Source organism: Agrobacterium sp. K11, assembly GCF_059429395.1.
Window position 1 is genome coordinate 56,959 of the sequence record NZ_JCAHRB010000002.1, and the last position, 56,148, is coordinate 113,106.

The 56,148-nt window shown below is 59.5% G+C and carries 57 protein-coding genes (2 of these 57 cut by a window edge); 29 read left to right on the plus strand and 28 right to left on the minus strand.

Annotated elements, in window-relative coordinates; translation table 11 throughout:
* The 3 genes from mutT to AC5SEO_RS01980 form a co-directional block, all read left to right on the plus strand.
* On the plus strand, positions 1–198 hold the end of the coding sequence (gene mutT, locus AC5SEO_RS01970; RefSeq protein ID WP_065659636.1) for an 8-oxo-dGTP diphosphatase MutT. Its footprint begins 216 nt before the window's first position; 198 of the gene's 414 nt are visible here — the last part of the coding sequence; its start codon lies beyond the left edge, outside the window; its stop codon occupies positions 196–198.
* 162 nt (positions 199–360) lie between these two features.
* Positions 361–675 (plus strand): hypothetical protein, encoded by a 315-nt coding sequence (locus AC5SEO_RS01975; protein WP_003511234.1) that lies wholly within the window; start codon positions 361–363, stop codon positions 673–675.
* A 94-nt stretch (positions 676–769) separates the two neighbouring features.
* The gene (locus AC5SEO_RS01980; RefSeq protein ID WP_026330706.1) at positions 770–961 is read left to right on the plus strand and encodes a Flp family type IVb pilin; all 192 of its coding nucleotides are present in this window, start codon (positions 770–772) and stop codon (positions 959–961) included.
* A gap of 17 nt (positions 962–978) precedes the next feature.
* On the opposite strand, the gene AC5SEO_RS01985 is transcribed toward AC5SEO_RS01980, so the two are convergent.
* On the minus strand, positions 979–1,860 hold the full coding sequence (locus tag AC5SEO_RS01985) for a methyltransferase domain-containing protein (RefSeq protein WP_174068958.1): 882 nt from the start codon (positions 1,858–1,860) through the stop codon (positions 979–981).
* 144 nt (positions 1,861–2,004) lie between these two features.
* Between AC5SEO_RS01985 and AC5SEO_RS01990 the strand changes: the two genes are divergently transcribed.
* Genes AC5SEO_RS01990 through AC5SEO_RS02005 form a run of 4 tightly spaced genes read left to right on the plus strand, consistent with a single transcriptional unit; the run spans position 2,005 to position 4,417 of the window.
* Positions 2,005–2,796, plus strand: coding sequence for a ComF family protein (locus AC5SEO_RS01990; protein ID WP_174068881.1), 792 nt, complete (start codon positions 2,005–2,007; stop codon positions 2,794–2,796).
* A gap of 60 nt (positions 2,797–2,856) precedes the next feature.
* The gene (gene grxC, locus AC5SEO_RS01995; protein WP_003511229.1) at positions 2,857–3,111 is read left to right on the plus strand and encodes a glutaredoxin 3; all 255 of its coding nucleotides are present in this window, start codon (positions 2,857–2,859) and stop codon (positions 3,109–3,111) included.
* Positions 3,112–3,140: 29 nt separating this feature from the next.
* Entirely contained in the window at positions 3,141–3,992 is an 852-nt protein-coding gene (locus tag AC5SEO_RS02000) for a carbon-nitrogen hydrolase family protein (RefSeq protein ID WP_174068880.1), read from the plus strand.
* Positions 3,989–4,417, plus strand: coding sequence for a DUF1178 family protein (locus AC5SEO_RS02005; protein ID WP_003511227.1), 429 nt, complete (start codon positions 3,989–3,991; stop codon positions 4,415–4,417). Before AC5SEO_RS02000 ends, AC5SEO_RS02005 begins: the two co-directional genes overlap by 4 nt.
* 82 nt (positions 4,418–4,499) lie before the next feature.
* Here AC5SEO_RS02005 and ubiG read toward each other — a convergent pair whose 3' ends face one another.
* On the minus strand, positions 4,500–5,246 hold the full coding sequence (ubiG, locus tag AC5SEO_RS02010) for a bifunctional 2-polyprenyl-6-hydroxyphenol methylase/3-demethylubiquinol 3-O-methyltransferase UbiG (protein ID WP_003511226.1): 747 nt from the start codon (positions 5,244–5,246) through the stop codon (positions 4,500–4,502).
* Between the two features lie 39 nt (positions 5,247–5,285).
* Between ubiG and AC5SEO_RS02015 the strand changes: the two genes are divergently transcribed.
* Both AC5SEO_RS02015 and AC5SEO_RS02020 read left to right on the plus strand, forming a co-directional pair.
* Positions 5,286–5,504 (plus strand): hypothetical protein, encoded by a 219-nt coding sequence (locus AC5SEO_RS02015; RefSeq protein ID WP_127966124.1) that lies wholly within the window; start codon positions 5,286–5,288, stop codon positions 5,502–5,504.
* Positions 5,505–6,293 carry an SH3 domain-containing protein gene (locus AC5SEO_RS02020; RefSeq protein ID WP_174068879.1) on the plus strand — a complete coding sequence of 263 codons (789 nt, stop codon included), beginning with the start codon at positions 5,505–5,507 and terminating at the stop codon, positions 6,291–6,293. It abuts the gene before it with no gap.
* A gap of 68 nt (positions 6,294–6,361) precedes the next feature.
* On the opposite strand, the gene AC5SEO_RS02025 is transcribed toward AC5SEO_RS02020, so the two are convergent.
* The gene (locus AC5SEO_RS02025) at positions 6,362–6,613 is read right to left on the minus strand and encodes a DUF2934 domain-containing protein (protein ID WP_174068878.1); all 252 of its coding nucleotides are present in this window, start codon (positions 6,611–6,613) and stop codon (positions 6,362–6,364) included.
* Between the two features lie 281 nt (positions 6,614–6,894).
* Here AC5SEO_RS02025 and AC5SEO_RS02030 point away from each other — a divergent pair, with 281 nt between their 5' ends.
* From AC5SEO_RS02030 to AC5SEO_RS02050, 5 genes are all read left to right on the plus strand, one after another.
* Complete coding sequence (locus AC5SEO_RS02030) at positions 6,895–7,965, plus strand: enoyl-CoA hydratase/isomerase family protein (protein WP_174068877.1); 1,071 nt, start codon at positions 6,895–6,897, stop codon at positions 7,963–7,965.
* Positions 7,966–8,138: 173 nt separating this feature from the next.
* Positions 8,139–9,125, plus strand: coding sequence for a thiosulfate ABC transporter substrate-binding protein CysP (gene cysP / locus AC5SEO_RS02035; protein ID WP_013761718.1), 987 nt, complete (start codon positions 8,139–8,141; stop codon positions 9,123–9,125).
* Between the two features lie 54 nt (positions 9,126–9,179).
* A complete protein-coding gene (gene cysT / locus AC5SEO_RS02040; RefSeq protein ID WP_083211639.1) occupies positions 9,180–10,022 on the plus strand; it encodes a sulfate ABC transporter permease subunit CysT in 843 nt (280 codons plus the stop codon).
* 3 nt (positions 10,023–10,025) lie between these two features.
* A complete protein-coding gene (gene cysW / locus AC5SEO_RS02045; RefSeq protein ID WP_112391299.1) occupies positions 10,026–10,913 on the plus strand; it encodes a sulfate ABC transporter permease subunit CysW in 888 nt (295 codons plus the stop codon).
* Positions 10,914–10,918: 5 nt separating this feature from the next.
* Positions 10,919–11,944, plus strand: a complete 1,026-nt coding sequence (locus tag AC5SEO_RS02050; RefSeq protein ID WP_003511215.1) for a sulfate/molybdate ABC transporter ATP-binding protein — start codon at positions 10,919–10,921, stop codon at positions 11,942–11,944.
* Between the two features lie 18 nt (positions 11,945–11,962).
* Here the strand turns inward: AC5SEO_RS02050 and AC5SEO_RS02055 are convergent, their stop codons facing one another.
* Complete coding sequence (locus tag AC5SEO_RS02055; protein ID WP_174060832.1) at positions 11,963–13,060, minus strand: DNA alkylation repair protein; 1,098 nt, start codon at positions 13,058–13,060, stop codon at positions 11,963–11,965.
* A 325-nt stretch (positions 13,061–13,385) separates the two neighbouring features.
* Positions 13,386–14,822, minus strand: coding sequence for an NAD-dependent succinate-semialdehyde dehydrogenase (locus tag AC5SEO_RS02060; RefSeq protein ID WP_003511213.1), 1,437 nt, complete (start codon positions 14,820–14,822; stop codon positions 13,386–13,388).
* A 625-nt stretch (positions 14,823–15,447) separates the two neighbouring features.
* Here AC5SEO_RS02060 and AC5SEO_RS02065 point away from each other — a divergent pair.
* From AC5SEO_RS02065 to AC5SEO_RS02080, 4 genes are all read left to right on the plus strand, one after another.
* A complete protein-coding gene (locus AC5SEO_RS02065) occupies positions 15,448–15,954 on the plus strand; it encodes a putative pterin-binding protein (protein WP_003511212.1) in 507 nt (168 codons plus the stop codon).
* 21 nt (positions 15,955–15,975) lie between these two features.
* Positions 15,976–17,898 (plus strand): putative bifunctional diguanylate cyclase/phosphodiesterase, encoded by a 1,923-nt coding sequence (locus AC5SEO_RS02070; protein WP_236742517.1) that lies wholly within the window; start codon positions 15,976–15,978, stop codon positions 17,896–17,898.
* A gap of 164 nt (positions 17,899–18,062) precedes the next feature.
* The gene (locus AC5SEO_RS02075) at positions 18,063–18,758 is read left to right on the plus strand and encodes an FkbM family methyltransferase (RefSeq protein ID WP_174068876.1); all 696 of its coding nucleotides are present in this window, start codon (positions 18,063–18,065) and stop codon (positions 18,756–18,758) included.
* A 335-nt stretch (positions 18,759–19,093) separates the two neighbouring features.
* Complete coding sequence (locus AC5SEO_RS02080; protein ID WP_174068875.1) at positions 19,094–19,930, plus strand: alpha/beta fold hydrolase; 837 nt, start codon at positions 19,094–19,096, stop codon at positions 19,928–19,930.
* Positions 19,931–19,985: 55 nt separating this feature from the next.
* Here the strand turns inward: AC5SEO_RS02080 and AC5SEO_RS02085 are convergent, their stop codons facing one another.
* From AC5SEO_RS02085 to AC5SEO_RS02115, 7 genes are all read right to left on the minus strand, one after another.
* Positions 19,986–21,368 (minus strand): FGGY-family carbohydrate kinase, encoded by a 1,383-nt coding sequence (locus tag AC5SEO_RS02085; RefSeq protein ID WP_174068874.1) that lies wholly within the window; start codon positions 21,366–21,368, stop codon positions 19,986–19,988.
* Positions 21,365–21,688, minus strand: a complete 324-nt coding sequence (gene rhaM / locus AC5SEO_RS02090; RefSeq protein WP_003511206.1) for an L-rhamnose mutarotase — start codon at positions 21,686–21,688, stop codon at positions 21,365–21,367. The genes AC5SEO_RS02085 and rhaM overlap by 4 nt, the downstream gene beginning before the upstream one ends.
* 3 nt (positions 21,689–21,691) lie before the next feature.
* The gene (locus AC5SEO_RS02095; protein ID WP_174068873.1) at positions 21,692–22,702 is read right to left on the minus strand and encodes an ABC transporter permease; all 1,011 of its coding nucleotides are present in this window, start codon (positions 22,700–22,702) and stop codon (positions 21,692–21,694) included.
* On the minus strand, positions 22,699–23,700 hold the full coding sequence (locus AC5SEO_RS02100) for an ABC transporter permease (protein WP_019564797.1): 1,002 nt from the start codon (positions 23,698–23,700) through the stop codon (positions 22,699–22,701). Before AC5SEO_RS02100 ends, AC5SEO_RS02095 begins: the two co-directional genes overlap by 4 nt.
* Before the next feature lie 13 nt (positions 23,701–23,713).
* On the minus strand, positions 23,714–25,249 hold the full coding sequence (locus AC5SEO_RS02105) for a sugar ABC transporter ATP-binding protein (RefSeq protein WP_174068872.1): 1,536 nt from the start codon (positions 25,247–25,249) through the stop codon (positions 23,714–23,716).
* A gap of 209 nt (positions 25,250–25,458) precedes the next feature.
* Positions 25,459–26,469, minus strand: coding sequence for a rhamnose ABC transporter substrate-binding protein (rhaS, locus tag AC5SEO_RS02110; RefSeq protein WP_003511200.1), 1,011 nt, complete (start codon positions 26,467–26,469; stop codon positions 25,459–25,461).
* 47 nt (positions 26,470–26,516) lie between these two features.
* Positions 26,517–27,347, minus strand: a complete 831-nt coding sequence (locus AC5SEO_RS02115) for a DeoR/GlpR family DNA-binding transcription regulator (RefSeq protein ID WP_003511198.1) — start codon at positions 27,345–27,347, stop codon at positions 26,517–26,519.
* Between the two features lie 200 nt (positions 27,348–27,547).
* On the opposite strand from AC5SEO_RS02115, the gene AC5SEO_RS02120 reads away from it, so the two are divergent.
* The gene (locus AC5SEO_RS02120; protein WP_111789716.1) at positions 27,548–29,644 is read left to right on the plus strand and encodes a bifunctional rhamnulose-1-phosphate aldolase/short-chain dehydrogenase; all 2,097 of its coding nucleotides are present in this window, start codon (positions 27,548–27,550) and stop codon (positions 29,642–29,644) included.
* Positions 29,645–29,744: 100 nt separating this feature from the next.
* Positions 29,745–31,037 carry an L-rhamnose catabolism isomerase gene (rhaI, locus tag AC5SEO_RS02125; RefSeq protein ID WP_174068871.1) on the plus strand — a complete coding sequence of 431 codons (1,293 nt, stop codon included), beginning with the start codon at positions 29,745–29,747 and terminating at the stop codon, positions 31,035–31,037.
* 201 nt (positions 31,038–31,238) lie between these two features.
* On the opposite strand, the gene panB is transcribed toward rhaI, so the two are convergent.
* The 8 genes from panB to AC5SEO_RS02165 form a co-directional block, all read right to left on the minus strand.
* Positions 31,239–32,078: a 3-methyl-2-oxobutanoate hydroxymethyltransferase gene (gene panB / locus AC5SEO_RS02130; RefSeq protein ID WP_065687825.1), complete on the minus strand. Its 840-nt coding sequence runs from the start codon at positions 32,076–32,078 to the stop codon at positions 31,239–31,241.
* Entirely contained in the window at positions 32,075–32,953 is an 879-nt protein-coding gene (gene panC, locus AC5SEO_RS02135; RefSeq protein ID WP_495363706.1) for a pantoate--beta-alanine ligase, read from the minus strand. The genes panB and panC overlap by 4 nt, the downstream gene beginning before the upstream one ends.
* A 118-nt stretch (positions 32,954–33,071) precedes the next feature.
* Positions 33,072–33,848 (minus strand): enoyl-CoA hydratase-related protein, encoded by a 777-nt coding sequence (locus tag AC5SEO_RS02140; RefSeq protein ID WP_113291591.1) that lies wholly within the window; start codon positions 33,846–33,848, stop codon positions 33,072–33,074.
* Complete coding sequence (locus tag AC5SEO_RS02145; protein ID WP_065687822.1) at positions 33,838–34,764, minus strand: hydroxymethylglutaryl-CoA lyase; 927 nt, start codon at positions 34,762–34,764, stop codon at positions 33,838–33,840. Before AC5SEO_RS02145 ends, AC5SEO_RS02140 begins: the two co-directional genes overlap by 11 nt.
* Before the next feature lies 1 nt (position 34,765).
* The gene (locus tag AC5SEO_RS02150) at positions 34,766–36,751 is read right to left on the minus strand and encodes an acetyl/propionyl/methylcrotonyl-CoA carboxylase subunit alpha (RefSeq protein ID WP_174068869.1); all 1,986 of its coding nucleotides are present in this window, start codon (positions 36,749–36,751) and stop codon (positions 34,766–34,768) included.
* Between the two features lie 7 nt (positions 36,752–36,758).
* Positions 36,759–38,360, minus strand: a complete 1,602-nt coding sequence (locus AC5SEO_RS02155) for a carboxyl transferase domain-containing protein (protein WP_174068868.1) — start codon at positions 38,358–38,360, stop codon at positions 36,759–36,761.
* An 8-nt stretch (positions 38,361–38,368) separates the two neighbouring features.
* A complete protein-coding gene (locus tag AC5SEO_RS02160) occupies positions 38,369–39,541 on the minus strand; it encodes an isovaleryl-CoA dehydrogenase (protein ID WP_019564787.1) in 1,173 nt (390 codons plus the stop codon).
* Between the two features lie 81 nt (positions 39,542–39,622).
* A complete protein-coding gene (locus AC5SEO_RS02165) occupies positions 39,623–40,096 on the minus strand; it encodes an Lrp/AsnC family transcriptional regulator (RefSeq protein ID WP_003500312.1) in 474 nt (157 codons plus the stop codon).
* 182 nt (positions 40,097–40,278) lie between these two features.
* Here AC5SEO_RS02165 and AC5SEO_RS02170 point away from each other — a divergent pair, with 182 nt between their 5' ends.
* From AC5SEO_RS02170 to gpmI, 6 genes are all read left to right on the plus strand, one after another.
* The gene (locus tag AC5SEO_RS02170) at positions 40,279–41,442 is read left to right on the plus strand and encodes an acetyl-CoA C-acyltransferase (protein WP_026330702.1); all 1,164 of its coding nucleotides are present in this window, start codon (positions 40,279–40,281) and stop codon (positions 41,440–41,442) included.
* Positions 41,443–41,454: 12 nt separating this feature from the next.
* On the plus strand, positions 41,455–42,582 hold the full coding sequence (locus AC5SEO_RS02175; RefSeq protein ID WP_174068867.1) for an acyl-CoA dehydrogenase family protein: 1,128 nt from the start codon (positions 41,455–41,457) through the stop codon (positions 42,580–42,582).
* Positions 42,583–42,626: 44 nt separating this feature from the next.
* Entirely contained in the window at positions 42,627–43,865 is a 1,239-nt protein-coding gene (locus AC5SEO_RS02180; RefSeq protein WP_236771348.1) for a 3-methyl-2-oxobutanoate dehydrogenase (2-methylpropanoyl-transferring) subunit alpha, read from the plus strand.
* A gap of 3 nt (positions 43,866–43,868) precedes the next feature.
* Positions 43,869–44,882 (plus strand): alpha-ketoacid dehydrogenase subunit beta, encoded by a 1,014-nt coding sequence (locus AC5SEO_RS02185; protein ID WP_003511176.1) that lies wholly within the window; start codon positions 43,869–43,871, stop codon positions 44,880–44,882.
* A gap of 2 nt (positions 44,883–44,884) precedes the next feature.
* Entirely contained in the window at positions 44,885–46,138 is a 1,254-nt protein-coding gene (locus AC5SEO_RS02190; RefSeq protein ID WP_127966130.1) for a dihydrolipoamide acetyltransferase family protein, read from the plus strand.
* A 212-nt stretch (positions 46,139–46,350) separates the two neighbouring features.
* Positions 46,351–47,868 carry a 2,3-bisphosphoglycerate-independent phosphoglycerate mutase gene (gpmI, locus tag AC5SEO_RS02195; protein ID WP_060642349.1) on the plus strand — a complete coding sequence of 506 codons (1,518 nt, stop codon included), beginning with the start codon at positions 46,351–46,353 and terminating at the stop codon, positions 47,866–47,868.
* A gap of 60 nt (positions 47,869–47,928) precedes the next feature.
* Here gpmI and AC5SEO_RS02200 read toward each other — a convergent pair whose 3' ends face one another.
* The 7 genes from AC5SEO_RS02200 to AC5SEO_RS02230 form a co-directional block, all read right to left on the minus strand.
* Positions 47,929–48,363 (minus strand): DUF6691 family protein, encoded by a 435-nt coding sequence (locus tag AC5SEO_RS02200; protein WP_174068866.1) that lies wholly within the window; start codon positions 48,361–48,363, stop codon positions 47,929–47,931.
* Positions 48,360–48,767 (minus strand): YeeE/YedE family protein, encoded by a 408-nt coding sequence (locus tag AC5SEO_RS02205; protein ID WP_003511172.1) that lies wholly within the window; start codon positions 48,765–48,767, stop codon positions 48,360–48,362. The genes AC5SEO_RS02200 and AC5SEO_RS02205 overlap by 4 nt, the downstream gene beginning before the upstream one ends.
* Positions 48,764–49,117 (minus strand): sulfite-sensing transcriptional repressor BigR, encoded by a 354-nt coding sequence (gene bigR / locus AC5SEO_RS02210; RefSeq protein ID WP_065687817.1) that lies wholly within the window; start codon positions 49,115–49,117, stop codon positions 48,764–48,766. The genes AC5SEO_RS02205 and bigR overlap by 4 nt, the downstream gene beginning before the upstream one ends.
* Positions 49,111–50,406 (minus strand): bifunctional sulfur transferase/dioxygenase Blh, encoded by a 1,296-nt coding sequence (blh, locus tag AC5SEO_RS02215; protein WP_174068865.1) that lies wholly within the window; start codon positions 50,404–50,406, stop codon positions 49,111–49,113. The genes bigR and blh overlap by 7 nt, the downstream gene beginning before the upstream one ends.
* Positions 50,407–50,599: 193 nt before the next feature.
* On the minus strand, positions 50,600–51,085 hold the full coding sequence (locus tag AC5SEO_RS02220; protein ID WP_003511169.1) for a hypothetical protein: 486 nt from the start codon (positions 51,083–51,085) through the stop codon (positions 50,600–50,602).
* Positions 51,086–51,098: 13 nt separating this feature from the next.
* Complete coding sequence (locus AC5SEO_RS02225) at positions 51,099–51,890, minus strand: SDR family NAD(P)-dependent oxidoreductase (RefSeq protein WP_003511167.1); 792 nt, start codon at positions 51,888–51,890, stop codon at positions 51,099–51,101.
* Between the two features lie 27 nt (positions 51,891–51,917).
* Positions 51,918–52,745 (minus strand): alpha/beta fold hydrolase, encoded by an 828-nt coding sequence (locus AC5SEO_RS02230; protein WP_112178398.1) that lies wholly within the window; start codon positions 52,743–52,745, stop codon positions 51,918–51,920.
* A gap of 129 nt (positions 52,746–52,874) precedes the next feature.
* On the opposite strand from AC5SEO_RS02230, the gene AC5SEO_RS02235 reads away from it, so the two are divergent.
* Both AC5SEO_RS02235 and AC5SEO_RS02240 read left to right on the plus strand, forming a co-directional pair.
* On the plus strand, positions 52,875–53,861 hold the full coding sequence (locus AC5SEO_RS02235) for a GlxA family transcriptional regulator (RefSeq protein ID WP_113048875.1): 987 nt from the start codon (positions 52,875–52,877) through the stop codon (positions 53,859–53,861).
* Positions 53,862–53,982: 121 nt separating this feature from the next.
* On the plus strand, positions 53,983–54,714 hold the full coding sequence (locus tag AC5SEO_RS02240; protein ID WP_003511162.1) for a FadR/GntR family transcriptional regulator: 732 nt from the start codon (positions 53,983–53,985) through the stop codon (positions 54,712–54,714).
* Positions 54,715–54,741: 27 nt separating this feature from the next.
* Here the strand turns inward: AC5SEO_RS02240 and AC5SEO_RS02245 are convergent, their stop codons facing one another.
* Positions 54,742–55,377 carry a LysE family translocator gene (locus AC5SEO_RS02245; protein WP_035200576.1) on the minus strand — a complete coding sequence of 212 codons (636 nt, stop codon included), beginning with the start codon at positions 55,375–55,377 and terminating at the stop codon, positions 54,742–54,744.
* Positions 55,378–55,708: 331 nt separating this feature from the next.
* Between AC5SEO_RS02245 and AC5SEO_RS02250 the strand changes: the two genes are divergently transcribed.
* A protein-coding gene (locus tag AC5SEO_RS02250) for an ABC transporter permease (protein WP_495363709.1) crosses the window boundary here: on the plus strand, positions 55,709–56,148 show its start. Its footprint extends 583 nt past the window's final position; only the first 440 of its 1,023 coding nucleotides appear in the window; its start codon is at positions 55,709–55,711; its stop codon lies off the right edge, out of view.

Here is a 56,148-nt window from a genome sequence, read left to right on the forward strand (position 1 = left end):
GCGCCGCTGACGTTCGCCAGCCATACCTACGAGACTTTTCACCTGCTGATGCCGCTTTACGTGTGCCGTCGTTATGAAGGCATGGCCCATGGGCGCGAAGGACAGGCAATTAAATGGGTAAAGCCGCAGGCTCTGCGTGATTATCCGATGCCGCCGGCCGACGAGCCGCTCATCCCCTTCCTTCAGGATTTGCTTTAAAGCGACCTACCTGGCGGGTTCCATCCCCTCGCGCAGCCTGTTGAAAACATCCCGTAACTCCGCTTTACCGTGCCAAAACGAGGCTGTGTTAACAGATCGTTCAGCACCCTCTGGCAGATTGTTAAGCTAAAGAAGCGGTAAACTGCGCGTATGAGGTTGGCTATGAACGAGGATTTCTGGAAGACGGTGGAAGGTCGTCAGTCTTACTCCAACAAATCCCGTCGCACCGGCGTTCTTAATGTCGCGCTGCTTTTCGGGACGGCTGTGATTGCTCTTTCCTTGATCGTCACCCCCATGCTTGCCGGAAAATCATCAACGCGCGTCGCGCAGTTCTCCGACAATTACGACATGATAAGCACCGGCTCCATCAAGAAGACCGATGCTGGCAAGACCTATTCCATCCGCCGCAGCATAACCCAGCCGATGCCCGAGATGCCCTGTGTCGTGACGGGCTATAGCAGCGAGAGCGGTTGCTGATCGTTTACCATCATCGGTAACGGATTACTCATGCCCGTGGCATAGTATAAATTCGATTTTAGCAATATATAATGCCGGTTAGCGTAAGCACCGGATGGCGGATGGAGAATATCCCGTGCTGCATTGTTTTATTCGTTTCTTTAAAGACGAAAACGGCGCGACCGCAGTCGAATACGGCCTGATCGTCGGCGTTATTTCCGCCGCCATCATCGGTGGCGGAACCACCATCGGCAGCACCATCAATGCTGTATTCCAGTTCCTCGCCGATACTTTTGCCAACATCTGAGGCCTGCGCTACGCCTATCAGGAAAGCTTGACTTCGGTCGTCTTCAAGGCATCGGCAAGGCGCATTTTGGCGGAACCAGGTTTCAGCGGTTTCTGCTGGCTCTCGTGCGGTGCCCAGCCTGAGACATAGATGATGGAAAACGTGGCTCTGATCCGCCCGTCCGGATCGGAATAACGTTCGGCGTAAAGCTCCGCTGCCCGCAGGAAAAAAGCGCGGTTGACCGGTTTTCTGCTGCGGCTTGCCAGCGGATTGGCCATGCCCATGGCGCGCAGATCGCGCATCAGCGGAAAAATCGAGTCGTAACGCACCGTATAAGTTTCCGCGTCGGTGACGGGAAGCGCAAAACCGGCACGCTGCAACAGTGCGCCAACATCGCGCACGTCGGCAAAGGGAATGACGCGCGGGCTGGCGCCGCCGGTCAACTCGGCTTCTGCAGTCAACAGCACATCGCGCAGTTCCTGCAATGTGCCGCTGCCGGGAATGGCTCCGAGAAACAGTCCGTCCGGCTTTAACGCCCGCCTTATCTGGATCAACGCACCGGGGGTGTCGTTGGTGAGGTGGAGGGCAAGCGGGGAAACAATGAGATTGGCGGAGGCTTCTTCGAGCGGCAGATGCTCCATGGAGGCCACCTGCGGCACATTCCCATCCGTCGCAAAGGAGGTATCCGTCTCGATACGGCGGATGGATTCCACCTTGCCCGTCTCAGTCACACGCCGGGCGGTGATGCCCGTCCCGCCGTGCAGTTCGATTGCGGTCTCGAAACGGCGCTCGACGATGGCGAGCCTGTCGGCAAACTCGTCGGCGGCCATGTCGAGGAGAAACAGTGCCTTATCGTCTAGCTGGTTCCACGCCCGGCGGCGATTTTGTTCGATCAGGGCCTGGTCAAAGAGAATATCCATCGTCGTGCCTGCTCGGCCTGTAGCGCCTTTGGGATCGGCGGGCCGCATCGTTGCTGTCATGCCGCTTCGGGCATCGTTTTTCCGGTCAGAGGCCGAAACATATCTCTCTCGCAAAGGCACCCGTTCGGCGCTAAAGTCAACCTCATGGGCGCTGGTGAAGATCTGTTTTCGGGATTGCTGTCGAAGTCCGCGACGGTGTCGGTGGCGGCACGCAGCGTGTTGCACTCGGCCTTCCGCATGGTCTATCCGCCCACTTGCGCAGGGTGTTCCCGCATGACCGGCGGCGAGGGTGCCCTGTGTGCGGATTGCTGGCGGGATGTGGCCTTTATCGATCGACCTTTTTGTGAGGTTCTGGGCATTCCCTTCTCCCGGGATCACGGCGCGGGTGTTGTAAGCGCACAAGCCATCGTCGACCCACCGCCTTTCGACCGTCTGCGCGCTGTTGCCAGCCATGAGGGAACCGCGCGTAAACTCGTACACCGGCTGAAATATCAGGACCGGACCGATCTTGCGCGTTTCATGGCGCTGTGGATGCTGCGGGCAAGCGACGGAACGGTTGATAGCTGCGACTGTATCGTGCCGGTTCCGCTGCATCGCCACCGCTTCTGGCGTCGCCGTTTCAACCAGTCTGCTGAGCTCGCACGGCATCTGGCCAAGGCCACCGGCAAACCGCTGCTTGCCGGCACGCTGTTGCGCGTGAAGCCGACCGAGCGGCAGGTGGGGCTTTCCGCGCTTGCCCGGCAGGACAATGTGCGGGGTGCTTTTGCAATAGCGCCCGGCCGAAAAACCGATGTTTATGGCAAGCGAGTGGTGCTGGTGGATGATGTTTATACCACTGGTGCGACGGTGGGCGCGGCAAGTCGCGTCTTGCGGAAGGCGGGTGCCACTGATGTGACCGTTTTGACCTTTGCAATGGCCATTTCCGGCCCTATATGAAGCCTGAATGAAACGAGGATATCGTGCGTTTCAGCACACGTTTGCGAGGCTTCGAAATACATGGCACCGGTAACGATCTATACACGGGATTTTTGTGGTTATTGCGCGCGCGCCAAGGCGTTGCTGGACAGCAAGGGCGTCGATTACGCCGAATATAACGCGACGACGACGCCGGAATACCGGCAGGAAATGATCGAGAAATCCGGCGGGACCACCTTCCCGCAAATCTTCATCAACGGCCAGCATATCGGCGGTTGCGACGATCTGCATGCACTGGAGCGTGCTGGCAAACTCGACGTTATGCTTGCCGCTTAATCGGCTCGATTTTCGATACGGAGGACGTGATGATTTTCAAGGCTGCCGCCGTTCAGATGCGCTCGGGTGTCGATACGGCGAAAAACGCCGCCGACATGGAGCGCCTGGTGCGTGTTGCTGCGGCTGCGGGCGCTGTCTATGTTCAGACGCCGGAAATGACCGGCGCTCTCCAGAAGGACAGGCAGGCGCTTCGCGCCCAGCTGCGTGACGACGATGGCGATATCATCGTTGCGACCGCCGCCCGGCTGGCACGCGAACTCGGCATCCATGTCCATGTCGGCTCGACAGCGATTGCCCGCCCGGATGGCAAGATTGCCAATCGCGGTTTTCTGTTTGCGCCTGACGGTTCGCGTATCTGCAGCTATGACAAGATCCACATGTTCGATGTCGATCTCGACAATGGCGAAAGCTGGCGCGAAAGTGCGGCTTACGAACCCGGCGCTGTCGCTCGCGTTGCCGAACTGCCGCTGGGGAAATTCGGCTTTGCGATCTGCTACGATGTGCGCTTCCCGCAGCTTTTCCGGGCGGAGGCACTCGCCGGCGCCGAGGTTCTGACGGTTCCGGCCGCCTTTACCCGCCAGACGGGTGAAGCCCACTGGGAAATTCTGCTGCGTGCCCGCGCCATTGAAAACGGCGCTTTCGTCATTGCCGCCGCACAGGCCGGCCTGCATGAGGACGGGCGGGTCACGTTCGGCCATTCCATCATCATCGACCCTTGGGGCAAGGTGCTGGCAATGGCCGGCGGCGCCGGGGAAGAGATCATTTTCGCAGAGATCGACACGTCTCTCGTGGCTGCCGCGCGCGGAAAAATCCCCAATCTGCGCAATGCCCGCGAGTTCGGACTGGACACGGTTATTCCTGCTGGAGGTGAGGCGGCGTGATCCGTTATGCGTTGGCCTGTGAAAAGGGCCATGAGTTCGAAGGCTGGTTTTCCGGGAGCGACGATTTCGACAATCAGTTGCAGCGCGGCTTCCTGTCCTGCCCGATGTGCAATTCCCCGCAGGTTTCCAAACTTCTGATGGCGCCCTCGGTCTCCACCGCCCGCAAAAAAGACGAACGCCAGTCGCTCGCCATGGACACGGCCAGAAAAGAGGCTATCGCAAAAATCCGCGAGGCGGTCGCCAATATCCGCGCGAATGCGGAAGATGTCGGCGATAAATTTCCCGAAGAAGCCCGCAAGATCCACTATGGCGAGGCCGACGAACGCGGCATCATCGGCCACGCGTCTGCCCAGGACGCGAAGGCCCTGATTGACGAGGGCATCGAGATTGCACCGTTGCCGGTGCTGCCCGATGATGTGAATTGAGTTTGCCTACGATTTTGATGACGTCCACCACTCAGGGCGACGTCATCCGTCGTTCATGACCGGCGAATTGGGTGCGCTAGCTTTACGCGGGTCTTTTCGCCAGCATCATGTAGTTGACTTCCATGTCCGGCGAGAGGTTCCAGCGGTCCTGCAATACGTTGTAGAAGACGCCGGTACGGTGGACGATATCCATGCCGCTGGCCACCAGCGGCCGTTCAAGCTCATCCGGGCGAACCAGCTTCTCATATTGGTGGGTGCCGCGCGGCAGCCAGCGCAATACGTTTTCGGCGGCAAAGATCGCGAGCGCGCGGGCTTTCAGCGTGCGGTTGATGGTGGCGGCGAACATTAGCCCGCCGGGACGCACCATTTTCGCGCAGGTGGTGACGAAGAGATCGACATTGGCCACATGCTCGACCACTTCCATGTTGAGGACGACGTCGAAGGTTTCGCCCGCCTCCAGCAACTGTTCGGCGGTCAGGGCGCGGTAGTCGACGCTGACACCGCTTTCACGGGCGTGGGTGGAGGCAATGCCGATATTCTTTTCTGAAGGGTCGGCGCCCACCACGTCCGCGCCCATGCGCGCCACGGGTTCGGAAAGCAGGCCGCCGCCGCAGCCGATATCTAGCACACGCAGCCCTTCAAGCGGGCGGTGCGCCTTCGGGTCGCGGCCGAAATTATCGCAGATGCGGTTGCGGATATATTCAAGCCGCACCGGGTTGAATTTGTGCAGCGGCCGGAACTTGCCCGTCGGGCTCCACCATTCCGCAGCCATCGCGGAGAAGCGATCCACTTCGCTCTGGTCGACGGTCGTCTGTGCGGTTTCGCTCATGGTTCTGCTCCATATTGCTGTTGCATTGAAGTCGGATGATTGATCCCCGAAGTCAAGACCGGCGGCACATTCCGTCGGCAAATTCCCGGGTGCTTCATTGCCGCAGGTGGAACTGAAACGGGCTGCGATTTGTTTCATGCTGCGTTCATGGAACGCGGCGTATTTTCCAGTCATGGCAGTATGTGGAACGCATGCTCGTCCATCGAAATTGGTGGACGCCGACAAGGGCAAAGCGGGCTTTTGCTTGAGGAGAAGTAAGTGAAGAAAAAACTGTTTGGCGCAATTGCGCTGGTGGCCATGCTCGCCGCGCCGGCCCTTGCCGAAGCTGCGACTCGCGGCTTTGCCACCGCGAATGTGAATATGCGCTCCGGTCCGAGCACAGCCTATCCGGCCGTGGTCGTGATCCCGGTCGGCGCACCATTGACGGTACATGGCTGCCTGTCCGATACGCCGTGGTGCGACGTCTCTTTCGTCAGCGGTCGTGGTTGGGTCGCCGGTCGTTACATCCAGACGACGTTCAGGCAGAACCGGGTCTACGTTGAGCCGCGTTATTACCGCGATCTCGGCGTTCCCGTGATCACCTTCGAAGCCGGTCGTTATTGGGACCGTTATTATCGTGACCGTGACTTCTACCGCGAGCGTGACCGCTGGCGTCGTCCGCCGCCATCAGGCGGTTACTGGAATGCTGCGCCTCCGCCGCCGCGCGGTGACTGGGAACGCCCGCGTCCGCGCGACGAATGGCGTGATGGCCGCCGGGATGAATGGCGCGATCCGCGTCAGGGCGGTGGACCGAATGACGGCCGCTGGGAGCGCCGTTATGGCGACTGGAAGCAGGGTGACGGAAACCAGGACAGGCCGCGTCGAGATGGTGACCGTCCTCGGTTCGAGGAAGAAAACCGCGACCGCAATCGCGATCGCCAGCCAAATCAGGACGAAGGCCAGCGTCGTCCGGAGCGCCGCCAGTGGGATGATCCACGCCGCGCCCCCGCCTCGGAAAACTTTCAGGGCGGTTGCCGGGTCGGTGATCCCGGTTGCGATCCGCGATAAACAGAAAAAGCCCGGCGAGATTTCGTCGGGCTTTTCATTTGCCGGTTCAGATTATCACGAGAGTACTTTTATTTCGCGGTTGCTGCCTTGCGTGCACGGGCCTTGGGTTTTGCGGGGGCTCCTGCCTCCGGCTCCGCAGCAGCGGTCTTCGGCGCTGCTTTCTTGCGCTGGGCAGGCTTTGTCGCCTCCGATGTCTTCAGCAGCGAAAATTCATGCTTTGCCTGTTCCCAATGGTCCGCGTCACGGCCATGAGGATGGCCTTCCTTTTCCCAAAGTGTATAGGCCCGTTTGCTGATCCACTCTTGTTCCGAAACCTGCATGCTCGTCTCCCGTTGCTGTTGACAACGCCTTTGACAAGGCGACATTCCGCTTGGTCCGGCACACGCTCGACAGGAATCAATGCCGGCATTTCAAACTCCATTACATGCCATGATTTTCCGGGCGTCAAGCAAACATGCTGCATTGCGAAAGCGGATTTCAGGCATTTTACGCGGGTGAAAGCGGTTTGAGCGAAAGACGTTCCTGAAGGACAAGATCAACGTTGCGTGATCGCGCCCGGACCTCCAAGATGGGCTGGTGAACGGTAGCGGAGGAGGCGACCTTGGAAGTTGCAACGGAAGCGGAGACGCAGGTCGTCATCGAGAGACGGGTAGGGGCGGGCATCATCCACCTGAACCGTCCGAAAGCCATCAACAGCCTGACGCTGCCGATGGTTCGTGCCATGCTCCAGGCGCTTCACCGTTTCGAGGATGACCCTGACGTTTCCTGCGTGGTGCTGACAGGAGAAGGCGACAGGGGGCTCTGTGCGGGGGGTGACGTTCGCATCATTCACGATCTCGGCAAAGCGGGCGATCCGCAGGTGCTGAATTTCTGGCGCGAAGAGTTTCCGCTGAATTATCGTATTGCCCGCTTTGGTAAACCTTATGTCGCGTTGATGGACGGCATCGTCATGGGTGGCGGCGTCGGCATTTCCGCCCATGCCAGCCACCGCATCGTCACCGAGCGGACGAAGCTTGCCATGCCGGAAACCGGTATCGGCTATTTCCCTGACGTCGGCGGTTCCTGGCTTTTGCCCAGAGCGCCGGGCGAATGTGGCACCTGGCTGGGGCTGACAGGCAATGCGGTCACTGCTGCCGATGCGATCTATGCCGGTTTTGCCGATTATTTCGTCCCTTCTGCGCGCCTTACAGATTTGGTGCAGAATCTATCACAAGCGCTCGATCCTGATGGTGTCGAGGCGGTAATCGGAACTTATGCCGTCGAAGCTGGTGAGGGGGTCCTGTCGGCACACCGTGAGATCATCGACGCGGCATTCCGTTTCGACACGGTCGAGGAGATTTTCGCAGCACTTTCGGAGCGTGACGATACGTTTTCGCGCGAGACTCTGGAAATTCTCAAAAAACGCTCCCCTACCAGTCTCAAACTAACCCTGAAGCTGCTGCGCCTGGGGCGGGAAAGCGCCAGCCTCATCGAATGCCTCGAACGGGAATTTGCCGCCGGCACGGAGATATTGCGGGGTCATGATTTTTATGAGGGCGTGCGTGCGGCCCTGGTCGACAAGGACCGCAATCCGCGCTGGCGACCAACACAGCTGGAAGAGGTGCGTGAAGAAGACCTTCTACCATATTTTACCAAACATTCCGGTAATCTCTTTCCGGAGCACCGCCTTTAGATTGCGCAACGCAAAAGAAATCCGGCTTGCGGAGATATATGAAATCATCACCTTTTGAATCGCTGTTGCTTGGGTGAAATTTCTAGTACCCTTCTGCTTAACGCACGGCTGTTGCTCGCAGGCGTTGTCGCCCCCCGTTATGTTGACGACCATTCGATTTTCCGGGGGTATTCATGAAACGTCTTCTCATCATCGGCACTGCCATTGCCGCTCTTTTTGCAGGTGCGGCGCAGGCGCAGTCTCCGACCACCATTCTCAACGCCTCCTACGATGTTGCCCGTGAGGTTTTCGCAGCCGAGAACGAAGCTTTCATCAAGCTGCATCCGGGTATCACGGTTGATCAGTCGCACGCCGGCACCTCCAAGCAGGCGCGTGCCATCGTTGAGGGTCTGGAAGCTGATGTCGTCACCTTCAACCAGGTAACGGATGTCGATTTTCTGGTGAAGCAGGGTTTCGTTTCCGCCGACTGGCAGAAGGATTTCGCAAACGACGCCTCGCCGTTCTATTCCTTCCCGTCCTTCCTCGTGCGTGCCGGTAATCCCAAGCACATCAAGGACTGGGACGATCTTGCCCGTGACGACGTGAAGGTGGTTTTCCCCAATCCGAAGACCTCGGGTAACGCCCGTTACACCTATCTCGCCGCCACGGCCTATGCCAAGGAGAAGTTCAACGGCGACGAGAAGAAGGTTCAGGAATTCGTCAAGAAAATCTTCGACAACACCCCTGTTTTCGACACCGGAGGCCGCGCCGCCACCACCACCTTCGTGGAACGTGAAATCGGCGACGTGCTGATCACCTTCGAAGCCGAGACCCGCGGCATTGCCAAGCAATATGGCGCCGACAAGGTTGAGGGCGTGGTGCCTTCCGTCAGCCTGCTCGCCGAATTCCCGGTCGCCGTGGTGGACAAGGTGGTCGACAAGCGCGGCTCGCGCGAGCTGGCGAAGAGCTACCTCGATTTCCTCTACACCGAAGAGGGCCAGCGCATTGCTGCCGAATTCGGCCATCGCGTTCACAACGAAAAGGTTGTCGGCGAGTTCAAGGACAAGTTCCCGGCCATTCGCCTCGTCAACGTCAATGACGTCTTCGGCGGCTGGAATAAAATCCAGAAAGAGCATTTTGCGTCCGGCGCGACGCTTGATACGCTCTACGGCAGCCGTTAATCACGACGATATGCAACAGGTAAAAGACCCGGCGGGAAACTGCCGGGTCGCTTTATGATGAATTGGGGGCGGGGTTTGAAGCGGAATGTTCTGCCGGGGCTTAAATTGTCCCTCGGCGTTACCCTCACTTACGTCGCCATCATCGTGCTTCTGCCGCTCTCGGCGCTGGTGTTCAAGGCGGCGAGCCTTGGCCCTGCCGAATACTGGGCCATTATCTCTTCGCCGCGCGCCGTCGCAAGTTATCGGGTCACCGTGCTCTGCGCGCTGGCCGCGACCTTGTTCAACGTCGTTTTCGGACTGGCGCTCGCCTGGGTGCTGACGCGTTACCGTTTCCCTGGCTGGCGCCTTGTCGATGCCATTGTCGATCTGCCTTTTGCGCTTCCCACCGCCGTTGCCGGCATTGCGCTGACGACGCTGTTTGCGGGTAACGGCTGGTTCGGCTCGGTGCTTGCGCAATTCGGCATCAAGGTTGCCTATACGCCGCTCGGCATCATGGTGGCGATGGCCTTTACCAGTCTACCCTTCATCGTGCGCACCGTGCAGCCGGTGCTCGAAGACCTCGATCCGGCATTGGAGGAGGCGGCGCAATCGCTCGGCGGTTCCGATCTCGAAATCTTCCGCAAGGTCATCCTGCCGCTTCTGACGCCAGCTCTGCTGGCCGGTCTCTCGCTGTCTTTCGCGCGCAGCCTCGGCGAGTTTGGCGCCATCATCTTCATTGCCGGCAACCAGCCGTTCTCGACGGAAATCACCGCACTGCTGATCTTCATCCGGCTGGAGGAATATGATTATCAGGCCGCGGCCGCCATCGCCTCCGTGCTGCTCATCGCGGCCTTCGTGATGTTGGCGGTGACCAATTACCTGCAGGCGCGTGCGCTTCGTTATACGGTGAGGAGCTGAGACATGAGCGCCATTTCCTCGCATCGCAAGCCACCGCGCGTCGGTGACGCGCCCTGGGTTCGCCGCAGCCTGATCGCTTTTGTGCTCGTCATCGGCGCGTTCCTGGTTGTCGCTCCTCTCACCATCATCGGGGTCGAGGCTTTTTCGCAGGGCTGGAAGGTTTACTCAGCCACCATTACCCACCCCGATACCCGCCATGCCATCATGCTGACGGTGCTGACGGCGCTGATTGCCGTGCCGATCAACACGGCCTTCGGCGTCGCGGCCGCATGGGCGATCACCAAATTCGATTTTCCCGGCCGGCGCTTCCTGCTGGTGCTGATCGAGATACCCTTCTCTATCTCGCCGATCGTTGCCGGTGTCGCCTATCTCTTCGTTTATGGGCTGCAGGGGCTGTTTGGGCCGTTCCTCGATGCGCACAATATCAAGATACTCTTCGCACTACCCGGCATCGTCATCGCGTCGATGTTCGTCACGGCACCCTTCGTGGCGCGCGAGCTGATCCCATTGATGCAGGCGCAGGGCCGCGATCTGGAGGAGGCGGCCACCTCGCTTGGCGCATCCGGCTGGCGCACCTTCTTTTCGGTGACGCTACCGAATATCAAATGGGCGCTGCTCTACGGCGTCGTTCTGTGCAACGCCCGCGTCATGGGTGAATTTGGCGCGGTGTCGGTCGTGTCAGGTAATATTCGCGGCCAGACCAACACGCTGCCGCTGCATATCGAGCTGCTCTACCATGATTACCAGACGGCCGGCGCCTTTGCGTCGGCCTCCATCCTCGCTCTGCTCGCCGTCATCACCATCATCGCCAAGGTGGCGCTGGAAGGGCGCGGCGCCGGGCGCGGGGCCAAGAAGACCAACGACGGTGCCGCCATCGCCACGGAGACCTGATTCCCATGAAAATCCGCCTCGAAAATGTGGTGAAGACTTTCGATACCTTCCGCGCGGTGCGCGATGTTTCGCTCGATATTGAAAGTGGCGAGCTTCTGGCGCTGCTCGGCCCCTCCGGTTCAGGCAAGACGACGATCCTGCGCATGGTCGCCGGTCTCGAATATAGCGATGGCGGCCGCATCTTTTTTGGAGACGAAGACGCCACCAATATTCCGGTGCGCGATCGCGGCGTCGGTTTCGTGTTCCAGCACTACGCACTTTTTCCGCATATGACGCTGCATGAAAACATCGCGTTCGGCATGAAGGTGTCGAAGGTGAAGCGCGACAAGGCCGCGATCGATGCGCGGGTCAGGGAACTGTTGAACCTGGTCAAGCTTGACGGTCTGGGCGACCGGTTCCCGGCGCAGATTTCCGGTGGGCAGCGGCAGCGTGTGGCGCTGGCCCGTGCGCTTTCGGTCGATCCCAAAGTGCTTCTACTGGATGAGCCCTTCGGCGCGCTGGATGCCAATGTGCGCCGCGACCTGCGCCGCTGGCTGCGTGAAATTCACGGTGCGCTGGGCATTACCACGATTTTCGTGACTCATGATCAGGAAGAGGCACTGGATCTCGCTGACCGCGTCGTCATCCTCAATCAGGGCGAGATCGTGCAGCAGGGCACGCCGAAGGAAGTCTGCCGCCAGCCGAACAGCGCCTTCGTCATGCGCTTTCTCGGCGATGCCAACCGTGTGTCCGGCGTGGCGCGCGGCGGCAAGGTCTATGTCGGTGACAACGAACTACCTTTCTCCTACGGTCAGGCGGATGGCGCCGTCGAGATCTATGCCCGTCCCTCCGACCTGGAATGGGAAGATCTGCACGAGGGCATTCCAGCCTCGGTTTCGCGGGTTCTCGACCGGGCAGGCGAGCGGCGGGTGATTGCCAGCACAGATGGCGGCGATCTCCTGGAATTCGACGTGCCGCCGGAAAATGATGTCGCGGCAGGCGATCGCGGTTCCGTCATCATCCGCCGTGCGAAGATTTTCCCGGCGGCTTGAGGGACGCTCTCGCCAGCTTCATATCAGCAGTTCGAAAGAGGCCTCGGCCGCCAGCCTGCCATTGACCATCAGGTCAACCTTGTGAACACCCGCATAGTGCTTGCGGGTGGTGAAATCACGCATGGCGCGGCTTATCGAGAGCGCGCATGTTTCGCCCGGCTGCAACTCGATTTCTTTCCACTTGAAGACTTTCGCGGAGGCGTCACCGCTCTTTTTCACGTAATGCACGGCATAATCGATCACCAGCTTCTGCGGGCTTTCTGCCGTCGAGGTGAAAGAAGCTGAAATCCGCACCGGATTACCAAGAGCGACCTTTTCAGGAGAAACCTGAAACGCCGAAAGTGCGATCTGAGCCTCCTTATGGGCGCCCAAATGGGCGAGTGCGGCAGCGTCGCCTTTCTTGACCAGAGTGCGCAAGGCCTGCCGCACGATCCAGCGTGTATGCGGGTTTTCCTTCGGCCATGTGTCGATGAGCGCCAGCACGAAAGCGGGATTGTCCTTGGTGATGTCGTTCAGATGATTGGCGACGGATTTGCGCACGTAAAGCGCCTCGTCAGCTTTCATGGCATCAAGGATCGCGGTGACCGGTGAGGGATCATCGATCAGGGCTTTGAGCTGGAACGACCAAGGCAGGCGCGGCCGGCAGCCTTCGCTCGCCAGCCTTCGCACATGCTCGTTGTCATGTCGCGACCATGTTTCCATCACGGCAAGTGTTCGGGCCAGATCCCTTTGCAGGAAATGGCGGATGGCAAATTCCGAGGAGCCGAAACGGGTGAAATATTGCAGCGCCTGCATGGAAAGATCGAAATCGTCGAGACCGTAAAGCGCCACATATTCTGGCAGCGAAATGGACGCGAAACCGTTGCCTATCCCGGGTGCTGCGGCTGTCAGAATTTCGATGTTGCGGGCATAGTCGCCGGGAAGCGTGGCGTGCAGGCTGGTCGCCACCTGCCGCATGCGCTGCATGATGCCCAGCGCTTCTAGATTTGTCGTGGCAAGCGCCATGAAGGCGGGCACATCGAAAGGCGCATGAACGGCTTTGGTCTGATCGGCGATGTGTCGCAGTTTTTCGTGGTTGAAGATTTCCTTCAACGCGGGTGCAGCTGTCTCGCTCATAGGGCCTCTCAAAGTTCACTTTTTGTTCTTTTAGGGCATGATGAGGACGGAGGCAAGGGAAGGTGGTACTACCGAAGAAAAGACATAGCAGATCTTGCTTCTTCACAGATTGACGAAGGCCTTTCACTCCGTCATTCCGGGCTTGATCCGGCATCCGGCATCCGGCCACTGGGCGCCTGCGCGGTGAATAGTCTTTTGCGGTCAATGACTTGATCGCGCTGGACCCCGGATCTAGTCCGGGGTGACGACGCGTAGAGATTCCGAGTTCGCCAAATTCAGGTTCAGGGCGGATATTGTCACCCGCCCTGAGCTTGCATCCAAAGCTTCAGCTCATCTGGCTGACGAATTTCGTCTCCAGATAGGCCTGAACCGCCTCCGAGCCGCCTTCCGTGCCATAACCGGAATCCTTGACGCCGCCGAAGGGGACTTCGGGAAGCGCAAGGCCGTTGTGGTTGATGGTCAGCATGCCCGCCTCGACCTGGTGGCCGAGCGCATGCGCTGTCTTGACCGAGCTGGTAAAGGCGTAGGATGCGAGGCCAAAAGGCAGGCGGTTCGCTTCGTTGATGGCATCATCGAACGTCGAGAAGCGGTTGATGATGGCGACGGGACCGAAGGGCTCGTCGTTCATGATCTTGGCTGTCACTGGCACGTTGGCGAGCACCGTGGGCTCGAAGAAGTTGCCCTTGTTGCCGATGCGGCGGCCACCGGTCTTCAGTTCCGCGCCATGGGAAACGGCGTCGTTGATCAGGCCTTCCAGCGCTGGGATGCGGCGCTCATTGGCGAGCGGCCCCATGACGACACCTTCTTCCAGGCCGTTGCCGACCTTGATCGCCTTCGTGGCTTCCACGAAACCTTCAAGGAAGCGATCCGCCACACCGTCCTGCACGAGGAAGCGGGTGGGAGCGACGCAGACCTGACCGGCATTGCGGAACTTGGCAAGCGAGGTCACCTCGATCGCTTTTTCGATATCGGCATCGTCAAAGATCATCACTGGCGCATGACCGCCGAGTTCCATCGTGGCGCGCTTCATGTGCTTGCCGGCAAGCGCTGCCAGATGTTTGCCGATCGGCGTGGAGCCGGTGAAGGAAATCTTGCGGATGACCGGATGCGGGATCAGATATTCCGAAATCTCGGATGGCACGCCGTAAACGAGACCGATGACACCCGCCGGCACGCCCGCATCCACAAACGCTCGAATCAGTTCCGCCGGCGATGCCGGTGTTTCTTCCGGGGCCTTGACGATGATGGAGCAGCCCGTGGCAAGGGCAGCCGAAAGCTTGCGGACGATCTGGTTGATCGGGAAGTTCCATGGCGTAAACGCCGCGACGGGACCAACCGGCAGCTTGATGGCAAGCTGGGAAACGCCGGTTGCGCGCGCCGGGATGACCTGGCCGTAGGTGCGACGTGCTTCTTCGGCGAACCAGTCGATGGTATCGGCGGCGCCCATGATTTCGGTTGCCGATTGCGACAGCGGCTTGCCCTGCTCGCGGGTCATTATATAGGCGATCTTGTCCTTGCGCTCGCGCAGGATATCGGCTGCCCTGCGCATGATCTTGGAACGCTCGAAGGGCGAGGTGTCGCGCCAGACCTTGAAGCCACGCTCGGCGGCGGCAAGTGCCAGATCGAGGTCCGCCTTTTCGGCATGGGCGATCGCGCCGATGATTTCGTCGGTCGCAGGGTCGGATACGGCGATCGTCTTGCCGGAAACGGCGTCTCGCCATTCGCCATCAATGAGAAGTTTGATGTCGGGATAGGTGTGCATAGGGACTACCTTCATGATGCGGCCGATACGGCAGGGTGCCGTCCAGCCCGGAGACGTGAACAGAATTTTCCTGACCGGACTATATCCGGTATCGCCGCTTGCGCTGCGCGGAACGGGCGTCTGGGCATTTCCGGCAAGAGGAAGCTGAAAATGCCGGAAACGGAAATGACAGCTCTTATATTAAGTTGCGTACGGTATGTTTCAACCGTTCGCTCTGGCAATCGCCATGATTTTTCTGTGATGCGGAACTTGTCTCTCGGCTTTCCTGCCTGACAGGCAGGCGGATGCCGAACGCGCATTGGTCTTGTCCGATACGCGCGAATCATGTGTTGCTGTTGTTAAGCAATCACGCATATGCCGCAATTTGGCCTTTGTCGCACCAGACGGATTGATACGAAGACGTAACTTGTAGTGTTGCTTGCGTCATAACAGGGCGTGAAGTGTAAAAAAGTACAATAAGACGGAAAAATTATCCAAACGGTTTACTCAAAACCTAGAGAAAATACGGATAAAATCTCACTAAGGATATAACATTCATTCCTGATATATATTGCGAGCGTCGGTTCCCTTGACCCTCAGAGGTTGGCGAAAACCCCTCGACCTGAACGCTAGATGGAGAAAGAGTATGAGTTTCGCCCGGGTACTTCTCAGTGCGTTTCTGTCGCTCATGTGGCTTTCCTGTGCCGAGGCCGGGACGATCGCCAAGCCGCAAGGCAAGCCGATATTGACCATCTCCGGAAACATCACCAACACCAATGCCGATGGCGCTGCGGTATTCGATCGCGACATGCTGGAGGGATTGGGCATGGTGACGGTGGAGACCACGACGCCCTGGCACGATGGCCGCGTTCGTTTCGACGGCGTGTCACTGGCAAAGTTGATGGATCTCGTCGGCGCAAAAGGCACCAGCGTAACGGCAGTTGCACTCAACGATTATGTGAGCACCATACCGGTTGAGGATTTTAAGAAATTTAACGTTATCCTCGCGATCAAGCTGGATGGAAACTACATGACAGTTCGCGAAAAGGGTCCGCTGTTTGTCATCTATCCCTATGATAGCGACCCGGAATTGCAGAAGCAGACCTATTATTCGCGGTCCGCATGGCAAGTTGCCAAATTGATAGTGGAATAAAGGTGCCGTTTGCGAAAACTTGTGGCGGTGATCATCTGTTGCTTCGTCCTGGCAACGGGCTATATCGCTTTCGTCATTGCCGAGCGTCAGACCGCTCTGCAGAAATTTGCCCGCTATAACGATTCGTGGGCGGTCAGTCAGACCGTGGCGGAGTATCTCCGCCTTCAGAACAAATTGGCCGTTTTTGCGCTCAGTCCCGGTGTCATAGACCGGGACGAATTGCAGCTGCGCATGGACATCATGCTAAGTCGCCTGGAGCTCTTGAAGCAGGGTAACCTCGGCGCTTTCATCAATGAAAAACAGCAATGGCGGGATCTCGTAACCCGCCTTGACGCGGTTCTAGCCCGCCTGGAACAGCAGATGAACACCCTGGAGCCAAGGGATGTTCCGGATCTGCTCTCCGAGATGAGCTCGCTCGATGCGCCGATGACGACGCTGGCTTCGTCGTCGGTCGCCTATGACGTCAATCTGATCGATACGGCCCATGAGGACGTGCGCAAGCTGCATATCGTCTACACCGCGCTTGCGGGCGGATTGATCCTGTGCGGCATCGCGCTGGTGATATTGCTGCTTCGCCAGAACGATCTGTTGAACCGCGCGCAGAAAAGCATGCGCGGGCTGACCGATGATCTGCGCGCCGCCACGCTTGAATTGCAGGCCAAGAATGTCCGGCTGGAGCATGATGCCTATCATGATGCGCTGACGGGCCTTCCGAACCGCTCGCTGTTCCGGCAGGAACTTATCGAGCGGTTGCGCCGCTCTTTCGGCGGCAATGGAACGACGGCCATTCTTCTGCTTGATCTCGATGGGTTCAAGGACGTCAACGACACGCTTGGCCACGATTCGGGCGACGCCTTGCTTCAGGCCGTGGCACAGCGCCTTTCGGGGATCGGCGGTGATTACGACATGGTTTGCCGCCTTGGCGGCGATGAATTCGCTGTCGTGTCAGATGATCTCAATGAGGACACGGCGCGCCGTCTCGCCTCCAAGCTTATCGAGCAGATCAGCCGGACCTACCAGCTCGGCGAGCAGGAGGTGAAAATCGGCACCTGCATCGGCATCGCCATATCGCATGGTACCGTCGATGCGGATGAATTGTTCAAGCGCGCGGATCTGGCGCTTTATGAAGCCAAGGCCATCGGCCCTGGCCGGGCGAGTGTTTTCAAAGTCCGCATGCAAAAGCAGCTGACCGAAAAGAAATCCTTCGAGGCCGATCTGCAGACGGCGCTGCAGAACGACGAGATGGAGGTCTATTACCAGCCGCAGGTGGCGACGCAGACCCGCAAGCTTTGTGGCTTCGAGGCACTTTTGCGCTGGAAACATCCAGTGCGCGGCGATGTTCCGCCCAGCGTGTTCATTCCCGTTGCGGAACGAACCGGCCTTATCCATTCGCTCGGAAAATGGGTGATGGAGACTGCCTGCCGCGAGGCGATGCGATGGGATGAGGACATGAAGGTGGCGGTCAATCTCTCGCCGGTTCAGTTCCACAGTACCAACCTCATTCAGAACGTGATGGGTGCCCTTGATAAAAGCGGGCTGGAGCCGAGCCGGCTCGAGCTTGAGATCACCGAATCGATCCTGCTGAACAAGAGCGACCAGACGATCAACACGCTGACGCGGCTGAAGGCCGTCGGCATCCAGATCGCCATGGACGATTTCGGCACCGGTTACTCCTCGCTTGCGAATTTGCGCGGCGTGCCGTTCGACAAGATCAAGATCGACCGGTCATTCCTGCGCGATATCACCAGCGACCGCGACGCGCTGGCGATCGTCGAATTCGTGGTCGGCGTCGGGCGGAGCCTTCGAATGACCACCATCGCCGAAGGCATCGAGACGGAGGAGCAATATGAGCTGGTCAAACGTCTGGGATGCGATCTGGTACAGGGCTATCTGATCAGCAGGCCGTTGCCGGCCAAGGAGCTGGTGGCCTGGAGTTCCGTTTGAACGGGTTTGCTTTCGAACAGGGCAAGCCATGTTAAATTTCAGTGGGATACATCGTTGACGGCGAAAACCAATACCGGTTGTCGCACCGATACTGTAGAGCATTCGCGGTCTATGCGGGATCGTTCTGTTGACGAGACCGGGTTTTGAGAAAGGGCTTGGGAAATATGGAAATTCTGGATGTGCATGGAGTAGCCCTGCCTCTTTCTTCCGATGAGGTATCGCCCGTCATATGGCAGGCGCTGACCGAGGGCAGCTATGAGGCGAAAGAGGCCCGCAGCGTCCTGAAAGCCATCAAGCCCGGCGACCGCGTATTGGAACTGGGGTCCGGCATCGGCATCATAACCTCGATCATTGCCGGTATTCAGGATGTTTCCGTTTGGGCATTCGAGGCCAATCCGTCCACAGCGGCACTGGCGGAACGGGTGATCAAGGCAAATTGCCGTGGCAATGTCGTGTTTTCCCAAGGACTTCTCACGGCCGACGAGCCGCGTACCTATCCCTTCTATGTCCGCAAGGATCTCTGGATGTCGTCCATGGACGAAAATCAGGGTCCTTATGAAAGGCGCATCGAAATCTCGTCCGAGAATATCGATGCGTTTGTCGCCAGCCGGGGCATCACGGCGCTCGTGATGGATATCGAGGGCGCGGAACGCGATCTGCTCGGCAATGCCGAGCTTGCTGGCGTGGAGCGGATATTCGTCGAGCTGCACGATCACCTTTATGGCCTCGAAGGTGTTCGCGACATCATGCAGGCACTGACCGCCAAGGGATACGCCTATGATCCACGCGGTTCACGCGGCCCTTGCGTGTTGTTTTCCAAGGACGACAGCCCGAGGGAATACGATCCCGACGTGGATTGAGAGTTCGAACAACTTAGCGAGTTTCGTTTCCGGCGGTGTGCAGTCGCGACCGCGCCCTTCCGCCGTTGATTACAATTTAAAACGCAACTTATCCGGTTGGTGATTTCAATCCGTTTGCGTCTTCTGTCGCAACTTTTCGGTCGCGGTGCCGTTTAGCGCCGGTACCGGGGCGTAAGACAGCGGGCGGCACGGCCATTATTACCAGATCAGCAATTCATTCAGAATTATTGTTGCAATTGTTGCGGATGTTTTCCTGCGTCATCATCCCTCCATCAAACCGGCGCACAACATAGATCGCACCGGAAGATGCCAACGCAACCGAAGGAGAAACGATCATGGGCTTTGTTAAGACGACAGATGGAACAGACATCTTCTACAAGGACTGGGGCCCGAAGGATGCTCAGCCCATCGTGTTTCACCACGGCTGGCCACTCAGCTCCGACGACTGGGATGGACAGATGCTGTTTTTCCTCTCGAAAGGATATCGTGTCGTCGCCCATGATCGCCGTGGTCACGGCCGCTCCGCGCAGGTTTCCGAAGGTCACGATATGGACCATTATGCCGCAGACGCCTTTGCGGTTGCAGAAGCGCTGGACCTGAAAAATGCCGTGCATATCGGCCATTCCACCGGCGGTGGCGAAGTGGCGCGTTATGTTGCCAGACACGGTGAACCCGCAGGCCGCGTCGCGAAGGCCGTTCTGGTTTCCGCCGTGCCGCCGCTGATGCTCAAGACCGAGGCCAACCCCGAGGGCCTGCCGATGGAGGTTTTTGACGGCTTCCGTTCAGCACTTGCCGCAAACCGCGCGCAGTTCTTCCGCGATGTGCCCTCCGGCCCGTTCTACGGCTTCAACCGCGATGGAGCGACCGTTCAGGAAGGCGTGATCCAGAACTGGTGGCGGCAGGGTATGATGGGCAGTGCCAAGGCGCATTACGATGGCATCAAGGCATTCTCGGAAACCGACCAGACCGAAGACCTGAAGGCCATCAGCGTGCCTACACTCGTGCTGCACGGTGAAGATGACCAGATCGTGCCGATTGCGGACTCTGCGCTGAAATCGGTGAAGCTCCTGAAAAGCGGTACGCTGAAGACCTATCCCGGCTTCTCGCACGGCATGCTGACCATCAATGCAGACGTGCTCAACGCCGATCTCCTGGCCTTCATCAAGGCTTGATCCTTTTGCAAAACGTAATGCGGCTGGATACCCGGCCGCATTTTGTCGTCTTGCGTCAAGCCAGACGGGCCTGCCATTCGCTGCGATAGGCGGGAAGCCCTGCAATGGCATCGGGAGCGAAATGGCGCTCGCGACCGGCAAGTGGTTTGATACCGGTGAGGAGTGCTGCCCCGGCACTGGTGCCTGTGGAACCGCTGACGGCGATGACCTCAGTTTCGGCAAAACCTGCCAGCGCCTTGAGATAAAGCGCATTGCTGGCGAATGGCCCTTCGACCAGTATCGGGCCTTTCCGCCCGATCAGCGATAGGCTGAACTCCGTCATCAGGGCGAGATAAAGCGCCGCTGCCGCGTGCCGTTCAGCAACAGTGGCATTGTCGTCGGCAATCCAGCGCGCTGTTTTGCCGGGGAAGGGGCCGGAACCGCTGACGACGCTGGGCAACAGCATCATGCCTCTGGTGAGCACGCCGCCGAGAGCGGCTTCGGTTTCTTCGTCCGGAGCAGGCCCGAATTGTTGCTTCAGCATTTCATATTCCCTGCCGCCCATGAAGCGGGAGGAGGGAACGGGACGCCCGAGGGCATCGACATTCAAAAGCGTATCACGGGCGGGATCCAGCGTCTCCGCCGTACCGCCGATGGCGAAATTCACCACCCAGGTGCCGGTGGAGACGACCGAAAAATCACCCTGCCGCCGCAGCAGATGCGGCAGTAGCGAGGCGTTGGAATCATGGATGCCGCAATAGACCGATATATCCACCGAAAGCCCGGTTTCCAGCGCCACCGATTCGCGTACTGGCCCGAGTACATCGAAGGCGGAGCGCACCGGCGCCATCAAGTGCGCAATACCCAAGCCCTCGACCAGCGATGAAAACGCCTTCAGCCGCGGATTCCACAAATCCGTATGGCAACCGAGCGAGGTCGTCTCGGTGGCCTGAACGCCGGTCAGCCGCCCCGCCCAATATTGCGCGTAGGTGACGATGCTGCGCACCCCAGCGAATTCTTGCGGAAAGGCGGTTTTCTGGAAATGGATTTGTGCGCCAAGGTTCAATCCGGCTGGAAGCGAGGGCGAGCCGGTTTCAGCAAAATCTGGCCTGATGCGGAGATAGGCGTCCGTAACGCTTGCGGGGTAGCTGTGCTCGTAATCCAGCACAGGCATGGCAAGATCGCCGTTTTCGTCAAGAAGTGCGGCAGACGCGCCATGGGTCGTGATGGAAATCGCATCGAAACCCGGCTCTTCCGCGAACCGCCGCAGAGAGGTGAGAATGAAGCTCCAGAGCATCTCCACATCGTAATGCGGATAGATGCCGTCACGAAGGACAGGGTTGGAACGTCTGTCACCGGTTATCTCTTCGCCGTTTTGGGTCTCGATGACAACGACCTTGGCATTTGTCTTGCCTATATCGATGACCGCGACGCGGCGTGGCTTTGTCATGTCATTCATGGCAGGTGGAACACCGTCACAAGGTCAGTCGCGACAGGCGAATTATCGGGGTTGCTTTCCATGATGTCAGCCATATGCGCCCACCATTTCTTCATCACGGGATGCTCGGGCAATGCTGCCATGCCGTGGTTCTTCGGGCGGGTCAGCACGCCGAACAGGATGTCGGTTTCCGGGTCGAGGTGGATTGAATAGTCGCTCACACCCGCTTCGTGCAGTAGAGCAACCAGTTCCGGCCATATCTCGTCATGGCGCCGTCTATATTCGGCTTGCTTGCCGGCGAAGAGTTTCATCTTGAAAGCGTGTTTTTCTAATTCCGGCATGGCTTAGCCTCTGATGGCGCGAAGGCGGCGCACAACGATGGGTATGGCGATGGTGATGATCAAAAGCAGGCCGACGAAGATCGACATGACGATGCCAGGCACGTTCAGAAGACCGAGGCCGAAGGTGACGAGGCCCATGACGAAGGCAGCGATGACGACACCTGCAATGGTGCCGGAGCCGCCGAGAATGGACACGCCGCCGAGCACCACCATGGTCACGACTTCAAGCTCCCAGCCTTGAGCAATCGAGGGGCGGGTGGAACCGAGCCGCGAGGTGAGGCAGATGGCGGCGATGCCGCTCATCAGGCCGGTCAAAAGGAAGAGGATGAATTTCACCCGCTCGACGGGGATACCGGAAAAACGGGCGGCAAACGGATTGTTGCCGATCACGTAGACCTGCCGGCCGAAATTGGTGGCGTGCAGCAGAATGGCGAAGATGACGGCCATGGCGAGGAACAGCACGAATTCGAAGGAGATGACCGAGTACACGTAACCCTGACCGAAATAGGCGAAATCCGCCGGATATTTGCCATATGCCTGGTCACCCAGCACCATATAGGAAATACCGCGAAACAGGCTCATCGTACCGATGGTGACGACGATGGATGGCAGTTTGAGGCCAGCGACGAGAAAGCCGTTGAACGCCCCGCAGAGTAGCCCGGTTCCGATGCCGATGGCGACGAGCCCCGGCGTGCCGACACCCATCTGCACCGCCGCACCCATTGCGGTGGAGGCGAGAGCGATGATGGCGGCGACTGAGAGATCAATCTCGCCAGCGATGATCAGAAGCGCCATCGCAAAGGCGATGATCGCCTTTTCGGTGAAGTTAAAGGTCGCGTCGGACAGGTTCCAGGCATTGAGGAAATAGGGCGAGGCAAACGAGTTGGCGATGAAGATGAGGATCGCGACGCCGAGCAGCAGCACTTCCCAGCTCGCCAGAAGACGGCGCAACGGCGTGCCGAGCTTGTCTGGAATGATGCGTGGCTTCTGCGCCGGTTGAGAATTCGTACTCATGCTGCGGCCTCCTTGGCCTGATCGCTTGCCGCCCGGTCGCGCAGGATGATGCGCCCTTTTCGAGCTTCGGCGCGGGCGTTGAAGACGACGGCGAGCACGATAACCACGCCGGAAATCGCCATTTGCGCGAAGGGAGAAATGCCGATGACGGGCAGGGCGTTCTTGATGACGCCGAGAAACAGTGCGCCGAGCACAGCGCCTGCCACCGAGCCAATGCCGCCGGCAATGGAGATGCCGCCAATCACATTTGCCGCCACGCTATCCAGTTCGAAACCGGCGGCGATATCCACATAGGCAACGGCATAACGCGACACCCAGAGATAGCTCGCAAGTCCTGCCAGTGCACCCGACAGAACGAAAGCCAGAAAGCGCGTGCGGCCGACATCGATGCCGGCATAGACCGCAGCGCCCGGATTACCGCCGGAAGCGTAGGCGGAGCGGCCGAAAGAGGTCCGGCTGAGCACCAGCCAGGCACCGGCGATGATGAGGATGGCGACCCAGGATAAAACCGGCATGCCGAGGATCATGGTGCGCGGCACGTTGAGAAAAGTCGGCGAAAGCTGGTGCGCATTCACCCAGCCGCCGCCCGACAGCACGAAGGCCATGCCGCGATAGATGGTGAGCGTGCCGAGCGTGACGACGATGGGCGGAATGCCGAGCCACCAGACGAGAATGCCGTTGATCGATCCCAGAAACGCGCCGATGCCGACCGCCATGGCGATGAGAAGCGGCAGTGGAATTCCCGGGAAGGCGGCATTGGTCATCGCCACTGCCATGCCGGTGAAGGCGAGGTTGGCGGCAACCGAAAGATCGATGGATTTGGTGAGAATGACCGCCATCTGGCCAAGCGCCAGGATGATGAGGATGGAGGTATCGTTGAAGATATTGACGAGATTGGCCGGCTTGCCGAAACCGGGCGCGCGCAGCGCAAAGCCTGCGATCATGATGACGATGATGCCCGCCAGCAGCCATTCGCGATTTTTGAGAAAACGTTGCATGGTTTTGCCCCTCTCAGGCGTTGCCGGTGGCGGCGCGCACCAGCTTTTCCGGAGAAAAATCGGCGCGTTCGAACAGACCTGCCATCAGGCCTTCGCGCATAACGATGGCGCGGTCGGACATGCCGAGAATTTCGGGAAGTTCAGATGAAATCATGATGATGGAGAGACCTTCGGCCGCCAGCTCGCTGATGAAGCCGTGCACGGCGGCCTTGGAGCCGATATCGATGCCCTTGGTGGGTTCATCGAGAATAATGACTTTCGGCTGCGTGGCGAGCCATTTGCCGATCACCACCTTCTGCTGGTTGCCGCCGGAAAGCGTGCCTACGGGCACGGACAGGGCGGCGGCGCGCAGGTCGAGGCGTGCGGCATATTTGCGCGCCAGAGCAAATTCGTTTGCGGCGGCGAGAAAGCCCTTGCGAGAGGTGCGGGCAAGAGAGGGCAACGACATGTTCTGGTAGATCGGCATGTCCAGCGCCAGCCCATGCCGTCCACGCTCTTCCGGCACATAAACGATACCGGCGCGGATCGCATCCTCCGGCGAACGGATGACGAGCGGTTGGCCGTTGAGGGTAATCTGTCCTGAGGCTGGGCGCGTGATGCCGAAAAGCGACTGGCACAGTTCCGACCGCCCGGCGCCGATCAGCCCATAAAGGCCAAGAATTTCGCCTTTGCGCAGATCGAGAGAAATATCGCGAAATTCCGTCTGGTGTGAATAATTCTGGACCGAAAGAACCGTCGGGCCGAGTGCGACCGCCTGTTTCGGAAAGGCGTTCGTGACGTCGCGGCCAACCATCAGGCGCACGATCTCGTCCTGCGGGGTGGCGGCGAGATTACCCGCGCCGACCATCTTTCCGTCCCGGAATACGGCGTAATTTTCAGCGATTTCATATACTTCATCGAACTTGTGGCTGATGAACAGGATGGCCTTGCCCTGCCGCTTCAGGTTTTCAACGATGCGGAACAGATCATCGATTTCCTTGCGGGAAAGGGCGGCTGTCGGTTCGTCCATGATGACGATGCGTGCCTCGACGGAAAGCGCTCTGGCGATTGCCACGAGGTGGCGCTGCGCGATGGAAAGGTCCTTCAGCCGAATGGACGGATCGATGGTGCTTTCGAGCTGTTCAAGCAGGACCCCGGCGCGCGCATTGATGGTCTTCCAGTCAATGAGGCCGAAACGGCCTTTGGGCGCATGACCGAGGAAGATGTTCTCTCCCACGGAAAGCTCGTCGAACAGCACGGTTTCCTGATGAATGGCGGTCACGCCGGCATCGATGGCATCCTGTGCGCCGTGAAAGGTGACGGGCCGGCCATCGAGAAGGATTTCCCCTTCATTCGGGCGGTAGATTCCGGTGAGAATTTTGACGAGCGTGGATTTTCCAGCACCGTTCTCGCCGATCAGCGCCGTGACCTTGCCGGGATAAAGCGCGATATCGACGCCATCCAGCGCCTTCACGCCGGGGAATATCTGGCTGATGCCGCGCATTTCCAGAATGGGCGTCGCGCTGGAAGTCTCGGTAACGTCTAAGATTTTGGTTTCAGCACGCATCATTCCGTCTTACCGGTTGGTTTTGAGTGAAGCGGCGAGAGGCACCCCCCTCTGCCCTGCCGGGCATCTCCCCCACAAGGGGGGGAGATCGGCAAGCGGATACACCCTGCCTATGGAACGAGCGGGTGCGGCATATCGATCTCTCCCCTTGAGGGGGAGATGTCCGGCAGGACAAAGGGGGTTAGCCTTCGCACTGCCGGAAATTATTCAGATCAGAAAATCTTCGAGAACTGATCGATGTTCTTGGCGTCATAAATGAAGGGATCAGCCATGGCCGCTTCGCTATTTTCGCCAACCTTGATCTTGCCCATGCGGCCGGCTTCGATTTCCGAGCCCGGCTTGCCGTCTGCTTCACCCTTCACAAGGCGGTAGGCAATCTGGGTGGCGGAATAACCGAGGTCGATCGGGTTCCAGATGGCGAATTCCTTGGTTGCGCCTGATTTGATGGCGCCAGCCATCTCCGAGGGCAGGCCAAGGCCCGTCACAAAGACCTTGCCGATCTTGCCCGCATCCTTCACGGCCTGAGAGGCCGCAAGAACGCCAACCGTCGTCGGTGCGACGATGACCTTCACATCAGGATGGGAGGAAAGCAGGCCCTGTGCTTCGCGGTAGCTCTTGTCGGCAAGGTCGTCACCATAAACGGTGGTAACGAGGTTGAGGCCGGGGAAGTCCTTCAACTGCTTCTTCATCTCATCGATCCAGATATTCTGGTTCGTGGAGGTGGTGGTCGCAGAAAGGATGGCGAAATCGCCCTTGCCGCCTTCCAGGTGCGATGCGGCAAGCTGCAGGCACATCTTGCCGATCAGCGCGTTGGACGAGGGGTTGAGCTGCAGAATGCGGCCTTCAGGTGCCACGCCGGAATCCCAGGAGATGACCTTGATGCCGCGCTGCGCCGCCTTTTTCAGCGCCGGAACCACGGCGTCCGGGTCATTGGCGGAAATTGCGATGGCATCCACGCCCTGCGCGATCAGCGAATTGATGACCTCGATCTGGCCTTCCGCAGTGGTGCTGGTCGGGCCCGTATAGATGATCTCGACGCCACCGAGGTCTTTTGCAGCCTCCTGCGCGCCCTTGTTGGCGGCTTCGAAAAAGCCATTGCCAAGTGATTTGACCACCAGCGCGATCTTCACATCGGCTGCCTGGGCAACGCCGCCAAGACCCGCGACGGAGAGCGCCGCGCTAAGTGCGAGGACGCTCGTCAATGTTCTGCGTGTAAGTTTCATGTTCCTTTTCCTCCCGTTTTTGAACCTGTTCCTCTCTTGGTGCTTCCTCAAGCGACCGAAGAGGAATCCTCCTCATCAGGCGGGTTGGCTATCTTGCCATCCCCCGCTGCGCCGGCGATCAGCAATTCGACGCCGGCATTTTCAACCATCCGCGCCGCCTCATCCGAAATCCCGTCATCGGTGATGATGGTCGAGACGTTTTCGAGTGGGCATAAAATCAGGCTGGATCGTTTTTTGAATTTCGAGGAATCGACCATCACGATCAGCTCTTCCGCCTGCCGCATCAGCTTCTGCTCGCTCTGGATCACCAGCGCGTCCGATTCCATGATGCCGAGTGCGCCGATGCCCTGCGCGCCGAGAAAAATTCGTCTTGCGTAAAAATTGCGGATGGCATCGTTTTCGAAGGGCGACAGGATGAGGCTTTGATCGCGATAGATCGCGCCACCCGGCACGCTGACATTGCATTTGGAATGTTTGACCAGATGCTCCGCAATCGCGAAGGAATTGGTCATCACCTGCAGCCGGCGCGCCGCCATGTAGTGCACCATCTGGAATGTGGTCGTCCCACCATTCAGGATGATCGCATCACCGTCATTACAGAGATCAACCGCCTTGCGCGCAATTGCGCGTTTCTTGTCGATGTTGACCGATTCGGACACGCGGAACGGTCGCGCGGCCAGATTACCCAACTGCGGTGGATGCACCGCTTCGGCACCGCCACGCACGCGTCGCAACTTTCCCTGAACATGCAGGGACGCGATATCCCGGCGGATCGTTGCTTCCGACGCATCCGTCAGTTCGGCAATATCCTGCACCGTCACGACAGCTTTTTCCTGTGTGGCGCTCAAGATGATGCGATGGCGTTCGCGTTCGTGCATGTGGTCCTCCTGATTGTGATTATTCGCAATCTCTTTACGTTGTCAATCAAGAACGATCAAATTAATCAATATCGCGCTGCAACATGAAAATTTATGATCGTTTTTGATTGACATTATGCTTTTGTATGCGCGATATCTGCCGTCAACGGAGGCGGGCCGATATCGGCACCGCGAATGCAGACTTGACTTGGGAGGAAGACATGACGGGAAAATCCCGCCTTCTCGAAAGCCGTTGGGACGATGCCTATGCCAAAACGCTCGATGAGCCTGGCAAGCTGCTTTATCGCTCCAATCTGCTTGGCGCTGACAAGCGCATCACCAATTACGGCGGCGGAAACACATCCGCGAAGGTGCTCGAAACCGATCCGCTGACGGGCGAGAAAGTCCGCGTCATGTGGGTTAAAGGGTCCGGCGGCGATGTCGGTACCATCAAGCTCGATGGTTTTGCGACGCTTTATCTCGACAAGCTGGAAGCGCTAAAGGGCATTTACAAGGGTGTCGAGGATGAGGACCGCATGGTCGGCTTCCTGCCGCATTGCACTTTCAACCTCAACCCACGCGCCGCCTCCATCGATACGCCGCTGCACGGCTTCGTGCCTTTTGATCATGTCGATCACATGCATCCGGATGCGATCATCGCGATTGCCGCCTCCAAAAATTCGAAAGAACTGACGCAGCAGATCTTTGGCGATGACATCGGCTGGCTTCCCTGGCGCCGTCCCGGTTTCCAACTGGGTCTCGATCTCGAGGCTTTCGTAAAAGCCAACCCCGAGGCCAAGGGCGTTGTGCTGGAAAGCCACGGTCTGTTCACCTGGGATAACGACGCCAAGACATGTTACGAACTGACGCTCGCCATCATCAACAAGGCGATCGAATGGTTTGCGGCCAAGACCGAAGGCAAGACGATTTTCGGCGGTGCCGTTGCCAGGAGCCTGCCACTTGCCGAACGCCGCGCGATTGCTGCGCGGTTGATGCCGGAAATCCGTGGTCGGATCGGCCGCGAGGAGCGCAAGCTCGGCCATTTCGATGATCAGGACGCGGTTCTGGAATTCGTCAATTCGAAGGATCTGAAGCCGCTCGGAAATCTCGGCACCTCCTGCCCGGATCATTTCCTGCGCACGAAAATCCGCCCGCTGATCCTCGATCTCGATACAGCAAATCCCGATGTGGATGCGCTGACAGCCGCTCTCGACAAGGCGCTAGAGGCCTACCGCGCCGACTACGTCAGATATTATGAGGCGTGCCGCCATGATAATTCGCCTGATATGCGCGACCCGAACCCGGTGATTTTCCTGATCCCCGGAGTCGGCATGCTGTCCTTCGCCAAGGACAAGGCGACCGCCCGTATCGCCGGTGAATTTTACGTCAACGCCATCAACGTCATGCGCGGCGCTTCCACCGTGTCCGAATATCAGGGCCTACCCGAACAGGAAGCCTTCGATATCGAATATTGGCTGCTGGAAGAGGCAAAGCTGCAGCGCATGCCGAAGCCGAAAAGCCTTGCCGGACGCGTGGCCTTTGTCACCGGTGGCGCCGGCGGCATCGGCCGGGCGACGGCGGAAAGGCTGGCAGCGGAGGGCGCCTGCGTTGTTCTCGCCGATATTGACGAGGCGGCGCTGGAGGCGGCCAAGGGCGATTTCGCGAAGCGCTACAGTGCTGATGCGGTGCGCAGCGTCAAGCTGGATGTGACGCAGGAAGACGCGGTCATTTCCGCCTTTGCGGAAGCGAGCGTGGAATTTGGCGGCGTGGATATTCTCGTCTCCAATGCCGGCATCGCCTCGTCTGCACCGGTGGAAGACACGACGCTTGCCATGTGGAACAAGAATATCGATATTCTCGCGACGGGTTATTTCCTCGTGTCGCGGGAAGCATTCCGGCTACTCAGGCGTCAAAATCTCGGCGGTAACGTGGTGTTCGTCGCCTCTAAAAACGGTCTTGCCTCTTCGCCCAATGCTTCTGCCTATTGCACGGCCAAGGCGGCTGAAATCCATCTTGCCCGTTGCCTTGCTCTGGAAGGGGCGGAAGCCGGCATTCGCGTCAACACCGTCAATCCCGATGCCGTTCTGCGCGGTTCGAAGATCTGGAACGGCGAGTGGCGCGAGCAGCGCGCGGCCTCGTCGAAGATCGAGGTGACCGATCTGGAGGAACATTACCGCAAGCGCTCTATGCTGAAGCTCAATGTGTTCCCGGAAGACATCGCCGAAGCGATCTACTTCCTGGCGTCCGACGCGTCGGCCAAATCAACCGGCAATATCATCAATGTCGATGCCGGCAATGCGCAGAGCTTTACGCGGTAGGAATTTCGGCACGTCTCACCTCCGTCATCCCGGCTGAATGCCGGAATGACGGAGGGGGCGATGATCGAGCATGCACTGGACCGATTCCGGGGAGGAAGAGATGACCGACACCAAAATCGCCGCCGATGTGATCGCGGCCGAAAACGACAAGCGCGCCGCCGCGCTGAAGGACGACTACGATGCGCTGGGCAACCAGCTTGCGCGCCGCAACATCGATATCGATGCTGTCACCGCCAAGGTCGCGGAATTCTTCGTCGCTGTTCCATCCTGGGGTGTCGGCACCGGCGGCACCCGTTTCGCCCGCTTTCCGGGCGAAGGTGAGCCCCGCGGCATTTTTGACAAGCTGGATGATTGCGCCGTCATCAACCAGCTGACACGGGCGACCCCGAATGTCTCCCTGCATATTCCGTGGGACAAGCAGGACCCGAAGCGTTTGAAGGACCATGCCGACACGCTAGGTCTCGGCTTCGACGCCATGAATTCCAATACCTTCTCGGATGCACCGGATCAGAGCCATTCCTACAAATACGGTTCGCTCAGCCACACCGATGCCGCAACGCGGGGCCAAGCCGTGGAGCACAACATCGAATGTATCGAGATCGGTAAAGCCATTGGTTCCAAGGCGCTGACGGTGTGGGTGGGCGATGGTTCCAACTTCCCCGGCCAGAGCAATTTCACCAGAAGTTTCGAGCGCTATCTCGCGGCCATGGCCGATATCTACAAGGCGCTGCCGGATGACTGGCGCATCTTTTCCGAACACAAGATGTTCGAGCCTGCTTTCTATTCCACCGTCGTGCAGGATTGGGGCACCAACTACCTCATCGCCAATACGCTCGGTGAAAAGGCGTTCTGCCTCGTTGATCTCGGTCACCATGCGCCGAACACCAATATCGAGATGATCGTCTCCCGGCTCATCCAGTTCGGCAAGCTCGGTGGCTTCCACTTCAACGATTCGAAATATGGCGATGACGATCTGGATGTCGGCTCCATCGAGCCTTACCGCCTGTTCCTCGTCTTCAACGAGCTGGTAGATGCCGAACATCGTGGCGTGAAGGGCTTCCATCCCGCCCATATGATCGACCAGTCGCACAATGTGACCGACCCAATCGAAAGCCTGATTTCCAGTGCCAACGAAATCCGCCGCGCCTATGCGCAGGCGCTGCTGGTGGATCGCGCGGCTTTGGATGGCTACCAGCAAGACAACGATGCGTTGATGGCCTCCGATACGCTGAAACGGGCCTATCGCACCGATGTCGAGCCGGTTCTCGCTAAAGCAAGGCAGTTGGCGGGCGGCGCGATCGATCCTGTTGCCACCTACCGGGCGAGTGGTTATCGCAAACGGGTTGCGGCGGAACGCCCGGCTTCGGTCGGCGGCAGCGGCGGGATTGTTTAGGGGTTGGGGTTTGAGGGGACAGGCGGAGAAGCCGAGCCTACTTACAAACCTTGCCGCAAACGCGACGTCATCCTCGGCCTTGTGCCGAGGATCTGCCGACATTTCACAAAATAGATAGGTAGCAGATGCTCGGGACAAGCCCGAGCGTGACGAAGGTGAAGGTGTCCGTCACCACCTCACCAACTCCTCTGCGCCGTTCCCTCACTCCCCGGAAGGCGATTGCCTGCGGACCTGAAACGTATGCTCCGGCCCCGGAAACGCACCGGAGCGCACCTCTTCGGCATAACCTGCCGCTGCCTGTGAAACGGTCGCACCCAGATCGGCGAAACGTTTGACGAATTTCGGTTTGAAATCGGTGAAGAGACCGAGCATGTCGTCGGAAACCAGCACCTGCCCATCGCAGGCCGGTGATGCGCCGATGCCGACAGTCGGGACGGAGAGTTTTTCGGTCAATTCGCGCGCAAGCGGCTCGACGGTACCTTCCACGACAATGGCGAAAGCACCGGCCTGATCGACCGCAATCGCATCGCGCCAGATTTTCTGCGTTTCCGCATCTGAATGCCCAAGAGAGCGAAAACCTCCGGCGGTGTGGACCAGCTGCGGCATCAGCCCGACATGGCCGAACACCGGAATGCCGCGCGCCACGAGAAAGGCGATGGTTTCGGCCATTTCCTCACCGCCTTCCAGCTTCACGCCATCACAGCCGGTTTCCTGCATCAGTCGCACTGCGTTGCGGAACGCCTGTTCCTTTGATTCCTGATAGGTCCCGAAGGGGAGATCGACGATGACGCAGGCGTGTTCCACACCACGCATGACGGCGCGGCCGTGGGCGATCATCATATCCAGGGTGACGCCGACCGTCGTGTCCATGCCATAAAGTACCATGCCGACTGAATCGCCAACCAGCAGCAGGTCGCAATGCGGATCGAGCAGGCGGGCAATCGGCGTCGTATAGGCGGTGAGGCAGACGATGCGCGCACCGCCTTTCATTTGCTTGATGGAGGCTGTCGTCAGCCGCTTCTGTTTCGCGTGCGTGCTCATCGTGCAGCCTCCTGTTTGCCGGTTTTATCACGTCCGATGACGCGGTTGTCGAGAAGGCGGGTGTTGCCGACCCGCACGAACAGTGCCACCAGCACAGGCCCCGCCTGCAGCGAAACCACGGGGGCCAGCGTGTCGGGATCGCGCACCGCCACGACTTCGGGCAACGCCAGCTTCTCCTTGGCGATGAATTTTTCTATCGCCGCTTCTAAAGTGGCCGGGTCGTCGCAGCCCTCATCGTACAGCCGCTCGGCCTCATCAAGCGCGCGCGGCACAATTACGGCGGCGGCACGCTCTTCAAGGCTCAGGTAGACATTGCGCGAGGAGCAGGCGAGCCCATCCGCCTCACGTACGGTGGCGACGGGAACGACGCGGACTGGCTGGGCGAGATCGTCCACCATGCGCCGGATCAGCGTTACCTGCTGGTAGTCCTTTTCACCGAAATAGGCGGCACCCGGCTGCACGAGATTAAAAAGCTTGGTGACAACAGTCGTAACCCCGGCAAAATGCCCCGGCCGTACCGCACCTTCCAACTGGCTTCCCAGTTCCGGCACATCCACCACGGTCTGCATCGGGCGCGGATACATCTCCGTAACCTCGGGTGCGAAAAGAACGTCGACACCTGCCTCTTCCAGCAGCGCGCTATCGCGGGCGAGATCGCGGGGGTAACGGGCAAGATCCTCATTGGCTCCAAATTGCAGCGGATTGACGAAGATCGAGACCACCGTCACGTCGTTCTCCGCTTTCGCCCTGGCAACCAGCGTCAGATGGCCGATATGCAAAAAACCCATGGTCGGCACGAAGCCGACGGTCTTGCCATCGCGACGAAACTTGGCGGTCAGACCGCGCAACTCGGCGACGGTTTTTACAAGGCGCATAGGTTCTCCTCCGGCTCCCCGATCGCCCTCCGGCGAAAGGTGGTGGATAGAACTCGATTTGCCGAACGGGGTCAACGCGACTTTGGGCATTATATCGATTAAGACCTTGAGCGGTGGTTCAGGACCCGCCAGCCCAGATCGGCGGGCGTTTTCCAGCGAAGGCGTCTCTGCCTTCGCGCGCCTCCTCGCTGCTGCTGATCTTCGCGATGACGCTTTCGGCAAAGGCGAGCCGTTCACTGGCCGGCATGTCGCGCATCCTCAGCAGCGCTGCCTTTCCGGCGGCGACTGCGCCCGGCGCGTTCTGCCGCAAGCGGGCGATTACTCCCTCGATCACGCCATCGAGTTCGGCACGTGGCGCCGTGCGGTTGATGAGGCCGATGCCTTCGGCCTCTGCGGCGGTGACCGGTTGCCCCAGATAGGCCATTTCGTGGAGGCGGCTCAGCGGTATTTTGGCCAGAAGTTTCGCCGCCACCATGGCCGGGAAAAGCCCGACGCGAACTTCCGGCAGGCCGAACTCAGCATGATCGGCGGCATAAGCGAGATCGCAGGCCGCGATAAGGCCTAGCCCACCCGCCAGCACCCGGCCATTGACGCGGGCGATGACGATTTTGTTGCAGGTCTCGATAGCGCGCATCACATTGGCGATGGGGTTCGTTCCGTCTCGCGAGAGGAACATGCCACCAGCGCTTTCCTTCAGATCGGCCCCTGAGCAGAAGCTACGGTCGCCCGCCGCCGTTATCACAACGGCACGCAGGTCGCCGTCGCTGGAGGCCGTCCGGATCGCATGCGTCAAGGCGTCCGTCATCGCGGCGTTCATGGCGTTGTGGACGTCCGGCCGGTTAAGCGTCAGCCACAGAACGTCCTTGCGCTTCTCGCTCAACAGCTCACCCACCATGTGCATTATCCTCCATCTTTACGGCAAGCAGTGCTTTACCTGCGCGTGCCGCATTCGCCCTGCCGAGATGGCGACTTATCCAGTCTCCCGTTCTCGCCACCGTCATCAGGTCGATGCCGGTTTTGATGCCAAGCCCGTGCAGGAGATAAACAACGTCTTCGGTGGCGACATTGCCGCTTGCGCCCGGCGCAAAGGGGCAACCGCCGAGCCCGGCCACGGAACTGTCGAACACACAAATACCTTCCTCAAGCGAAGCCAGCACATTGGCGACGCCCTGCCCATAGGTGTCGTGGAAATGCATGGCGAGTTTTTCGCGCGGGATGCGGGTCGATACATGTTGGATGAGCTTGCGGATTTGCCCGGCCGTGCCGACACCAATCGTATCGCCGAGCGAGATTTCGTAGCATCCCATGGCGACAAGCGCTTCGGCCATCGCCGCCACATCTTCGGGTGCGACCGCGCCGTCATAGGGGCAACCGGCGATGCAGGAGACATAGCCGCGCATGCGGATGTTACGGCTGGCAGCTGCCTCCGAAACATCGCGCAGGCGCTCGAGGCTTTCGGCGCGCGAACAGGCGATATTGTGCTGGCTGAAGCCTTCGGATGCGGACACGAAAACGGCTATCTCCGTCACACCGGCTTCAACGGCGGCCTCGAAACCCTTGATATTTGGAACGAGCGCCGGATAGGCGGTATTGGGGTGTCGTTTGAGGCCTAGAAGCACCTCCTTCGACCCTGCCATTTGCGGAACTTTTTTTGGCGAAACGAAGGCTCCCGCCTCCACCGCTGCCAATCCGGCCGCAGCCAGCCGCTCGATCAACCTGATCTTGATGGCGGTGGGAACCTCAGCAGTTTCGTTTTGCAGGCCATCACGTGCGCCGACCTCGACGATCTTGACGGTTTTGGGCAAGGCCATCTCATGCGCCCTCCGGTTCGAAATCCACCAGCATGGCGCCGGCTTCGACCATATTACCTTCGGCGCAGTTGATGGCGGTGACGGTGCCTTTTGCTGGCGCACGGATAGTGTGCTCCATTTTCATCGCCTCCATCACCACAAGCGCGTCACCGGCCTCAACCGCTGCGCCCTGCTTGCTTAGAATGGCGCGGATGACGCCGGGCATCGGGGCTTCCAGACCGCCGGTATGGGTGGAGGTATCCGCTACATCGACCGGGTCGGGCTGGCTGATGCGATAGTGCTCGCCATCCAGAAAAAGCGCGTGGCCGTTATCGCTGGCAAAGAAACGGCACTGCCTTTGCCTGCCATCGACGGTCGCCCGCAGTGCGCCGTCTTGTGAGATGCTGCCATGAGCTCGGATTGCCCGCGTGCCGATCTCCAGTGAAAAACCATCTGGCTCATGTTTAACGGCGACATCGACCGGCTGTTGATCCAGGACGAAACGCAGGGTTTCCCGCGCTGGCGCATTGAGGCGGAAAGAGTTCGTATTGTTCCAAGGGCTATAAGGATCGGCCTGCGGCTTGGCCCCGTTCCGGCGTGAGAGAAGCAGGCCGAGCGTGGCCAAAGCTATTTCGTTCTCGCCCGTGGCTCCGGGGGCAAAGAGCGCCGCTTCGTTGCGGGCTATGAAGCCGGTATCGAGTTCGGCGGCGGCGAAAGCATCCAGCCCTGCAAGCCGTGTTAAAAAGGCGGCATTGCTGGTGACGCCGCAAATCGCCAGTTTTTCGAGTGCAAGACGCAGACGCCGCACGGCAGACGGACGGTCGTAGTCCCAGACGATCAGCTTGGCGATCATCGGATCATAGTGCACGCTGATGGCGTCGCCGGTGCGTATGCCGCTATCTATCCTAAGGTGAGGTCCTTCTTCCGGAAAGGCGAGGTGGCTGACCGTGCCGATTGACGGCAGAAAATCATGCGCCGGGTCTTCGGCGTAAATCCGTGCCTCGATGGCATGGCCGTTGATGCGCAGATTGCCCCAGTCGTCCGGCAGCGCCTCTCCATTCGCAACACGGATCTGCCATTCGACCAGATCGAGCCCGGTAATATATTCCGTGACCGGATGCTCGACCTGAAGCCTGGTGTTCATTTCCATGAAATAGAACTCGCCGGACGGGTCGAGCAGGAACTCCACCGTTCCAGCCCCGCGATAGTCGATGGCGCGGGCGGCGGCGACCGCCGCGTCGTACATGCGTTGCCTGAGCGTATCGGGCAGGCCGGGGGCAGGGGCCTCCTCTATGACTTTCTGGTGCCGGCGCTGGATCGAGCAATCGCGCTCGAAAAGCGAAAGACAATTGCCATGGCCATCAGCAAAGACCTGCACCTCCACATGGCGCGGCCGTTCCAGATATTTCTCGATCAGCATGCGGTCGTTGCCGAAGGCGGCGAGCGCTTCGCGTTTTGCGCCGGCGAGCTCTGCCGCAAATTCACGCTTTTCACGGACAACGCGCATGCCCTTGCCGCCGCCGCCAGCTGAAGCCTTGAGTAAAACCGGATAGCCGATGGCTTCTGCCTCGCCGGCAAGCTTTTCGTCGGCCTGATCCTCGCCGTGATAGCCGGGCACCACGGGAACGCCCGCCTGCGCCATAAGCGCCTTCGCCTCGCTTTTTCCGCCCATGGCGCGGATGGCATCGGGTGTCGGGCCGATGAAAATGATGCCGGCAGAGGCGCAGGCTTCGGCGAAACCGGCATTCTCCGAGAGAAAACCGTAACCGGGATGAATGGCTTGCGCGCCGCTTGCCTGTGCGGCGGCGATGATCTTTTCAGCATCGAGATACGACGAGCGGGCAGGTGCAGGACCGATCGCAATGGCCTCGTCGGCCAGCGCCACATGCATGGCGTCGCGGTCGGCATCCGAATACACCGCGACGGTGCGGATGCCCATCTTGCGGGCGGTGCGGATGATCCGGCAGGCGATTTCGCCGCGGTTGGCGATCAGTATTTTTGAGAACATCGTCGCCTCACATCCTGAATATGCCGAAACGGGTGGGTTCAATCGGCGCGTTCAGCGCGGCCGACAGGCCAAGGCCGAGCACGAGGCGGGTGTCCTTCGGGTCGATGATGCCATCGTCCCACAGCCTTGCACTGGCATAATAGGGGTGACCTTCCCGCTCGTATTTTTCCCGGATCGGCTGTTTGAACGCCTCCTCGCCCTCCTTGGACCAGTGGCGGCCATCCGCCTCGATGCCGTCGCGCCGGATTTGCGCCAGAACGGATGCCGCCTGCTCGCCGCCCATGACGGAAATGCGCGCATTCGGCCACATCCACAAGAAGCGCGGCGAATAGGCGCGCCCGCACATGCCGTAATTGCCCGCACCGAAGGAGCCGCCGATAATGACGGTAAATTTCGGCACTTTAGCCGATGCAACGGCCGTAACGAGCTTGGCGCCATCCTTCGCGATACCATCAGCCTCATAGGCCTTGCCGACCATGAAGCCGGTGATGTTTTGCAGGAAAACCAGCGGAATGCCGCGCTGGCAGCAGAGTTCAATGAAATGCGTGCCCTTCAGCGCCGATTCCGAAAACAGAATGCCGTTATTGGCGACGATGCCGACGGGATAACCGTGGATATGGGCGAAACCACAGACCAGCGTCGTGCCGTAAAGCGCCTTGAACTCGTCGAATTCGGAACCATCCACCAGACGCGCGATGATCTCGCGCACCTCGAAAGGCTTGCGCGTATCGGTGGGCACGATGCCGTAAAGCTCCTCCGATGGATAAAGCGGTTCTGCGGGTTCGCGAATATCCAGCTCCACGCGTTTGCGGCGGTTGAGGGTGGAGACGATCCTTCGGGTCAGCGAAAGCGCGTGGCGGTCATCGTGGGCATAGTGATCAGTCACGCCGGATTGCCGCGAATGCACATCCGCGCCACCCAGTTCTTCCGCACTCACCACTTCGCCCGTTGCGGCCTTCACCAGCGGCGGGCCGCCGAGGAAGATCGTGCCCTGATTTTTGACGATCACGGACTGGTCGCTCATAGCAGGCACATAGGCCCCACCAGCCGTACAGCTTCCCATCACCACGGCGATCTGGGCGATGCCTGCCGCCGACATATTGGCCTGATTGTAAAAGATGCGGCCGAAATGATCCCGGTCGGGAAACACCTCGTCCTGATTGGGAAGGTTCGCACCGCCGGAATCGACCAGATAAATGCAGGGCAGGTGGTTGTCGGCAGCGATCTCCTGCGCGCGCAGATGTTTCTTGACCGTCAGCGGATAATAGGTGCCGCCTTTCACCGTCGCGTCATTGGCCACGATGACGCATTCACGGCCTGCGACCCGGCCGATGCCGGTGACGATGCCGGCGGCCGGAACGGGTTCGTCGTAGACCTCGTATGCTGCGAATTGCGAGAATTCGAGAAACGGACTCCCGGGATCGAGCAGTGCTTCTATCCGGTCGCGCGCAAGCAATTTGCCGCGTGACAGATGCCGTTCGCGCGCCTTGTCGCCGCCGCCCTTGGAGATTTTTTCGACATGCTGCCGCAGGTCATCCACCAGGCCCGACATGAAGATGACGTTGGCGGAAAAGGTAGGATCGCGGTTCAGACTGGATGTAAGCTTCATCGCATTCCTCACCCGTTGCCTTTGACCAGTTCGCGGCCGATCAGCATCCGGCGGATTTCGCTGGTGCCCGCGCCGATTTCATAAAGCTTGGCGTCCCGAAGCAGCCGCCCGGCCGGACTTTCATTGACATAGCCGGAACCGCCGAGAAGCTGGATCGCATCCAATGCAACTCGCGTCGCCCGCTCGGCGGCAAACAGGATCGCACCTGCCGCATCCTGCCTTGTGATGCGGCCATTGTCGCAGGCGCGCGCCACGGCATAGACATAAGCGCGGGAGGCGTTCATGGCCGAATAGATATCGGCAAGCTTTCCCTGCACCAGCTGGAATTCGCCGATCGGCTTGCCGAATTGCTTGCGCTCGCGCGCATAGGGCAGCACCAGATCGATAGCCGCCTGCATGATACCAACAGGGCCGGCAGCCAGAACGGCGCGTTCGTAATCAAGCCCGCTCATCAATACTGTCACGCCGTCGTTCAAACGCCCGAGGATGTTTTCCTCCGGTACCTCGCAATCCGTAAACACCAGTTCGGAGGTGGGTGAGCCGCGCATGCCAAGCTTGTCGAGTTTTTGTGCGGGGCGAAAACCCTTGAAGCTTTTCTCGATCAGAAAGGCCGTGATGCCACGCGCACCGGCGGACATGTCCGTCTTGGCATAGACAACCAGCGTGTCTGCCTCGTGACCGTTGGTGATCCACATCTTTGTGCCGTTCAGCACATAGACATCGCCCTTACGTTCCGCCTTCAGCCGCATCGAGACGACATCCGAGCCGGCCTCCGTCTCGCTCATTGCAAGCGAACCGACATGCTCGCCCGACACCAGCTTGGGCAGATATCGCCGCTTCTGCTCTTCCGTTCCCCAGCGATGAATCTGGTTGATGCAGAGGTTGGAATGGGCGCCATAGGACAGGCCGATGGACGCGGAAGCGCGGCTTATCTCCTCCATCGCCACGCAATGAGCGAGATAGCCCATGTCAGCACCGCCGAATTCCTCCGAAACGGTGATGCCGTGCAGACCGAGTTCACCCATCCGCGGCCAGAGCTGGCGCGGAAACTGATCGTTGCGATCGATTTCTGCTGCGAGCGGCGCTATTTCATCGTCGGCGAATGCTCTTGCGCTGTCGCGCAATGCTGCGATTTCCGGGCCGAGATCGGCATCGAAAATGGCGGCGAGGTTCAAACTCATCGCGTCTCCTCCTCCGGACGGCCATTTATCTCCGTCCCTCTCGTCAGCGGCCAGCACCTCCTCCGTGCTGGCAACTCTCATTTATGGCGCGTCACCTCCGGTGAAGGCGGCGGAACGGCGCACGAATGTCTTGATGGCGAAATTGGACTGGATGCGCGACACACCGGGAACTGTGGTCAGGAAATCCAGAAGCTGCTGATAATGCGGTAGATCCCGCACCATGGCATGAATGAGATAGTCGGAACTGCCGCTCGTCTGGTAGCCGCCCACCACTTCCGGAATGGAGGCGACATGGTGCTCGAACGTCGTCAGCGCTTCCTTGATCTGCCGTTCCAGCGTGACGGAAATGAAGACGCCCATATTGCCGAGCAGCCGGTTCTCATCGAACACGGCGGTATAACCGCGAATGATGCCTTCTTCTTCCAGCTTGCGCACGCGGCGCAGAGTCGGGGTGAAGGAAAGCCCGATCCGGGCCGCCAGATCGCGCCAGCTCACACGCCCGTCATCGCCAAGCACATGGAGAATCTTCTGGTCGAAACTGTCGAGCTCAATCATGGATCATTTGCTCTATGATATGACTAATTGTTGGATCAAAGATATCGCCAATCAAAAAACTGTCAATCAAAATAGCTTTGAAATGAATTCGAGATAGTGATAGCGTTCACGTCAGTCGCGGTCTGGAGGAGATTGCGATGACGGTCGTTCTCTCGGTGGGAGGATAGCCAAGGGAGGTGAATTTGGCTGTGCATGACCCTGTCGTTATCGTCGGGGCCGCCCGTACTGCTATGGGTGGGTTCCAGGGCGAATTCAAATCGGTGGCGGCGTCCGATCTTGGGGCGGCGGCAATCCGCGCGGCCGTCGAACGGGCTGCAATTTCTTCCGCTGACATTGACGATGTGCTGATGGGCTGCGTGCTCTCAGCCGGGCAGGGACAGGCTCCTGCCAGACAGGCAGCGATTGCCGCCGCCATTCCCAACTCGGTTGGCGCAACAACAATCAACAAGATGTGTGGCTCGGGCATGAAAGCGATCATGCTGGCACATGACCAGCTTGCGGCGGGAAGCTCTTCCATCGTGCTTGCCGGTGGCATGGAAAGCATGAGCAACGCCCCCTATCTGCTGGACCGCGCCCGCAACGGCTATCGTCTTGGCCACGGCAAGCTCACCGACCACATGTTTCTCGACGGTCTCGAAGACGCCTATGACAAGGGCAGGCTGATGGGGACTTTTGCTGAAGATTGCGCGCAAGAGTATCAATTCACTCGCGCGATGCAGGATGATTTTGCGCTCGCCTCACTGGAACGGGCACGACGCGCAATAGAGGAAGGTGCGTTCGAAGCGGAAATCGCGCCTGTTGGCGATGATGGCGTGGACGAGTTGCCGGGGAAGGCAAAGCCGGAAAAGATACCGCAGCTGAAGCCCGCCTTTCGCGACGGCGGAACGGTGACGGCGGCGAATTCCAGTTCTATCTCGGATGGTGCAGCCGCTCTCGTTCTCACGCGCCGTTCCGAAGCGGAAAGACGAGGCCTTTCACCGCTGGCGACCATTATCGGTCAGGCCTCCCATGCGGATGCACCCGCCAGATATCCAACGGCTCCCATCGGCGCGATGACAAAGCTGTTCGAAAAAACCGGCTGGTCGGCAAAGGATGTCGATCTGTTCGAAATCAACGAGGCTTTCGCGGTTGTGGTGATGGCGGCCATGCGTGATCTCGATCTGCCACATGAGAAGGTGAATGTGCATGGCGGCGCCTGCGCGCTCGGCCATCCCATCGGGGCTTCCGGTGCACGCATCGTCGTCACGTTGCTGGCCGCTTTGCAGCGTCACGGACTGAAACGCGGCGTTGCCGCCGTCTGCATCGGCGGCGGCGAGGCGACTGCGCTTGCGGTCGAGCGGCACTGAAGGGAGGCGGAGATGATCCTGAACGAAGCCCAGCAACAGATCAGGGGCATGGCCCGCGATTTCACCCGCGAGCGGCTCGCGCCCGGTGCTGCCGCGCGCGACCGGGAAAGCCGGTTCCCGAAAGACGAGCTGAAAGAAATGGGTGAACTCGGCTTTCTTGGCATGCTGGTCTCGGAGGATTATGGCGGGTCGGAAACCGGTGCTGTCGCTTACGCCCTGGCGCTGGAGGAAATCGCTGCCGGTGACGGCGCCTGTTCCACCATCATGAGCGTCCACAATTCGGTTGGCTGCGTGCCGATCCTGAAATTCGGCACGGCAGAGCAGAAGCAGCGCTTCCTCCCCAAACTCGCCTCCGGCGAATGGATCGGCGGTTTTGCGCTGACCGAACCGCAGGCCGGTTCCGACGCCTCCAATCTGAAGACAAAAGCGAGGCGCGATGGCGACCGCTATATCGTCGACGGCGCAAAGCAGTTCATCACGTCGGGCAAGAACGGCGATGTCATCATCGTTTTTGCCATCACCGATCCGGCTGCCGGCAAAAAAGGTATCACGGCCTTCATCGTGCCGACAGATACGCCCGGTTACGAGGTAATCAGGATCGAGGAAAAACTCGGTCTGCATTCTTCGGATACCTGCCAGATTGCCTTTACCGACATGGCGGTCCCAGCCGAATTGCGGCTCGGTGAAGAGGGGCAGGGGTATCGCATCGCGCTCGCCAATCTGGAAGGCGGTCGTATCGGCATTGCCGCACAGGCGGTTGGCATGGCGCAGGCGGCTTTCGAGGCGGCGCGGGATTATGCCCGCGAGCGCAAGGCCTTCGGGCAAGCCATCATCGAGCATCAGGCCGTGGCGTTCAGGCTTGCGGATATGGCAACGCGCATAACGGCGGCGCGGCAACTGGTGCTGCATGCGGCGGCGCTGAAGGAAGCGGGCGAGCCCTGCCTCTCGGAGGCCTCGATGGCCAAGCTCTTTGCCTCGGAAATGGCGGAGCGTGTCTGCTCGGACGCCATCCAGATTCACGGCGGTTACGGCTACATGGCGGATTATCCGGTGGAGCGGATCTATCGCGATGTACGCATCTGCCAGATTTACGAGGGAACCAGCGATGTCCAGCGCATGGTCATCGCGCGAAACCTCTGAAAATTGTTTCGTCGTCTGGAGGAGATGGCGATGGGAGGAGTAGAATGGATATTACCGAAACCACGCATCTCAGCCTGCATGTTCCCGAACCAGCGGTGCGGCCAGGCGACCAGCCGGATTTCTCCAATGTGAAGATACCCAAGGCCGGCTCCGTGCCGCGCCCGGAGGTGGACGCAGCACCTGAAGACATGCGCGATCTGGCCTATTCCATCATCCGCGTCCTCAATCATCAGGGTGAGGCTGTCGGCCCGTGGGCCGGGCTGCTTTCGGATGAGAATTTGCTCGTCGGCCTGAAGAACATGATGCGGCTGCGGGCTTTCGATGCCCGCATGCTGATGGCACAGCGGCAGGGCAAGACCTCCTTTTACATGCAACATCTGGGCGAGGAAGCGGTCAGTTGCGCCTTCCGCAAGGCGCTCTCCAAAGGCGACATGAATTTCCCGACCTACCGGCAGGCGGGTCTGCTGATCGCCGACGATTACCCGCTCGTCACCATGATGAACCAGATCTATTCCAACGAACTGGACCCGCTGCATGGGCGGCAATTGCCGGTTCTTTACTCCTCGAAGGAGCATGGCTTCTTCACCGTGTCCGGCAATCTTGCCACGCAATATGTGCAGGCGGTCGGCTGGGCGATGGCATCTGCCATCAAGGGCGATACGAAGATCGCGGCAGCATGGATCGGTGACGGCTCAACGGCGGAATCGGATTTCCACTCGGCGCTCGTCTTCGCCTCCACCTACAAGGCGCCGGTCATCCTCAACATCGTCAACAACCAATGGGCCATTTCCACCTTTCAGGGTATCGCGCGCGGCGGTTCCGGCACCTTTGCGGCCAGAGGCCTGGGCTTCGGCATTCCGGCGCTCCGGGTCGACGGCAACGATTATCTCGCTGTTTATGCCGTGGCACGCTGGGCGGTGGAGCGGGCGCGGCGCAATCTCGGACCGACGCTGATCGAATATGTGACCTACCGTGTCGGTGCGCATTCCACTTCCGACGATCCGAGCGCCTATCGCCCCAAGACCGAGTCCGAGGCATGGCCACTGGGTGACCCGGTTCTGCGGTTGAAGAAACATCTCATCCTGCGCGGCGTCTGGTCGGAGGAGCGGCACCGGCAGGCGGAAGCGGAAATTGCCGACGAGGTGCTTGAGGCGCAGCGTGAGGCGGAAAGCCACGGTACGCTGCATGAGGGCCGCAAGCCGCCAAAGAAGGATATTTTCGAGGGCGTTTACGCCGAGATGCCGCCGCATCTCGCCCGCCAGCGCCAGAAGGCAGGGTGGTGAGACATGACAAGAATGACGATGATCGAAGCCGTCCGCAGCGCCATGGATGTGTCCATGGAGCGCAGTGACGATGTGGTGGTATTCGGCGAGGATGTGGGCTATTTCGGCGGCGTGTTTCGTGCGACGCAGGGCTTGCAGAGCAAATATGGCAAGACCCGCTGTTTCGACGCGCCGATCAGCGAATCCGGCATTGTCGGCACGGCCATCGGCATGGCCGCTTATGGCCTGCGCCCCTGTGTCGAAATCCAGTTCGCGGATTACATGTACCCGGCTTATGACCAGATCACCCAGGAAGCGGCGCGCATTCGTTATCGCTCCAATGGCGATTTCACCTGCCCCATAGTCCTGCGCATGCCGACCGGCGGCGGCATTTTTGGCGGGCAGACGCATAGTCAGAGCCCGGAGGCGCTTTTTACCCATGTCTGCGGGCTAAAGGTGGTGGTTCCCTCCAATCCTTACGACGCCAAGGGGTTGCTTATCGCCTCGATCGAAGACCCGGATCCGGTGATGTTTCTGGAGCCGAAGCGGCTCTATAACGGTCCCTTCGACGGCCATCACGACCGGCCGGTAACGCCATGGTCGAAGCACGAAATGGGCGAGGTGCCGGAAGGGCATTACACCATTCCGATCGGCAAGGCCGAAATCCGCCGCGCCGGGCAGGATGTCACTGTCATCGCTTACGGCACCATGGTGCATGTTGCGCTCGCCGCAGCGGAAGAAACGGGCGTGGATGCCGAGATCATCGATCTGCGCAGCCTTTTGCCACTCGACCTGGACACCATCGTGAAGTCCGTTGCCAAGACCGGTCGCTGCGTCATGGTGCATGAGGCAACGCTCACGTCAGGCTTCGGTGCGGAGGTCGTTTCGCTGGTACAGGAACACTGCTTCTATCATCTGGAAGCACCGGTCGTCCGTGTGGCTGGTTGGGATACGCCTTATCCCCACGCGCAGGAGTGGGATTATTTTCCGGGGCCGGCCCGCGTCGGGCGCGCCCTCGTCGAAGTCATGGAGGCCTGAAGATGGCGGAATTTGTTATCACTATGCCCGATGTCGGCGAAGGTGTGGCGGAAGCCGAACTGGTGGAATGGAACGTCAAACCCGGCGATTCCGTGCACGAGGATATGGTGCTGGCCGCTGTGATGACCGACAAGGCGACGGTTGAAATCCCCTCGCCGGTTGCGGGCGTCGTCACATGGTTGGCAGCGGAGGTGGGTGATACGGTGGCGGTTAAGGCACCGCTGGTGCGCATCGAAACCAATGCCTCCGCTGTTGCTGCTGCCCCCGCGGATGTGACTGAGCCGGAAGCGCCATCCGACATGACGGAAGAGCCGCCAGCGGCTGAAATCCAGCCCGCCCGCGAAATACAGGATGCGCCGCCTTCCCCTGAGGTGGAACACCATAAACCTCTGGCGTCACCAGCCGTTCGCCAGCGCGCCGACGATCTCGATATCGATCTCGGACAAGTGAGGGGAACAGGGCCGGACGGGCATATCACCCACGCCGATCTCGATACATTTCTGACCGCACGGTCGCAATCTGAGCGGCCCGCTGCGCCGATAGCTTCCCGCGATAGCGCTGTCGAAGAGGTGAAGGTGACAGGGCTGAGGCGCAAGATCGCCGAGAAGATGACGCTTTCCGTCTCCCGCATTCCCCACATCACCTATGTCGAGGAAATCGACGTGACCGATCTGGAGGATTTGCGCACGACCATGAATGGCAACCGCCGGTCAGGACAGCCGAAACTGACGATCCTGCCGTTCCTGATGCGCGCACTTGTGAAAACGGTCGCCGATCATCCCGGCATGAATGCCACCTTCGATGACGAAAAAGGGGTCGTCAGTCACTACGAAGCGGTGCATATCGGCATAGCCACGCAGACACCTACGGGGCTGATGGTCCCGGTCGTTCGCCACACGGAAGCGCTCGGCCTTTGGGATTGTGCTGCTGAAGTTATGCGCGTGGCCGAGGCGTCGCGCACCGGCGCCGCGCAACGGGACGAGTTGACGGGGTCCACCATCACCATCAGCTCGCTCGGCCCCCTTGGCGGTATCGTTTCGACGCCCATCATCAATCACCCGGAGGTGGCGATCATCGGCGTGAACAAGATCGTGACCCGACCGGTCTGGGATGGCAGCGGTTTCGTGCCGCGCAAAATGATGAACCTCTCCTCCAGCTTCGATCACCGGGTCGTAGACGGCTGGGATGCCGCCGTCTTCATTCAGGCTATCAAGGCGCTGCTGGAAAAGCCGGCGCTGATCTTCATCGACGGCTGAGCTTCGTTCGAAAAGGATTTTCTTCCGTGAAGCACTTCAGCTTCACGGAACTGTTTCGGTGTCGGTATAGGCTTGCGTTCGCGATCTTCGAGTATAGAAGAGAAAGAACGAGAAGCGTGTTTTCTCATCATGATCATAGTGGCGGACGGGGGCGCTCCGGTGCCCAGCGCTTCGCTGTTCGTCGGCAACCGAATGAAGAAGAAGGTCCTTTCATGAGCACTCCCAAACCCGTTGTCCTGACTATTCTCGATGGCTGGGGACTGAGCGAGGACACGTCCAGCAATGCGCCGGTACTGGCAAACACGCCCACCATGGATAGGCTTTTCGCCACCTGCCCGAATGCGCGGCTGACCACCTTCGGCCCGAATGTCGGTCTGCCCACCGGGCAAATGGGCAATTCGGAAGTTGGACACACCAATATCGGCGCCGGTCGCATCGTCGCCATGGATCTTGGCCAGATCGATCTGGCTATCGAAGACGGCAGCTTTTTCAGGAATGCTGCGATGCTCGATTTCGCCGCCAAGGTGAAGGCTGCGGGCGGCGTGGCGCATGTGATGTGCGTCGTTTCCGATGGCGGCGTTCACGGCCACATCGTCCACGGTCGGGCGGCGGTGAAGCTGCTGACCGATCTGGGTTTGAAGGTCGTCGTGCACGCCATCACCGATGGTCGCGATGTCGCGCCGCAGTCCGCAGAGGGCTTCGTCGCCGCATTTGCGGCAAGCCTGCCGCAAGGCGCCAGCATCGGCACGGTGATCGGCCGTTATTATGCGATGGACCGCGATAATCGCTGGGAGCGTGTTGAAAAGGCCTATGACGCCATGGTTCTCGGCCGGGGCGAACATGCGCCGGACGCGGTGAGCGCGGTTGCCGCAAGCTACAAAAATGATGTTACGGACGAATTCATCCTGCCAACGGTCATCGGTGGTTACGAAGGCTTCAAATCCGGCGACGGTCTCTTCTGCCTGAATTTCCGTGCCGACCGCGCTCGTGAAATCCTGCTTGCCATCGGTGCGGATGATTTCGACGGGTTTGTCCGTGAAAAGCCAGTGCTTTCGGCGCTGCTTGGCATGGTGGAATATTCGACCAAACATGCGACCTTCATGACGACGGCTTACCCTAAGCGCGATATCGAAAATACTTTGGGTGCCTGGGTTGCCAAGCAGGGTCTGCGGCAGTTCCGTCTGGCCGAGACGGAAAAATATCCGCATGTCACTTTCTTCCTGAATGGTGGCAAGGAAGAACCTGAAGTGGGCGAAGACCGCTTCATGCCGAAGTCTCCGAAGGTTGCGACCTACGATCTGCAGCCGGAAATGAGCGCGCCTGAGGTGACGGAGAAATTCGTCGAGGCGATCGGCAAGGGTTACGATCTCATCGTCACCAATTACGCCAATCCCGACATGGTGGGCCATACCGGCGATCTGCAAGCCGCGATCAAGGCTTGCGAAGCCGTGGACCGGGGGCTCGCCGCAGTCGTTGCCGCTCTGGAAAAGGTTGGCGGCGCCATGCTGGTGATTGCCGACCACGGTAATTGTGAAACCATGGTCGACCCGGTAACCGGTGGCCCGCACACCGCGCACACCACCAATCCGGTGCCGGTGATCCTGTTCGGTGGACCTGAAGGCGCGAAGCTGCATGACGGTATCCTCGCCGATGTCGCTCCCACGCTGCTGCAATTGATGAATGTGCCGCTGCCTGCGGAAATGACGGGCAAAAGCCTGATCGACCTGTAATCCAGCGACGATGCGCGAGAGCCTGCTGCTCTCGCGCATGTCCAGGCAAGGCGGAAATGCCTACCGTTTGGCGTAGATTCGGTCGTGAACGAGCATGCCGGCGATCATGGCGCAAACGAGGAGAATGACCGGCATTAGGCCGAGAGCAAGCGCCGATATCGCCGGGCCGGGGCAGAAACCGGCAAACCCCCAGCCTGCGCCGAAAATAGCCGAGCCCACAACCAACGGCGCGTCGACCCGAGTTTTGGCGGCAAGGTGAAATTCCGCACTGAGAACTGGTTTGGCAAGGAAACGGCACAACAGAACGCCCGGCACGGCGACCAAAACCGCACCGCCGAGAACGAACATCAGGCTCGGATCACAATGGCCGCTCGCCACGTCGAGAAAGCCTGAAACGCGGGCAGGATCGATCATGCCGGACAGGGAGAGGCCAAATCCGAACAGTGCCCCGGCCGCAAGTGCCACCACGAAACGCGCCATGACCTGATTTTTCATGACAGCGCTCCGGTTATCGTCGCGGCAAGGATACCGGTGATCAGGAAGATGGCAGTGGCGGTGATGGAGCGCCGGGAAAATCGTGCAAGACCCATGATGCCATGGCCGGATGTGCAGCCGGATCCCATGCGCGTACCGAACCCCACCAGCAGCCCAGCAATGACGATCAGCGGCCAGGGTGCAGATATGGTGAGCGCGGGAAAGCGGCCGAATGCGGCGGCGTAAAGATAGGGGCCTGTGAGCAAACCTGCGACGAAAGCCACATCCGTCAAGCGCCGTTCCTTGCCGAGTACATTGCCCAGGATGCCGCTGATACCGGCGATGCGGCCGTTAAAGAGAAACAGAAGAATACTCGCGAGGCCGAGCAGCATACCGCCGAATAGAGAGGGCCAATAGGCTGTCACGGGTTTTCCTCCGGCGCACAGAAGATGGTATAGAGAGCCTCGATCAGCTGCGCCGCTTTTTCCTCGGTTAACCGGTAGAAGATCTGTTTGGCCTCGCGCCGCGTTTCAACAACGCCCGCCTCACGCAAAACCCCAAGCTGCTGGGAAAGTGTAGGCTGGCGGATATCCAGCTTGGCTTCCAGCTCGCCAACGGAAAACTCCCCCTGCGCCAGCGTGCAGGCGAGCATCAGCCGCGCGGGATGGGCAAGCGTCTTCAAGAGTATGGCGACCTCGACTGCGCGTTCCTCCATCTCGACAAGCGGGATTTCGGTGATATCAGGTATCTGTTTCCGCATGTTTTCCTTTACCATGTGCTGCCCTCCAGCACGTCGAGCGGGAATTTCAGATAACGTTTGCCATTGGCCTCCGGCTCCGGCAGGCGGCCGCCACGGATATTCACCTGCAAGGCGTGCAGAATGAGCTTCGGCATCGGCAAGGTGCGATCCCGCGCCTCGCGCAGCTGAATAAAGCCTTCCTCTGTCATGCCAACCAGATGCGGATTGCCGCGTTTCTGTTCTCCAACAGTGCTTTCCCATTTGGGCGCGCGGCCACCGGGTTGATAGTCGTGGCCGGTGAAAAGCCGCGTTTCGTCGGGGAGGGCGAGGATGTCCTGAATGGATGCCCAGAGCTCTCTGGCGCTGCCGCCTGGAAAATCGGCGCGCGCCGTGCCGGAATCAGGCATGAAAAGAGTGTCATGCACGAATGCGGCGTCGCCCACCACGTAGGTTACGGAGGCAAGCGTATGTCCGGGTGAAAACAGCACGCGAGCTTCCAGCGAGCCGATGTTGAACCGGTCTCCCGCTTCAAACAGCCGGTCCCATTGCGAGCCGTCTGTTTCAAGATCGGGCCAGTTATATTTCTCCTGCCACAGCCGCTGCACACCGGTGACCTTGGCGCCGATTGCCGTTTTCGCGCCGGTTCTTTGGCTGAGATAGTGGGCGGCGGAAAAATGGTCGGCATGCGGATGCGTGTCCAGAACCCATTCCACCGCCAGGCCTTGCTCCTTGACATAGGCCAGAATGGCATCGGCATTCACCGTGCCGGTCGCCCCCGATTTCTCGTCGAAATCGTAGACCGGATCGATGATGGCGCAGCGCCGGGTTGCGGGGTCGGAAACGACATATTGCACGCTCGATGTGCTCGGATCGAAGAAAGCCTTGACGTGCGGCTTTGCCGCAGCCTGCCGCTCCAGCCAGCGGACGGCGCCGGAAAGATCGAAACCATGCTGTTGGCCGAAAGTCGCGATCTCGCTTTGTTTCATGCGCCCGTCCAGCGCTTCGCCAAGCACATAGAGGGTCAGCGCTCGCGCTCCACCCTTGCAATGGGCAAATACGGGGCCTTTTGCCTCGGTCATCGTCTGCTGAAAGGCACGAATATCGGCTTCGGTAATAGTCGGGCCATTGACCGGAATGAAACTGTAGGCAAGACCCGCAGCATTGGCGGCGCTTTTTTCATATTCATTGCCCGGCTGGCCGGGCTCTTCGCCATCCGGCCGGGCATTGATGATGCTTTTGTAGCCCTGATCGGAAAGCGATGAAAAGTCGGAGATATCCGGCTGGCCTGCGACCGTCAGACGTTCGTTGATCCTCACGGCACTCATCGGTTTCTCCTGTTGTTCTAAATTAATATACGTTATCATATAATGTATATTGTTCGGCGACAACAGACGGAAGAGAAAATTTCAGAGGTGGCGATTTCCTGAGTTCGCGACGAAATCACAAGCTTGCCCGAAGGGGATCGAGCAAGTGTGCTTTTCCGGGAAGCCCGCAGGTGAGTGTGGGCGGGGGCTGGCTTCAGGCTAAAAGCTTGCGGCGCGTCGCTTTCCAGCCAAGACAGATTGCCGCAACAAGCAGGGCGAGTTGAGCGACAAGGAATGGTGGTTCGTTGCCGTTCGGAGCCAGTGCGTTCAGTGCCTCGACCTTGAGAAAGGACTGAACGATCAGCACGAACATATTTAGATAAAGGCCCATCGTGGCGGTGATCGAATAAACAGTTCGCGCCCTGCCATTGAGACCGTATCCGTAAAGCGCGACCAGCGCGACCGCCAGAATGATGGTCGAGATGATGCCGACGCCGAGTGCCGGTGTGAAGTTGCCGATTGGAAACAGAAAGCCGGTGAGCGTTGTGGCCAGCGTGGTGACGAGAAACAGCGCCATCATGCGCGGCATCCATCGCCCTGCCGCATAAGCGGGCAGGGCGATCAATCCGGTTACGATGCCTATGAGGCTCAAGGCAACGTGCAATGTCGTGAATTGGGGAATGGTCAGTCCGAGGATCATGATGCGTCTCCCTCTATTCAGTTTGGGTTGCACCATACCGGCTGGCGGCATGTGCATGCGATAGATTGGGCCTCAATGCAGCGCGGGCCGCAAGGAAATTTTCAAGGTCTGCCGTATCCGGCAGGGAAGGAATGGTCAGCGTCTCGCCCAGATCAAGACCGGCCAGGGCTGCATCCACCATCTCGTGGGCATCCATGACCATGGCGGCGGGAATGGCGTCGAGACGTTCCTCTTCCCAGATGGCCGTGCGGGTGATGCCCGGCAGGACACCCTGAACCCGAACGCCGGAAGGGGAAAGCTGCGCGTGCAGCGCCTCGGTGAAGGCAAGCACAAAGGCTTTGGTCGCCGGATAAACGGCGGTAAATGCCGCCGGCATCAAGGCCGTGACCGAGGTGATATTGATGATCGTGCCCTTTCCATCTGCTGCAAGACGCGGTGCGATCGCCGCTGCAAGCCGGGTGACGGCAAGGATATTGAGATTGATCATCGTCGTGACATGGGCCGGGTCCAGTTCCGTGATAGCGCCGTCTCCGGCAATACCGGCATTGTTGACGAGACCGGTGATCCGCCGGTCCTCGCGCAGCCGTGCCTCTACCCTTTCGAGGTCTTCCGCCCGTGAAAGGTCTGCTGCCAGAACCTCGACAGCGATCTGGTGATCCTTTTCCAGCCGCTCGGCCAGCGCCTTCAGCTTTTCGGCGCGTCGCGCCACGAGGATAAGATCGTGGCCGCGTTTTGCCAGGCGCTCGGCATAAACAGCGCCAATGCCATCGGACGCCCCGGTGATGAGAAACGTATTCTGTGTCATGTCCCGTGTTTCCTTTGTCTGATGGTTTCAGGCGTTGATGAAAGCAAGAAGGTCGGCGTTGAACCGGTCCTGATGGGTCTGTGTCAGTCCATGGTCGGCGCCCTTATAGACCTTGAGGGTCGCATGTTTGACGATCTTGACCGTGGAGAGCGCCGAAGCGCCGATCGGCACGATCTGGTCGTCGTCGCCGTGCAGTACGAGCGTTGGCTTGTCGAAAGCCTTCAGGTCCTGATGGAAATCGCTTTCCGAAAAGGCGCGGATGCTGTCGAGCTGGCCCTTGAGGCCGCCCATCATGCCCTGCCGCCAGAACTCGTCGCGGATACCTTCAGAAATCACAGCACCTTCACGGTTATAGCCGTAGAAAGGAATGGTCAGATCCCTGAAGAACTGGCTGCGATTGTCGTAGGTACCCTTGCGGATGCCGTCGAAAACATCGATCGGCAGGCCGATGGCATTGCTTTCCGTCTTCAGCATCAGCGGCGGTACTGCGCCGATGAGGGCGATCCTGGCGACGCGGGCCGTACCATGGCGGCCGATATAGCGCGTTACCTCGCCGCCGCCGGTGGAGTGGCCGACGAGAATGATGTCGTGAAGATCGAGCTGTTCGATCAGCTCGGCCAGATCGTCAGCATATTGATCCATGGTGTTGTTGTGCCAGACCTGGTCGGAGCGGCCGTGGCTGCGGCGATCATGGGCAATGGTGCGGAAACCGTTATTGGCAAAGAATACCATCTGCGCGTCCCATGCATCGGCACTGAGCGGCCAGCCGTGGGAAAAGATGATGGGCTGGCCGTCTTTCGAACCCCAGTCCTTGAAGAAGATGTGCGTTCCGTCTCTGGTGACTATCGTTGTCATGGCTCTCTCTCCTGTTGCGGGTGGTTTGCTTGCGTCCTGTGGGAATAGAGATACTCTGGAGACAGCCGGGGCTGGATTGGCGCTTCTGACAGAAAACGAGCCGAAACTGACAAAACGGGGATGTGGGGCATGGCGGGTGTTGCGGGAAGTGCGCTGGAAGTCGGTCTGGTTCTCTACCGGGACTGTCAGGTCGCCATGGTGCACGGCATCACCGATCTTTTTGCCATCGCGTCGGTCTTCTCAGAGGATCGTGGTGGGCCGAAACTGCGCGTCAGCCACTGGAGCATGGGTGAGGGCGGTGAGTTTTCCCGTTGTCATGACACCGAGCCGGGCAGGGCGGGGCATCCCGATATCTTCGTCGTACCCGGCCGGCTGACCGGGCCAGCCGAAATCGATGAGGCTGCGCCCTATGCCCGCTGGCTGCTGGACCGGCATGCGCAGGGCGCGACGCTGGCCGCCAGTTGCGGAGGTTCCTTCATCGTCGCTGCGACAGGTCTTTTGGCCGGCCGCCCGGCCACTACCCACTGGCTGTTTGCGGAACGGTTTCGCGAGCGCTTTCCCGATATCCGCCTGGAGATAGACAAGATCGTCATCGAAGACGGCGATATCATCACGGCGGGTGGGCTGATGGCATGGACCGATCTTGGTCTGCGCATTGTTGACCGGCTGCTTGGGCCTTCGGTGATGATCGAGACCGGTAAATTCCTGCTGATCGACCCCTCCGGTCGGGAGCAACGACATTACAGCAGTTTTGCGCCGCGGTTGACGCATGGCGACGAGCCGATCCTGAAGGTGCAGCACTGGCTGCAGGCGCGCGCGGGGAGGGCGACCAGTGTCTCCGATATGGCCGCACATGCCGGGCTGGAGGAGCGAACCTTCCTTCGCCGCTTCAAGGCCGCCACCGGTATGAAGCCTATCGAATATGTCCAGCATCTTCGTGTCGGCAAGGCGCGGGAACTGCTGGAATTCACCCGTCGTTCGGTAGACCAGATCGCCTGGTCGGTGGGATACGAGGATGCCGCTGCCTTCCGTCGTGTATTTCACCGTATTCTCGGCCTCTCGCCGGGCGAGTACAGAAACCGCTTTTCCAGCGGTTCGGCCATGGTGGCCGCCTGAGGGCAAATCCCGCTGTTGCGACATTGCCGCTTCGCAACGAGGTTGGTGCGAGAAGCGCGGCCCTTGCAATGTGGCGGGTGTTTGCTAACATGCCAGACAAGTTTAAAACAGGTGGGCCGGAATGGACGTTGAGAGCAGCACGAAGCCGGGAATATCGCTCGCGGCGAAAATCAGCTCCGCATTGCGGCGGGATTTGTCTGAAGGCGTGTTCCGTCCCGGCGACCGTCTACCGAGTGAGAGCGCGCTGACACGCGAATATTCCGTCAGCCGCACCGTGGTGCGGGAGGCCATCGCCATTCTGCGCGCGGATGGTCTCGTAGAGGCCCGCAAGGGAGCGGGCGTTTTTGCCATTGAGGTGAAGCCGGCCAAGGAAGTGCCTTTCAATGATCTCGCCGTGGGGCGGATCTCCTCGGTAATCGAACTGCTGGAATTGCGCACCGTCTTCGAAGTTGAGTCCGCCGGGCTTGCGGCATCGCGCCGTTCCGCCGTGCAGGTGGAGTCGATTGTCGATGCGCATCGGCGCGTTGGCGACTGTCTCGCCGCCGGGTTGCCGACGCGGGATGCCGATTTCGAGTTCCATCTGGCCATTGCACAGGCGACGCAGAACAGGCGATTCCCCGAGTTTCTTCAACTCATCCGCTCCGGCATCATCCCGCGTGGCGAATTACAGGGGGCGGCGCCCGGTTCCCGTCCGAAGGACTACAATCTTCATCTCCAGGAGGAGCATGCGAAGATCGTTGACGCCATCATCGAAGGCGATGCCGATGCTGCCCGCCAATATATGGCGGCGCATCTGCGCGGTAGTCTTGAGCGCTACAAGGTGCTTTTGCGCTCCCGTACAGCCGCTGAATAACTAGGAAATTTCAGCTTTCTCAGCAGGTTAAGCGCTCGCCCGTCGGTAGAAAGCCAGAGAGGCGGCAAGCGTCAAAAGTGCGCCGCCGCAAATGCGGTCGAGCCATAACGCCCCTGACTTCCGCAACAGTCTGACGGCCTGCGAGCCCAGCAGGGCATATCCGAACATGACGATGAAATCGATGCCGGCAAAAACCAGCGCAAGCACTGCATATTGCTGAATCTGCGGTGCTGCCGGATCGATGAATTGCGGCAGGAAAGCCGAAAAGAACAGATATCCCTTGGGGTTGGTCACGGCCACAAGGAAGCTTTTGAGGAAAATCGAGCGGGCGGAAGTGGCCCCGGAAGTGTCTGCCGATTGAAGAGCGCCATCGAGCGAGCCTCTGGAGCGCAAAAGCATGACGCCCAGGAAGGCGAGATAACAAACGCCGACCCATTTGACGACGCCGAACCAGAACTCCGAGGCGGCGAGCAATGCTCCCAATCCCAGTGCAACCGCGCCGATCAGGACGAAATCTGACAGCACCGCACCAGCCATGCCGGTCAAGGCACGGCGGACCCCGAAACGCGAGCCATTCGCAAGCGCCAGCAAAACCGTCGGGCCAGGTGTGGCAATACCGATAAAGGCAACTATCGCAAATGCCAGAAGTGTCATTTCCGCCATCTCTTCCTCCCCCTTGAAGCAGGAGATATGCCGGTGCCGGACCGGCATCTCCACAGGCAGTTCGAAGCGAAGAATACAGGCTTTTGTCATCGCGGCAATATGTGTGATTCCTTTCTCCGGCAAAGCAAAGAACCGCTGGTTTTCGGATGAAATCTCGGTCTTGAAAGGCAGCGTTGTTGCCTGCTTCAGTCATCTTCCAGGCCTGGCGCAGGACCAATTTTATCGGCATATGCTTGACAGCTCTCCACACCTGTGACAACTTGCGAATAGTTGTCAGACAGGATTGCGCCTTTGTTATTTTGTGCAATCGACTTCTGGCAAGGGAGGAACCATGCCAAAAAGACGCCTTTCGCTGTATGGCCTGTCCGGCCAGATCGGAAGTATTCCGGTCACGCTGCTCGGATTGCTGCTGCTGACCTTTTTCATCGGCCGCCTGATGCCCGCTGATCCGGTGCGGGCCATCGTCGGCGAGGACGCGACCCGCGAAACCTATGAGCAGGTTTACCATGCGCTCGGTTTCGACCGTCCGCTCTGGCAACAATTCATCTATTATCTCGGCGATGTGTTCACCGGCGATTTCGGAACCTCGATCCGCACGGGCCAGCCCGTCATCCAGGATATCATACGCGTCATGCCGGCGACGATGGAGCTCGCGACCTTCGCGATCCTGATCGGTGCCGGCCTCGGGATTCCCATGGGGGTTTATGCCGCCGTCAAGAAAGACCGCTGGCAGGACCATTTGGTCCGGGTGCTCAGCCTGTTCGGCCATTC

Bases quoted from the DNA above. Each gene is read 5' to 3' on its own strand.
- cysT (WP_083211639.1), top strand. From the start codon at position 9,180: ATGATGAATTGGGGGCGGGGTTTGAAGCGGAATGTTCTGCCGGGGCTT.
- AC5SEO_RS02080 (WP_174068875.1), top strand. From the start codon at position 19,094: ATGGGCTTTGTTAAGACGACAGATGGAACAGACATCTTCTACAAGGAC.
- bigR (WP_065687817.1), bottom strand. From the start codon at position 49,117: ATGGTAAAGGAAAACATGCGGAAACAGATACCTGATATCACCGAAATC.
- rhaI (WP_174068871.1), top strand. From the start codon at position 29,745: ATGACCGACACCAAAATCGCCGCCGATGTGATCGCGGCCGAAAACGAC.
- AC5SEO_RS02095 (WP_174068873.1), bottom strand. From the start codon at position 22,702: ATGAGTACGAATTCTCAACCGGCGCAGAAGCCACGCATCATTCCAGAC.
- grxC (WP_003511229.1), top strand. From the start codon at position 2,857: ATGGCACCGGTAACGATCTATACACGGGATTTTTGTGGTTATTGCGCG.
- AC5SEO_RS02060 (WP_003511213.1), bottom strand. From the start codon at position 14,822: ATGCACACCTATCCCGACATCAAACTTCTCATTGATGGCGAATGGCGA.
- AC5SEO_RS02150 (WP_174068869.1), bottom strand. From the start codon at position 36,751: ATGTTCTCAAAAATACTGATCGCCAACCGCGGCGAAATCGCCTGCCGG.
- AC5SEO_RS01990 (WP_174068881.1), top strand. From the start codon at position 2,005: ATGGGCGCTGGTGAAGATCTGTTTTCGGGATTGCTGTCGAAGTCCGCG.
- AC5SEO_RS02105 (WP_174068872.1), bottom strand. From the start codon at position 25,249: ATGATGCGTGCTGAAACCAAAATCTTAGACGTTACCGAGACTTCCAGC.
- AC5SEO_RS02185 (WP_003511176.1), top strand. From the start codon at position 43,869: ATGACAAGAATGACGATGATCGAAGCCGTCCGCAGCGCCATGGATGTG.
- rhaM (WP_003511206.1), bottom strand. From the start codon at position 21,688: ATGCCGGAATTAGAAAAACACGCTTTCAAGATGAAACTCTTCGCCGGC.
- AC5SEO_RS02100 (WP_019564797.1), bottom strand. From the start codon at position 23,700: ATGCAACGTTTTCTCAAAAATCGCGAATGGCTGCTGGCGGGCATCATC.
- AC5SEO_RS02145 (WP_065687822.1), bottom strand. From the start codon at position 34,764: ATGGCCTTGCCCAAAACCGTCAAGATCGTCGAGGTCGGCGCACGTGAT.
- cysP (WP_013761718.1), top strand. From the start codon at position 8,139: ATGAAACGTCTTCTCATCATCGGCACTGCCATTGCCGCTCTTTTTGCA.
- AC5SEO_RS02155 (WP_174068868.1), bottom strand. From the start codon at position 38,360: ATGAAGCTTACATCCAGTCTGAACCGCGATCCTACCTTTTCCGCCAAC.
- ubiG (WP_003511226.1), bottom strand. From the start codon at position 5,246: ATGAGCGAAACCGCACAGACGACCGTCGACCAGAGCGAAGTGGATCGC.
- AC5SEO_RS02175 (WP_174068867.1), top strand. From the start codon at position 41,455: ATGATCCTGAACGAAGCCCAGCAACAGATCAGGGGCATGGCCCGCGAT.
- AC5SEO_RS02065 (WP_003511212.1), top strand. From the start codon at position 15,448: ATGAGTTTCGCCCGGGTACTTCTCAGTGCGTTTCTGTCGCTCATGTGG.
- gpmI (WP_060642349.1), top strand. From the start codon at position 46,351: ATGAGCACTCCCAAACCCGTTGTCCTGACTATTCTCGATGGCTGGGGA.
- AC5SEO_RS01985 (WP_174068958.1), bottom strand. From the start codon at position 1,860: ATGGATATTCTCTTTGACCAGGCCCTGATCGAACAAAATCGCCGCCGG.
- AC5SEO_RS02160 (WP_019564787.1), bottom strand. From the start codon at position 39,541: ATGAGTTTGAACCTCGCCGCCATTTTCGATGCCGATCTCGGCCCGGAA.
- AC5SEO_RS02225 (WP_003511167.1), bottom strand. From the start codon at position 51,890: ATGACACAGAATACGTTTCTCATCACCGGGGCGTCCGATGGCATTGGC.
- panC (WP_495363706.1), bottom strand. From the start codon at position 32,953: ATGCGCCTTGTAAAAACCGTCGCCGAGTTGCGCGGTCTGACCGCCAAG.
- panB (WP_065687825.1), bottom strand. From the start codon at position 32,078: ATGAGCACGCACGCGAAACAGAAGCGGCTGACGACAGCCTCCATCAAG.
- cysW (WP_112391299.1), top strand. From the start codon at position 10,026: ATGAGCGCCATTTCCTCGCATCGCAAGCCACCGCGCGTCGGTGACGCG.
- AC5SEO_RS02050 (WP_003511215.1), top strand. From the start codon at position 10,919: ATGAAAATCCGCCTCGAAAATGTGGTGAAGACTTTCGATACCTTCCGC.
- AC5SEO_RS02165 (WP_003500312.1), bottom strand. From the start codon at position 40,096: ATGATTGAGCTCGACAGTTTCGACCAGAAGATTCTCCATGTGCTTGGC.
- blh (WP_174068865.1), bottom strand. From the start codon at position 50,406: ATGAGTGCCGTGAGGATCAACGAACGTCTGACGGTCGCAGGCCAGCCG.
- AC5SEO_RS01975 (WP_003511234.1), top strand. From the start codon at position 361: ATGAACGAGGATTTCTGGAAGACGGTGGAAGGTCGTCAGTCTTACTCC.
- AC5SEO_RS02025 (WP_174068878.1), bottom strand. From the start codon at position 6,613: ATGCAGGTTTCGGAACAAGAGTGGATCAGCAAACGGGCCTATACACTT.
- AC5SEO_RS02115 (WP_003511198.1), bottom strand. From the start codon at position 27,347: ATGCACGAACGCGAACGCCATCGCATCATCTTGAGCGCCACACAGGAA.
- rhaS (WP_003511200.1), bottom strand. From the start codon at position 26,469: ATGAAACTTACACGCAGAACATTGACGAGCGTCCTCGCACTTAGCGCG.
- AC5SEO_RS02085 (WP_174068874.1), bottom strand. From the start codon at position 21,368: ATGAATGACATGACAAAGCCACGCCGCGTCGCGGTCATCGATATAGGC.
- AC5SEO_RS02055 (WP_174060832.1), bottom strand. From the start codon at position 13,060: ATGAGCGAGACAGCTGCACCCGCGTTGAAGGAAATCTTCAACCACGAA.
- AC5SEO_RS02000 (WP_174068880.1), top strand. From the start codon at position 3,141: ATGATTTTCAAGGCTGCCGCCGTTCAGATGCGCTCGGGTGTCGATACG.
- AC5SEO_RS02235 (WP_113048875.1), top strand. From the start codon at position 52,875: ATGGCGGGTGTTGCGGGAAGTGCGCTGGAAGTCGGTCTGGTTCTCTAC.
- AC5SEO_RS02180 (WP_236771348.1), top strand. From the start codon at position 42,627: ATGGATATTACCGAAACCACGCATCTCAGCCTGCATGTTCCCGAACCA.
- AC5SEO_RS02220 (WP_003511169.1), bottom strand. From the start codon at position 51,085: ATGATCCTCGGACTGACCATTCCCCAATTCACGACATTGCACGTTGCC.
- AC5SEO_RS02190 (WP_127966130.1), top strand. From the start codon at position 44,885: ATGGCGGAATTTGTTATCACTATGCCCGATGTCGGCGAAGGTGTGGCG.
- AC5SEO_RS02230 (WP_112178398.1), bottom strand. From the start codon at position 52,745: ATGACAACGATAGTCACCAGAGACGGAACGCACATCTTCTTCAAGGAC.
- AC5SEO_RS02240 (WP_003511162.1), top strand. From the start codon at position 53,983: ATGGACGTTGAGAGCAGCACGAAGCCGGGAATATCGCTCGCGGCGAAA.
- AC5SEO_RS02120 (WP_111789716.1), top strand. From the start codon at position 27,548: ATGACGGGAAAATCCCGCCTTCTCGAAAGCCGTTGGGACGATGCCTAT.
- AC5SEO_RS01980 (WP_026330706.1), top strand. From the start codon at position 770: ATGGCGGATGGAGAATATCCCGTGCTGCATTGTTTTATTCGTTTCTTT.
- AC5SEO_RS02200 (WP_174068866.1), bottom strand. From the start codon at position 48,363: ATGAAAAATCAGGTCATGGCGCGTTTCGTGGTGGCACTTGCGGCCGGG.
- AC5SEO_RS02075 (WP_174068876.1), top strand. From the start codon at position 18,063: ATGGAAATTCTGGATGTGCATGGAGTAGCCCTGCCTCTTTCTTCCGAT.
- AC5SEO_RS02140 (WP_113291591.1), bottom strand. From the start codon at position 33,848: ATGGTGGGTGAGCTGTTGAGCGAGAAGCGCAAGGACGTTCTGTGGCTG.
- AC5SEO_RS02245 (WP_035200576.1), bottom strand. From the start codon at position 55,377: ATGGCGGAAATGACACTTCTGGCATTTGCGATAGTTGCCTTTATCGGT.